The organism is [Clostridium] scindens, assembly GCF_019597925.1.
Classification (GTDB): Bacteria; Bacillota; Clostridia; order Lachnospirales; family Lachnospiraceae; genus Clostridium_AP.
Window position 1 is genome coordinate 3,461,099 of the sequence record NZ_CP080442.1, and the last position, 57,671, is coordinate 3,518,769.

At 48.6% G+C, this 57,671-nt stretch carries 53 protein-coding genes (2 of these 53 running past the window's edge); 6 read left to right on the top strand and 47 right to left on the bottom strand.

Annotated features, from left to right (window positions below; translation table 11 throughout):
- The 6 genes from K0036_RS16680 to murB all read right to left on the bottom strand — a co-directional run.
- A protein-coding gene (locus K0036_RS16680; RefSeq protein ID WP_025641965.1) for a sodium-dependent transporter crosses the window boundary here: on the bottom strand, positions 1–1,068 show its 5' portion. Its footprint begins 306 nt before the window's first position; only the first 1,068 of its 1,374 coding nucleotides appear in the window; its start codon is at positions 1,066–1,068; its stop codon lies beyond the left edge, outside the window.
- Between the two features lie 15 nt (positions 1,069–1,083).
- Complete coding sequence (locus tag K0036_RS16685; protein ID WP_025641963.1) at positions 1,084–2,049, bottom strand: diacylglycerol/lipid kinase family protein; 966 nt, start codon at positions 2,047–2,049, stop codon at positions 1,084–1,086.
- A gap of 88 nt (positions 2,050–2,137) precedes the next feature.
- On the bottom strand, positions 2,138–2,395 hold the full coding sequence (locus K0036_RS16690) for an HPr family phosphocarrier protein (RefSeq protein ID WP_004607518.1): 258 nt from the start codon (positions 2,393–2,395) through the stop codon (positions 2,138–2,140).
- Between the two features lie 16 nt (positions 2,396–2,411).
- Positions 2,412–3,293, bottom strand: coding sequence for a DNA-binding protein WhiA (whiA, locus tag K0036_RS16695; RefSeq protein WP_025641961.1), 882 nt, complete (start codon positions 3,291–3,293; stop codon positions 2,412–2,414).
- Positions 3,294–3,302: 9 nt separating this feature from the next.
- Entirely contained in the window at positions 3,303–4,184 is an 882-nt protein-coding gene (gene rapZ, locus K0036_RS16700) for an RNase adapter RapZ (RefSeq protein WP_220430222.1), read from the bottom strand.
- Position 4,185: 1 nt separating this feature from the next.
- Positions 4,186–5,097 (bottom strand): UDP-N-acetylmuramate dehydrogenase, encoded by a 912-nt coding sequence (gene murB, locus K0036_RS16705; RefSeq protein WP_220430223.1) that lies wholly within the window; start codon positions 5,095–5,097, stop codon positions 4,186–4,188.
- Positions 5,098–5,251: 154 nt separating this feature from the next.
- Between murB and K0036_RS16710 the strand changes: the two genes are divergently transcribed.
- A complete protein-coding gene (locus K0036_RS16710; protein WP_025641958.1) occupies positions 5,252–6,532 on the top strand; it encodes an HlyC/CorC family transporter in 1,281 nt (426 codons plus the stop codon).
- 59 nt (positions 6,533–6,591) lie between these two features.
- Here the strand turns inward: K0036_RS16710 and K0036_RS16715 are convergent, their stop codons facing one another.
- The 6 genes from K0036_RS16715 to K0036_RS16740 form a co-directional block, all read right to left on the bottom strand.
- Complete coding sequence (locus K0036_RS16715) at positions 6,592–7,293, bottom strand: sigma-70 domain-containing protein (protein ID WP_173694189.1); 702 nt, start codon at positions 7,291–7,293, stop codon at positions 6,592–6,594.
- Between the two features lie 132 nt (positions 7,294–7,425).
- Positions 7,426–8,187, bottom strand: coding sequence for an N-acetylmuramoyl-L-alanine amidase (locus K0036_RS16720; RefSeq protein WP_173694188.1), 762 nt, complete (start codon positions 8,185–8,187; stop codon positions 7,426–7,428).
- Positions 8,188–8,252: 65 nt separating this feature from the next.
- Complete coding sequence (locus tag K0036_RS16725; RefSeq protein WP_310593066.1) at positions 8,253–9,410, bottom strand: DHHW family protein; 1,158 nt, start codon at positions 9,408–9,410, stop codon at positions 8,253–8,255.
- Between the two features lie 12 nt (positions 9,411–9,422).
- Positions 9,423–10,829, bottom strand: a complete 1,407-nt coding sequence (locus K0036_RS16730) for an MBOAT family O-acyltransferase (protein WP_220430224.1) — start codon at positions 10,827–10,829, stop codon at positions 9,423–9,425.
- A gap of 11 nt (positions 10,830–10,840) precedes the next feature.
- Complete coding sequence (locus K0036_RS16735; protein WP_220430225.1) at positions 10,841–11,338, bottom strand: DUF4358 domain-containing protein; 498 nt, start codon at positions 11,336–11,338, stop codon at positions 10,841–10,843.
- Entirely contained in the window at positions 11,335–12,129 is a 795-nt protein-coding gene (locus tag K0036_RS16740) for a GDSL-type esterase/lipase family protein (RefSeq protein WP_025641946.1), read from the bottom strand. Before K0036_RS16740 ends, K0036_RS16735 begins: the two co-directional genes overlap by 4 nt.
- Positions 12,130–12,240: 111 nt before the next feature.
- Here K0036_RS16740 and K0036_RS16745 point away from each other — a divergent pair, with 111 nt between their 5' ends.
- Positions 12,241–12,411 (top strand): hypothetical protein, encoded by a 171-nt coding sequence (locus K0036_RS16745; RefSeq protein ID WP_173694184.1) that lies wholly within the window; start codon positions 12,241–12,243, stop codon positions 12,409–12,411.
- Positions 12,412–12,580: 169 nt separating this feature from the next.
- Here the strand turns inward: K0036_RS16745 and K0036_RS16750 are convergent, their stop codons facing one another.
- The 13 genes from K0036_RS16750 to xylB (K0036_RS16810) form a co-directional block, all read right to left on the bottom strand.
- Positions 12,581–13,366: a hypothetical protein gene (locus K0036_RS16750; RefSeq protein ID WP_259283336.1), complete on the bottom strand. Its 786-nt coding sequence runs from the start codon at positions 13,364–13,366 to the stop codon at positions 12,581–12,583.
- 290 nt (positions 13,367–13,656) lie between these two features.
- On the bottom strand, positions 13,657–14,589 hold the full coding sequence (pfkB, locus tag K0036_RS16755; RefSeq protein WP_220430226.1) for a 1-phosphofructokinase: 933 nt from the start codon (positions 14,587–14,589) through the stop codon (positions 13,657–13,659).
- A 9-nt stretch (positions 14,590–14,598) separates the two neighbouring features.
- Positions 14,599–15,648 carry a galactitol-1-phosphate 5-dehydrogenase gene (locus tag K0036_RS16760; protein ID WP_025641906.1) on the bottom strand — a complete coding sequence of 350 codons (1,050 nt, stop codon included), beginning with the start codon at positions 15,646–15,648 and terminating at the stop codon, positions 14,599–14,601.
- A 2-nt stretch (positions 15,649–15,650) separates the two neighbouring features.
- The gene (xylB, locus tag K0036_RS16765; protein WP_025641903.1) at positions 15,651–17,171 is read right to left on the bottom strand and encodes a xylulokinase; all 1,521 of its coding nucleotides are present in this window, start codon (positions 17,169–17,171) and stop codon (positions 15,651–15,653) included.
- Between the two features lie 17 nt (positions 17,172–17,188).
- Positions 17,189–18,040: a class II fructose-bisphosphate aldolase gene (locus tag K0036_RS16770; protein WP_220430227.1), complete on the bottom strand. Its 852-nt coding sequence runs from the start codon at positions 18,038–18,040 to the stop codon at positions 17,189–17,191.
- Between the two features lie 28 nt (positions 18,041–18,068).
- Complete coding sequence (locus tag K0036_RS16775; RefSeq protein ID WP_025641899.1) at positions 18,069–18,842, bottom strand: DeoR/GlpR family DNA-binding transcription regulator; 774 nt, start codon at positions 18,840–18,842, stop codon at positions 18,069–18,071.
- Positions 18,843–18,875: 33 nt separating this feature from the next.
- Entirely contained in the window at positions 18,876–19,550 is a 675-nt protein-coding gene (locus tag K0036_RS16780) for a class II aldolase/adducin family protein (protein ID WP_029466835.1), read from the bottom strand.
- Between the two features lie 299 nt (positions 19,551–19,849).
- Positions 19,850–21,388, bottom strand: a complete 1,539-nt coding sequence (locus K0036_RS16785; protein ID WP_025641897.1) for an FGGY-family carbohydrate kinase — start codon at positions 21,386–21,388, stop codon at positions 19,850–19,852.
- Positions 21,389–21,431: 43 nt separating this feature from the next.
- Positions 21,432–22,451, bottom strand: coding sequence for an aldo/keto reductase family protein (locus K0036_RS16790; protein WP_220430228.1), 1,020 nt, complete (start codon positions 22,449–22,451; stop codon positions 21,432–21,434).
- A 126-nt stretch (positions 22,452–22,577) separates the two neighbouring features.
- Positions 22,578–23,447, bottom strand: a complete 870-nt coding sequence (locus K0036_RS16795; protein WP_220430229.1) for a sugar phosphate isomerase/epimerase family protein — start codon at positions 23,445–23,447, stop codon at positions 22,578–22,580.
- A 12-nt stretch (positions 23,448–23,459) separates the two neighbouring features.
- Positions 23,460–24,872: a rhamnulokinase gene (rhaB, locus tag K0036_RS16800; RefSeq protein ID WP_220430230.1), complete on the bottom strand. Its 1,413-nt coding sequence runs from the start codon at positions 24,870–24,872 to the stop codon at positions 23,460–23,462.
- 34 nt (positions 24,873–24,906) lie between these two features.
- Complete coding sequence (locus tag K0036_RS16805) at positions 24,907–25,794, bottom strand: sugar phosphate isomerase/epimerase family protein (protein ID WP_025641884.1); 888 nt, start codon at positions 25,792–25,794, stop codon at positions 24,907–24,909.
- Between the two features lie 32 nt (positions 25,795–25,826).
- Positions 25,827–27,344 carry a xylulokinase gene (gene xylB / locus K0036_RS16810; RefSeq protein ID WP_173694178.1) on the bottom strand — a complete coding sequence of 506 codons (1,518 nt, stop codon included), beginning with the start codon at positions 27,342–27,344 and terminating at the stop codon, positions 25,827–25,829.
- A 194-nt stretch (positions 27,345–27,538) separates the two neighbouring features.
- On the opposite strand from xylB (K0036_RS16810), the gene K0036_RS16815 reads away from it, so the two are divergent.
- Together K0036_RS16815 and K0036_RS16820 are read left to right on the top strand one after the other, a co-directional pair.
- Entirely contained in the window at positions 27,539–28,285 is a 747-nt protein-coding gene (locus tag K0036_RS16815; RefSeq protein WP_025641880.1) for a DeoR/GlpR family DNA-binding transcription regulator, read from the top strand.
- Positions 28,286–28,328: 43 nt separating this feature from the next.
- Positions 28,329–29,006 (top strand): fructose-6-phosphate aldolase, encoded by a 678-nt coding sequence (locus K0036_RS16820; protein WP_173694177.1) that lies wholly within the window; start codon positions 28,329–28,331, stop codon positions 29,004–29,006.
- Positions 29,007–29,071: 65 nt separating this feature from the next.
- Here K0036_RS16820 and K0036_RS16825 read toward each other — a convergent pair whose 3' ends face one another.
- The 17 genes from K0036_RS16825 to K0036_RS19230 form a co-directional block, all read right to left on the bottom strand.
- The gene (locus tag K0036_RS16825; protein ID WP_220430231.1) at positions 29,072–30,091 is read right to left on the bottom strand and encodes a GntR family transcriptional regulator; all 1,020 of its coding nucleotides are present in this window, start codon (positions 30,089–30,091) and stop codon (positions 29,072–29,074) included.
- A 34-nt stretch (positions 30,092–30,125) separates the two neighbouring features.
- Positions 30,126–32,510 carry a pyruvate formate lyase family protein gene (locus tag K0036_RS16830; RefSeq protein ID WP_220430232.1) on the bottom strand — a complete coding sequence of 795 codons (2,385 nt, stop codon included), beginning with the start codon at positions 32,508–32,510 and terminating at the stop codon, positions 30,126–30,128.
- A 17-nt stretch (positions 32,511–32,527) separates the two neighbouring features.
- Entirely contained in the window at positions 32,528–33,394 is an 867-nt protein-coding gene (locus K0036_RS16835) for a glycyl-radical enzyme activating protein (protein WP_173694174.1), read from the bottom strand.
- A 3-nt stretch (positions 33,395–33,397) separates the two neighbouring features.
- The gene (xylB, locus tag K0036_RS16840; protein WP_220430233.1) at positions 33,398–34,888 is read right to left on the bottom strand and encodes a xylulokinase; all 1,491 of its coding nucleotides are present in this window, start codon (positions 34,886–34,888) and stop codon (positions 33,398–33,400) included.
- Positions 34,889–35,014: 126 nt separating this feature from the next.
- Entirely contained in the window at positions 35,015–36,034 is a 1,020-nt protein-coding gene (locus K0036_RS16845; protein WP_173694173.1) for a zinc-dependent alcohol dehydrogenase family protein, read from the bottom strand.
- Between the two features lie 26 nt (positions 36,035–36,060).
- Positions 36,061–37,167 carry an ROK family protein gene (locus K0036_RS16850; protein WP_173694172.1) on the bottom strand — a complete coding sequence of 369 codons (1,107 nt, stop codon included), beginning with the start codon at positions 37,165–37,167 and terminating at the stop codon, positions 36,061–36,063.
- 78 nt (positions 37,168–37,245) lie between these two features.
- Positions 37,246–37,737: an ureidoglycolate lyase gene (locus K0036_RS16855; protein WP_025641870.1), complete on the bottom strand. Its 492-nt coding sequence runs from the start codon at positions 37,735–37,737 to the stop codon at positions 37,246–37,248.
- A 93-nt stretch (positions 37,738–37,830) separates the two neighbouring features.
- Positions 37,831–38,778 carry an ABC transporter permease gene (locus tag K0036_RS16860; RefSeq protein WP_025641869.1) on the bottom strand — a complete coding sequence of 316 codons (948 nt, stop codon included), beginning with the start codon at positions 38,776–38,778 and terminating at the stop codon, positions 37,831–37,833.
- A 5-nt stretch (positions 38,779–38,783) separates the two neighbouring features.
- Entirely contained in the window at positions 38,784–40,298 is a 1,515-nt protein-coding gene (locus tag K0036_RS16865; protein WP_220430234.1) for a sugar ABC transporter ATP-binding protein, read from the bottom strand.
- 75 nt (positions 40,299–40,373) lie between these two features.
- Positions 40,374–41,399, bottom strand: coding sequence for a sugar ABC transporter substrate-binding protein (locus K0036_RS16870; protein WP_025641868.1), 1,026 nt, complete (start codon positions 41,397–41,399; stop codon positions 40,374–40,376).
- Positions 41,400–41,468: 69 nt separating this feature from the next.
- Positions 41,469–42,245, bottom strand: a complete 777-nt coding sequence (locus tag K0036_RS16875) for an SDR family oxidoreductase (protein WP_025641867.1) — start codon at positions 42,243–42,245, stop codon at positions 41,469–41,471.
- A gap of 192 nt (positions 42,246–42,437) precedes the next feature.
- Positions 42,438–43,487, bottom strand: coding sequence for an NAD(P)-dependent alcohol dehydrogenase (locus K0036_RS16880; protein WP_220430235.1), 1,050 nt, complete (start codon positions 43,485–43,487; stop codon positions 42,438–42,440).
- A 96-nt stretch (positions 43,488–43,583) separates the two neighbouring features.
- A complete protein-coding gene (locus K0036_RS16885; protein ID WP_173694169.1) occupies positions 43,584–44,756 on the bottom strand; it encodes an ROK family protein in 1,173 nt (390 codons plus the stop codon).
- Positions 44,757–44,882: 126 nt separating this feature from the next.
- Complete coding sequence (locus tag K0036_RS16890) at positions 44,883–45,965, bottom strand: M24 family metallopeptidase (RefSeq protein ID WP_220430236.1); 1,083 nt, start codon at positions 45,963–45,965, stop codon at positions 44,883–44,885.
- A 3-nt stretch (positions 45,966–45,968) separates the two neighbouring features.
- On the bottom strand, positions 45,969–47,033 hold the full coding sequence (locus tag K0036_RS16895) for a zinc-dependent alcohol dehydrogenase family protein (protein ID WP_025641859.1): 1,065 nt from the start codon (positions 47,031–47,033) through the stop codon (positions 45,969–45,971).
- A 612-nt stretch (positions 47,034–47,645) separates the two neighbouring features.
- Positions 47,646–48,239, bottom strand: coding sequence for a helix-turn-helix domain-containing protein (locus K0036_RS16900; RefSeq protein ID WP_259283337.1), 594 nt, complete (start codon positions 48,237–48,239; stop codon positions 47,646–47,648).
- Positions 48,163–48,534 carry an AraC family ligand binding domain-containing protein gene (locus K0036_RS19230; protein ID WP_259283338.1) on the bottom strand — a complete coding sequence of 124 codons (372 nt, stop codon included), beginning with the start codon at positions 48,532–48,534 and terminating at the stop codon, positions 48,163–48,165. The genes K0036_RS16900 and K0036_RS19230 overlap by 77 nt, the downstream gene beginning before the upstream one ends.
- A gap of 179 nt (positions 48,535–48,713) precedes the next feature.
- Here K0036_RS19230 and K0036_RS16905 point away from each other — a divergent pair, with 179 nt between their 5' ends.
- Positions 48,714–51,986, top strand: coding sequence for a DUF5107 domain-containing protein (locus K0036_RS16905; protein WP_220430237.1), 3,273 nt, complete (start codon positions 48,714–48,716; stop codon positions 51,984–51,986).
- 102 nt (positions 51,987–52,088) lie between these two features.
- Here K0036_RS16905 and K0036_RS16910 read toward each other — a convergent pair whose 3' ends face one another.
- The 3 genes from K0036_RS16910 to K0036_RS16920 all read right to left on the bottom strand — a co-directional run bounded on the left by K0036_RS16910 (position 52,089) and on the right by K0036_RS16920 (position 54,278).
- Complete coding sequence (locus K0036_RS16910) at positions 52,089–52,730, bottom strand: HAD family hydrolase (protein WP_173694164.1); 642 nt, start codon at positions 52,728–52,730, stop codon at positions 52,089–52,091.
- 80 nt (positions 52,731–52,810) lie between these two features.
- On the bottom strand, positions 52,811–53,842 hold the full coding sequence (locus K0036_RS16915) for a zinc-dependent alcohol dehydrogenase (RefSeq protein ID WP_220430238.1): 1,032 nt from the start codon (positions 53,840–53,842) through the stop codon (positions 52,811–52,813).
- A gap of 40 nt (positions 53,843–53,882) precedes the next feature.
- The gene (locus tag K0036_RS16920; RefSeq protein WP_025641848.1) at positions 53,883–54,278 is read right to left on the bottom strand and encodes a VOC family protein; all 396 of its coding nucleotides are present in this window, start codon (positions 54,276–54,278) and stop codon (positions 53,883–53,885) included.
- Positions 54,279–54,526: 248 nt separating this feature from the next.
- Between K0036_RS16920 and K0036_RS16925 the strand changes: the two genes are divergently transcribed.
- The gene (locus K0036_RS16925; protein WP_220430239.1) at positions 54,527–55,642 is read left to right on the top strand and encodes a glycerol dehydrogenase; all 1,116 of its coding nucleotides are present in this window, start codon (positions 54,527–54,529) and stop codon (positions 55,640–55,642) included.
- A 371-nt stretch (positions 55,643–56,013) separates the two neighbouring features.
- On the opposite strand, the gene K0036_RS16930 is transcribed toward K0036_RS16925, so the two are convergent.
- Together K0036_RS16930 and K0036_RS16935 are read right to left on the bottom strand one after the other, a co-directional pair.
- Positions 56,014–56,937 (bottom strand): ABC transporter permease, encoded by a 924-nt coding sequence (locus K0036_RS16930; RefSeq protein ID WP_259283339.1) that lies wholly within the window; start codon positions 56,935–56,937, stop codon positions 56,014–56,016.
- Positions 56,938–56,973: 36 nt separating this feature from the next.
- On the bottom strand, positions 56,974–57,671 hold the end of the coding sequence (locus K0036_RS16935) for a sugar ABC transporter ATP-binding protein (protein WP_025641842.1). The gene runs 793 nt beyond the window's last position; only the last 698 of its 1,491 coding nucleotides appear in the window; the start codon falls outside the window, past its right edge; it ends in the stop codon at positions 56,974–56,976.

Consider the following 57,671-nt stretch of genomic DNA (forward strand, 5'->3'; position numbering starts at 1 on the left):
CAGAATCAGCAGCACGCCATTGATGGCAACCGACTTCTTCAAGGTCCATCCCCACAGATCACGTCCATACTGGATAATGTTCTGGAACACGGCAACGATCGTTGATAATGCGGCAAATGTCATGAAGAGGAAGAACAAGGTTCCCCACAGCCTTCCTCCCGCCATCTCGCGGAATACATTGGGAAGCGTCACGAACACCAGCCCCGGCCCTTGCCCCGGATTGACGCCGAACGCAAAGCATGCCGGGAAGATAATCAGGCCTGCCACGACTGCCACAAACGTATCGAGAGCAGTTATGCTTACCGCTTCGCCCGCAAGACTTCTCTCTTTGCCGATATAGCTTCCGAATATGGCAAGAGAGCCCGCGCCTACGCTGAGGGTAAAGAAGGCCTGTCCCATGGCGGCGAATACCGCTTCTTTGATTCCGCTTTCTGCCATCTTTCCAAAATCCGGAAGAAGATAGAACTTCAGTCCATCCATGGCTCCCGGAAGCGTTACGGCTCTTGCCACCAGCACGACCATGATTACAAGAAGGCTTGACATCATAATCTTCGTTATCAGTTCCACGCCCTTTTGAAGCCCCATGGAGCAGATCAGAAGGCCGATCGCAGAGATCAGGATCATCCAGAATAGCATCTCATTGCGGTCTCCGGTCAGCTGACCGAATATATTCTCTACCTGCTTCGTATCCGCCCCCTTAAAATCTCCCTTTGCCATCTTCACAAAGTAAGCCAGCATCCAGCCTCCGATGGTGGTATAAAACATCATCAAAAGGTAGTTGGCAGCCATAGAAAAATACCGGAATATATGCCACTTGCTCCCTTCCGGCTCCAATGCATTAAAGGACATGGCAGAACTTTTCTGGCTGCCTCTTCCTACCGAAAATTCCATAACTACTATCGGGAGTCCCAGAATCAGCAGGAAGAACAGATACATCAGCACGAATGCCCCTCCTCCATATTCTCCTGTTATGTACGGGAAACGCCATACATTTCCAAGCCCGATCGCACATCCTGCCGAGATCAGTATGAACCCCAGCCTGGAAGAAAACTTTTCTCTCTTTTCCATACTCTTATCCTTTTCTTACTCTATCATTTTTACAGATTCATCTTTGGCATCTTCCAGCAGTTCAGGATTGGACATCAGTTCCCTGATATGTTCTTCAGGAACCATAATCCGAAGCTGCCTGTTCAGGTTCTCAACCGTAACCTCATCGTGGGCGCCTCCAAATTCGCCGTCCAGCGTCCATGGAATCTCTTCCAGGGATTCAAAAGTAATGCGCCCGGTCTTGAAAGAATACATATGCTTGGTATCCACCTGCTCGATGAGAAGGGATGCCACGATCTCCTGCAGGGCAAGCGGATTCTTCGGCGTCTTAATCAATGTAACCTCGAACAGGCCGTCATCAAAGACCACCTGCTTGCCTATCATGTTGCGGAAGCCTCCTACTGACCGTGAGTTGGTCACCATTCCGAAGATGAATTCATCTTCCAGCGTCTCTCCATCGTGGGTCACCTTGATCCGGTAGGACGGCACATTGAACAGACGCTTTGTTCCCTCCAGCACATACGCCAGATGCCCCAGCACATTCTTCATCTCCTGCTTCGTCTGATAGGATACATCCGTAAAAAGGCCGAACGCCGCAATATACACGAAGATATCATCATTAAATTTTCCCACATCGCAGGGAAACAGCGTGCCATTCACCGCGTTATCCGCTGCCCGAAGAAGTCCTTTCGGGATATGCAGGCTATTGGCAAAATCGTTGGTCGTTCCTGTCGGGATATAGCCAATGGGATCCCGCTTGTCTCTCTGCATCATCCCGGTTACCACTTCGTCAATGGTCCCGTCCCCGCCGCTGCAGACTACCAGGTCATATTCATCCGAATCGTACTCTGACACCTTCCTGTATGCGTCCCGGTATGACTGGGTGGGATAGGCCACCACTTCATAGCCCGCCTTTACGAATATGTCAATAATATCCGATAATTTTGGCTTCAGAAGTTCCTTCCCCGCATGTGGATTATAGATAAACAGAAGACGTTTCATGATTCGTACCCCTCTTTCTTCCAAGTTCTTTTTTCCTATATCATAAAAAGGGCATCCCCATGCCCTTTATACGTTGCTTGATTATGTATTATTTCCGGGTAGTCAGGAAACCTTCTACTCCGGCAACCGCCTCTTTTTCATCTTTTCCCTCTGCTACTACAGTGATGTCCTCGCCTTCCTGCAGGCTCAGGCTCATCATCCCCATAATACTCTTCGCATTAATCTTCTTATCCTCCATCTCAATGTATACCTGGCTTGCATACTGGCTCGCTTCCTGTACCAGATGCGCAACCGGACGGTCTTCCATTGCCATGTTCTTTTTAATAGTAACAGGTTTCTTAATCATAACGAATTGCTCCTCCTTACTGTTCCCTTAACTTTTCTGCTATTTCACTTAATTTCCTTAGTCGGTGGTTCACTCCGGATTTCCCTATCGGATTCTCCAGAAGCCCTCCAAGCTCCTTCAACGTTGCATCCGGATATGTCAGACGCGTAAGGGCGACGTCTTTTAATCCATCAGGCAACTTGTCAAAACCGATGTTGTCTCTTATATATATGATATCCTCCATCTGCCTGACCGAGGCAGAGACGGTTTTGTTAATATTGGCCGTCTCGCAGTTGACCTTGCGGTTGACGGTATTGCGCATCTCTTTCATGATCCTGACATTTTCCAGTTCCAGCAAGGCCACATGGGCCTCCATGATGTTCAATATGTCTACGATCTGCGATCCTTCCTTTAAATATACCACATAGGATTTCTTCCGCTTGACAATCTTGGCATCCATCTCGAAACTGTTGATCATATTCCTTAAATACTCCGCCTGCTTAAGAGTCCCGCATACAATCTCAAAATGATAGGACTTATCCGGATCGCTCATGGAACCGGAGGCGATAAATGCGCCGCGGATATATGCGCGCTTGCAGCATACGGCCTGTACAATGACATTCTCCACCGCCAGAAGTTCTTCCCCCTTGGCGCGGATATAATAACTGCAGCTTCCTTTGGCTGTATTCCTGCGAATCGCGATATCAGTACTTATATTAAATGTTTTTCCCAATAATGTAAAGCATTTTCTTGCAACTCCATCATTTTCCGTGTGAAGTTTCAATATGCAGCGCCCATAGCCATCTTTCTCAAAAGAGCCCGACATATGGACAAGCGCAGACAGTTCCGCAAGATTGCAGTGTCTTGCCTTTGCGTAATGCTGTGCTAGTTCTTCCTTTATCTTACCCGAAAATGACATCTTACGCTCCTACTTTGCCTTCGTGATCGCATCCTTCCCGATATCCCGGTGCTCGATGCGGATTCCATAATTCTCATTCTTCAGCAGGGCCTCGTACAACTCGTTTGCCAGCGTCACTGAACGGTGTTTTCCGCCAGTACAGCCAATTCCGATCACCAGCCGGGTCTTTCCTTCCCGGATATAATTGGGGATCAGGAACTCTACCATATCCACCAGCTTCTCCATAAATTCCGAGGCATTGCCATTGTTCATGACGTAATCCCTGACCTCTTTATCATTGCCGCTTTTGGGGCGTAATTCTTCTATATAATAAGGGTTTGGCAGAAAGCGCACGTCAAACACCAGATCGGCCTCCGCCGGAATCCCATATTTGAATCCAAATGAAAGCACGGATATATAGAGGTTCTTATACTCTTTATTCCGGACAAATATTTTGTTCAGTTCGGCCTTAAGTTCCCTGGTCAGCATGTTGCTGGTGTCCACAAGGTAGTCGGCCCGCTTCCTCAGAAATGCTGTCCGCTCCCTCTCCTTTTCTATACCTTCCCTGACTGGTCCATCATTACCTGACAGCGGATGGCTTCTTCGCGTCTCCTTATACCGTTTGATCAGTACCTCATCCACGCATTCCAGATACAATATCTCGTACTTCATGCCAGCCACATCCAGCTGGCTCAGAACCTTCTCCAGCTCTGAAAAACTCTGCCCGCTCCTAATGTCCACCCCTATGGCCGCTTTGTTGATCTCCGTTCCCGGTACCCTCAGCAGATCTGCCATCTTAGGAATCAGAGGTACCGGCAGATTATCCACGCAGAAATATCCCACATCTTCCAGCATTTTAAGTGCCGTACTTTTGCCTGCCCCGGACATCCCCGTCACAATCACAAATCTCATCTTAGAACTCTCCCAGTCTCTTTACTTCCGGCTCCAGCCTTACGCCGAACTTTTCTTCCACCTGTTCTGACACCTTACGCATCAGTTCCGCCACATCCGCAGCCGTAGCATTGTCTTTGTTGATCACGAAGCCGCAATGCTTCATGGACACTTGGGCGCCGCCTACGCTAAAGCCCTGAAGCCCCGCATCTTGTATCAGTTTCCCGGCAAAATATCCCTCCGGCCTCTTGAAGGTGCTTCCGGCGCTGGGATATTCCAGCGGCTGCTTTGAAATCCGCTTCTCTTTCAGTTCATCCATCCGCGCCTTGATTTCCTCTTTTTCACCTTTTTGAAGACGAATCACCGCCTCCAGAACGATATAGCCTTTCTTTGCAATTATGCTGGTACGGTATCCTAATTCCAGTTCCTCATCCGGAATGGCCAGAACCTCGCCTTCCGGCGTAAGGACTGTCACTTCTCTTAACACATCCTTCATCTCGCCGCCGTATGCCCCGGCATTCATGACGCAGGCGCCTCCAAGCGCTCCCGGTATCCCTGCGGCAAACTCGAATCCGGCAAGCCCGGCTTCCAGAGCCTTGCTGGCAATGGCTGAAAGAAGCGCGCCTGCCTGGGCCTTTACCAGTTCTCCTTCTATCTGTATCTGGTTCATCTCTTTGAATATCTGTATGATCACTCCCCGGTATCCCTTGTCAGACACCAGAAGATTGCTTCCATTTCCTACTATATAATAGGGGATCTCCTTCTCCTTGCACAACTTGACGAGCCCCTGTACTTCCTGTGCTGTCTTCGGCTGCACGAAGAACTCTGCCGGTCCGCCTACCCGGAATGTGGTATGGTTCCTCATCGGCTCTTCGATCTGTATTTGTTCCTTCGATATAATATTTAATAATTCCTGATAAAAATCCTGATTCATATCATACTCCATCTCTAACATTATATACTACTTAATTTCTCCGTACATCATACACTAAATGACTTACAAATTCAACGCACTCTTGCAAATTCCCCATAAATGCGGTATATTAGTGCCAAGTGATTTAAAAATAAAAAAGGAGTGAACTTATCAATTGGACTCGAGTGACGTCACACAACTCATTATCCTACTAATTCTACTGGGGCTGTCTGCATTCTTTTCATCTGCAGAGACAGCGCTTACAACTGTAAACAAGATCCGCATCCGCAGTTTGGCTGAGGATGGGAACAAACGGGCAAAAACGGTGCTTAAGATTACCGACGATTCAGGCAAGATGCTCAGCGCTATCCTGATCGGCAACAACATCGTCAATCTGTCCGCCGCCTCCCTCACCACCAGCCTGGCATACAGTTTTGGCGGTTCCATGGTGGCAATTGCCAGCGGAATCCTGACCGTGCTGATCCTTCTCTTTGGCGAGATAACGCCGAAGACCATGGCAACCATCCATGCGGAAAAGATGGCACTTATCTACGCGCCGATCATCAGCATCTTCATGAAGGTCATGACGCCGGTCATCTTTATCATCAACGGACTATCCATCGGAGTGCTGTTCCTTCTGCGTGTCGATCCGAACGCAAAGAACGATCTTATGACTGAGACGGAACTGCGCACGATTGTAGATGTAAGCCATGAAGACGGAGTCATTGAATCCGATGAAAGAGAAATGATATATAACGTGTTCGACTTAGGCGATGCCAAGGCAAAGGATGTCATGGTGCCCCGCGTACACGTGACCTTTGCGGATGTCAACAGTACCTATGAAGAACTGCTTGATATTTTCCGCGAAGACAAATTCACAAGGCTTCCTATTTTTGAAGATACTACCGACAACGTTGTTGGTACTATTAATATGAAGGACTTGCTCTTATATGACAATACAAAGGAATTTCATATCCGGGATATTTTGAGGGAGGCTTATTTTACCTATGAATACAAGAGCATCTCGGAATTGCTGGTGGAGATGCGCCAGGCTTCTTTCAACATCGCCATCGTTCTGGACGAGTACGGCGAGACCGCCGGCCTGATAACGCTGGAAGATATCCTGGAAGAGATCGTCGGCGAGATTCATGATGAATATGACGAGAATGAGGAAGACTTCGTCCAGGAAGTAAGCGAGCGCGAGTATATTATCGAAGGCTCCATGAATCTGGATGACTTAAATGACCGTCTGGATCTGGATCTTAATTCCGAGGAATACGACTCCTTGGGCGGCTTTATCATTGAGAGGCTGGACCGTCTGCCAGAGGCGGGCGACAGCATCGTGACCGAGGAAGGCATCCGCATGGTCGTTGAAAAACTGGACAAGAACCGGATTGAAAAGGTACATGTCTACCTGCCGGAGTCCGTTATGGAAGAAACTCATACAGATGACTAAGAAACCCAAGAACGGCATAGCCTTTTCGCTATGCCGTTCTTTTATATCCTGATATGTTCTTATGATTCTTCGTCTTTTACTTCTTCCCCGGCAAGCTTCAATATATCTTCAATCTCCGCTTCCGTGATTCCCAGCTTGTCCGCCACTTCCTCGACACTCACTTTCCGTCCCAGTTCCTCGCTCATGCTCTTGATCGTCTCATCCAGTTCGGACACTCTCTCCACCATCTTCTTATCCTGACGCCTGGTCTCAGTCTGGGATTCCAGGAGCGCCTGCATCCCGGCGCGCACCGCTTCCATGACAGCCTCTTCATCCTCCTCTTCTTTATATTCATCAAGCGCCATCATCAGGCTGATGTTGCCTTCCTGAATCATATCTCCGACAAATATCTCCGCGTGATGCATCTTCAGTGCCTCGTCCACGACCTTCGGAAGATAATAGGCCATCCGCGCTTCGGCAAGGCTCTTTCCCTGCATCTGGTCAATATCCTTTAAGTATTCCTCAATATAGGACTGTTCTTCATTGCTAAGGGATGCCGGTTCCTCTTTTCGTTCCTTGACTGTGCCGCTTTTGGGGACATAGCCGGTTACCGCTATCTTTTGTGCCAGAAGATACTCGCATACCAAATCTATCTGCTCCTGGGAAAGGCGGTCCTCTTCAAAGTACAGTTCCACGTCCTCAAGCGCTATCTTGCCGCCCTGCTCCCGGGCAGCGCTAAGTATTCCGCTTAATTTTTCTTTAAATTCCAATCTATCAGCCATGCTTCATTCCTCCAGTACTTATTTCTATTGGAATATATTATCATAGTTATCTGCCCCACGTCAAAAAAAGAGCTGCTTTTGGCAATCCAAAAACAGCCCTGGTCTCCTGTGCATGAAAAATATACCTTAGACTTAGCGGACAATAACCGTTGGATATCCCGCCCGCTTCAGACGCCTTTCCAACTCCGCGGCTTCATTCAGATTGTTGTAGCCCCCAACCTGGACCCGCAGATACGGCCCGGAGTCATCGATAAACGCCGGGAAGTCCTGCTCCAGAAGCTCATTCAGCAGCCGCTCCGCATACCTGCGGTTTCTGAAAGCGCCTACCTGGACCCGATAATAATCGTTCTGTATGACCCCCACCGATTCCAGGGTATCCAGAATTCCAGATGCGATCGCCTGCGCAATATCGTCAAAGTTATCGTCAAACAGACGATTATCCACATCCGAGTTGATAAACCCTACTTCTACCAGCACTGCCGGCATCCGGGTTCTTCTAAGCACCACCAGATTTGGCCGGGCTTTTACTCCCAGGTTCACGAAGCCGATCGCCTCCAGCTGGTCATTGATATCCTGGGCCATCTGATATTTGATCCCTGACAGGTCGTACACCAGGCTTTCTACCCCCGAAACCTCATTATCCGTAGGAAATGAGTTCCTGTGAATGGATATAAAAAAGTCTACTCCCGCATTGTTTGCCTGCATGGCCCTTTCGTAAGGCGACGTATACGCGTCGGTCGTTCTCGTATACTCCACATCCACTCCGTTATTCTGGAGAATCTCTCCGATTGCCAGTGTCAGCCGCAAAGTATCATCTTTCTCCTGCCGCCCGTTAAAGACTGCGCCCGGATCCCGCCCGCCATGTCCTGCATCCAGCATAATTGTATATGGCATAATCTGTCTCCCTTCACAACATTCTATATTAAAGTATGCAGGCAGGGCTGTCTTGTTCCGTCTTTTTATTCCAGGACTCCGCTGATATTATTATCCTGGAAAAAGGTATTTCCGCTATATAAAAACAACGTATCCGTAATCTGGTATGTGGACATGATATCGTCTATTGTCCCCGCATAATATCTTGGATCTACCAATACAATTTCTTTATAATGAGGAATCAGAAAAGGTACAAAACTATTGGCGAAGGAATCTTTTATCAGCAGCAATGTCTTTCCGCTCTCAGAAGTCGTCTTAATATCAATGACAGAAGAGTTCCCTCCAAGGAAAACAGCGTATTTATCCTTTGTTTTCAGTTTGGATACATCATATAGAGAGGTTCTTTTCTTCTGCTCATCTACATAATTGACAAGTACCGCTACTTCTTCTTCGGGAACATATACCTCAATCTCTTCTTTTTCACTTAGGCAGAATCCGCTTGTGCTGGCCAGCATGCCATTAAATTCTGCAGTGACCGGGTATCTATGATAAGAGGTATTTACGCGATCTTCCTCTATCCCAAGTTCGCTGGCAGATGCCAAGTACATATAATAGGCTCCAAGGCTTGTCCAATGGTGATCTGTCTTATAATATATTTTCTCGTCCGCGTGCTCTGACATAACCGCCCTTCCATCAATCCATTGAACCGTCTTTGACAGCCTGTCCCGTACATCGTCCAGCATAACTGACTGTTCCTGCGTGCTGGCAAACGCCGGAAGAGAACTTTTTAATATTTCTGCTGAATCCGGGATTAAGAGCAGTCTGGCTTGCATATCTTCATATCTTTTAGCAAAGCCGTTAATACTGTCTATGTTTTTCTTTAACGTTTCCTCTTCAGGCGGGGCGATCTCTTCCATCAACTGCTTCTTTTTTCCAAGAAAAACGCCGTTTTCTTCCCTGCTTCCACCGATTCTTTCCAAAGCGGCGCTAAACCCGCGCCAAAGATTACGGCCAGCAAACTGGTCGGATATATAAGATTCATATTGCTGCATATAAATTCCGCCAAGAACGCTGTCCCATGTACACCTCGGCCTTTCTGTCAAGGTTCTGTTCTCTTCTTCCGATATCTTTTTATCCTTTGTCATTAGATTGAGAATCATAATAATGAAAAGACAGGCAATAAACAGAATTCCTAATATTTTATCCGACTGTCTTTTTATCCGTTTCCTTTTCTCTCTTCGCAAAACGATTGCCTCCTAAAATCTAAAATACAAAAATGGATTAAATGAATTCGTAATCAAAAAGGAAATGGCAGTCAAAAGCAAGCACATATATAGGAGAGCCATAACCCATTTCCTGCGGCTGCTATATCCACGGCGGTTGATAAAACGCGAGATCACAGGGGTAGAAGCCAGTATTCCCAGCAGCCACAACAGCCAGTTCGAACTTAGTAAAAAGAGCACCTCTTTGTCTGCCAGACCTGCCGCGCCTGTTCCAAACATCATTCCAAGATACGCAGCCGCCTCTTTCAAGCCTGGACTAAAAAAGAATACCCAACCAATGATAACGATTACAAGCGTATAAATATGTCGTACCCATCCGGGCAGGCTATTTATTTTATTTCCCCATATGAACTTTTCTAAGACTAGCATGATTCCATAGTAAAATCCCCAGAACAAAAAGTTCCATGCCGCTCCATGCCAGAATCCCGTCAAGGACCATACGACAAGCAGGTTAAATATTTGCCGGCTCTTGTTAACCCGATTTCCGCCCAAGGGAATATACACATATTCCTTGAACCATGTGCTAAGAGAGATATGCCACCTCCTCCAAAACTCCGTGATACTAGAAGAAATGTATGGATAATCAAAATTCTTCTTCAACTCAAATCCAAACATTTTCCCCAATCCTATTGCCATATCGGAATAGCCGCCGAAGTCAAAATATATTTGCAGCGAATATGCAATCGCGCCCATCCATGCCGTTAATATCGAAAGTTTTCCCCCAGTCATAAAGGTATTGTGAATAGAATTGAAAATCTCTCCAATTCCATTAGCCAAAATGACCTTTTTGCCTAGCCCTATGATAAAGAATCGCGCGCCCGCGCCGAACTTTGCTGCGGAAAAGTTCCTTTTTATCAACTGTGCCTCAATATCCGTATAGCGCACGATCGGCCCGGCTATCAGCTGTGGGAACATGGAAATATATAGTGCAAAGTTCAAAATATTTTTCTGCGGCCTTACTTCCCCTCTATATACATCCATCAGATAAGAAATTGCCTGAAACGTATAAAAAGAAATTCCGATTGGAAGCCCTATCTGCCTGTAGGTAACATGGAAAGGCAGAATTCTGTTGAGGCTATCCAGGAAGAAGCCAGAGTATTTAAAAAATCCAAGCAACAAAAGATTCACGATTAATGCCTGTATCAGGCTCTTTCTGGCGGCACGCGGATTCTCTTTCTTCTCCTCGATATCCTTTCCGCAGATATAGTTAAAAAATATGGAAAGAATCATTAATACAACATAGACCGGCTCGCCCCACGCATAGAAGAACAGGCTTGCGATAAGCAATACTATATTCTTTAAGGCGTACGGGGAAATATAATATACCGCCAAGGATACCGGCAAAAAAACAAATAAAAATGTAACACTGCTAAATAACATATCTTCCCCCGCTAAATACTCTTTCTAAATATCGTCTTATACCTGTCCGCTTCTGGAGAGACTGCCAGAAAAATGTAAGTCCCCCGGACGCTTTTTTGCGCCTTTTTAAGCATCTCTACCTGTTTAGGCGCATAACCGTCAAAATCATTTTTCCGGCTATCCAATCGTTTGGAAATGGCCTCTTCTACTTCCTGGATCTGCGTATCATCCTTCACCTTTATCAGAAGAATTTCTTCTGCCGACATGCTGGATGCAGATACATACATCATAACGCCATCATACTGGGCTCCATTTAAGCCATAATATCGCTTCAATCCCTGGGTGCTGACATCCTTTAAGTTTTCTGTATTGATTTCCTTTTGTATGGCTTTTTTAACCTCGTCAAATGGCTTGGTGCTTCCGCTGGTGTTCAGGAATACCAGCATGACATAGCCCCCTAACAGACAGATAGAAATACATTTTAATATTGTCGTGCTTATATTTCCCCTGCTTTTTCTTCTGCTTCTCATAGTCCCGCTCCTTGCGCCATGCTGTTTAGCCAATATGGATAAAAGTCACTTTTAAAATGGTAGCCATCCTCCGCATAGTATTCATCTTTTACAAGTCCGGTATTGTCCAGATATGCGATATCATACTGTTCGCAGATTTCCTTTATTATCTGATTATAAGGACTTACATCTGCATAGAAAGCGTTTCCGATCGTATCCAGATTTAAAACAGGGAAAAGCGAGTTCGCATAGATCTTGGCATCTGGAAGGGCTTGCTTTAATTTCACTATAAAACTTTCATATTCATCTCGAAACCGGTCATAATCATCCCATACATGTCCAATATCGTTAAATCCGTAATACAGGAAAACATTTTGCGGGCTTAACTGCGTAACAGTCGCAAGCGCGCCATCTAATGCGGTTAGGCTTACCCCCATCTCTGCGATTAGGCTGGACGAATTAAGCATGTTATATTCGCCTAATGCTTCCGCAATAGAATCTCCCATTACCACGCTATTAGCGAAAATTTCTTTATAGTTCCGATTTACAATATCTTCCTCATTATTTTGAGAATTTGCTGATTCGCCCGTATCTTCCTTTTCATTAGATGCAGAGGGCGCCTGTGTCTGAATTGACTGAACCTGCTGCTCGACCTCTCCGATATTCCTTGTTTCCATCTCTTTTAAAATCTTTACTCCCTTCGAAACATCTGTAGGTTTTTGAGTGAATCGCAAGATTCCTTTTACCATAAAAACTGCTGCCATAAATATAGCAGCAACAAGGATAAAAATTTTTAAAATTTTCTTTCTCATTTGTATTCTCCACCCAATATATTATTATTTATATCATAAAATATAATGTTTTATATAATATATTAACACATTCTACTTTATATTACAATCAGTTGTAAAAGGAGATGTGTCATGTTTAGAATAAAAAAAGAGCAGATTGAATATGAGAATAAGTCTTTACGACTGCCGACAGATTTAATCAGGCAGGTGCAGGAACTTGCGGATAAAAATGAAATATCTTTTAATAAACTGGCGATTCAATGTATCGAGTATGCTTTGGAGCATATGGAAGAAGAAAAATAAAGGAGATTGGATATATATAATCCAAGCAACAAAACAATAAAAAAGGGCTGCTGCTTAGTAGATATTCATCTACTTTTGCAACAGCCTTTTTATAGAGATATGTCTATTTTATATACTATTTAAAAACCTTTACAATCCATATTGCCGATACATCATGTCCCGGTAAGCCTTATCCTCGCTCACCTTCCTGATATCGTCTATCCTGTCCTCGCGCAGCAGTTTCCCAATCAAGGCAAATAATCGCTTTTCCTCCTTCTGTACCTCCTTCTCTACTTCCACCGCCATTTCTTTTTTTACTCTCTTTACTTCCTTTTGTACTTCTCTCTCCACATCTCTCTTCAAATCCTCCGCATATAGTTCCCTTAATGCATCGCACATCTTCCTCGCCTCCTCCATCGTCTTTTGGTTTGCCCTTGTGATCAGGTCCATGGCTTAATATCATCTGGATGGGGATCACGTCATTTTTCAGGCAGTAGATTCCATCTACTGTCTTTTCAGCCTCTATCCCCCGCTCCTCTCTCAGGCTCCTTAGCATTTCCCGGGGATAATGGCTGCATACGAAGCTAATCGTAATCTCGCTCATCCTGATCTCATGGATCTTCTCCGTATCCGACTGATAAAAGCATGCATAGCCATAGACCTTGTAAAAATCATTAATACTCAGATGGTCTTCCGGGCTTTTATACTCGATCAGATTATACTTTCTGAATATCCTGCCGATATTCTTTTTTACCGGCCTGTCCTCTATTTTTTTAACGATCAGAGTGTCAATACGCATGGGCTTTTTACTGAGTTCATACTCTGGATAGAATTCCAGAAACTCCGCTTCTTCCTTCAATTCTATCTGCAGGGCCGCGCAGAAACCCGGATGCCACTGAAGAATCTTGCCCCGCGAGTCACTTCTGCTTAAGGCCTGTACCGTGGGCTGCCCGGATGGGCAGTTCTTATCTGTCATCTGTACCTCCATTATATTTAATTTTTGTCGGGTCCGCAAGTTCCTTAAAGGTATAAATTCAGTCGGAATCCTGCATAAGCATCACCACGCTTCTGCTAGAAAATTTCAAATCGGAATGTTCCTGACGAACGTCAGATAGGAATGATTAGATTTGTAGAATTAATGTATCACATATTTTCATGAAACACAATTTATTTTTATAATTTCATAAAAGCACGCGGTCCGTGAACGCATTAAAAATGGGAACAGAGCAGTCACCTGCCCTGTTCCCATATATGCATCTTCGCTTTTTATCCGATCTTTTGAATCTCTATCTTCTCATACAAAGATTCCATATCTTCCTTTACAAAATACCCGGTCTCCTCGCGCATTGCCGCTGCTGCGGATATGGCGCTTGCCTTCCTCAAGGTATCTTCAATCCCAAGCCCCTCGCTGAATCCAAGGGCAAAGCCTGCAATCATAGAATCCCCGCAGCCAACCGTATTAACCGCGTCGATCTTAGGCACGACGGCCCGGTAAACACCGTCTTCGCATACGCACAGCGCGCCGTCCCCTCCCAGAGAGATGACCACCACTTCGATGCCTCTTCCATGAAGTTCTTTGGCTGCCTCGATGATCTCTTCGATCTGGCTGCAGTCTTTGCCGGTCAGCATCCGTATCTCATCGATGTTCGGCTTGATCATGGTCGGGCATGCCTCAATCCCGCGTTCTAGCAATTTTCCGCTGGTATCAAGAATCACCTTTTTTCCGGCATCCTTTGCAATCTTGATCAGGTGCTGGTAGGTATCGCCCTCCAGCCCCTTTGGCACGCTTCCTGACATGGTTACCACGTCCGCGTCTGCCACAAGACCGGAGAAATGTTCCAGGAATCCCGCAAACTCCTCTTCCGTCACCTGGAATCCAGGCTCCAGGAACTCCGTCTGTACCTGGTTCTTTTCATCCCAGATATTGATGCAGGAGCGGCTCTCCGCATCCAGACGGTAGAATGCGCTCTCTACCTGGAAGTCTTTCAGGGACTCCGTGATATAATCGCCGGCATGGCCGCCCACGAACCCGGTGGCAACCACTCTCGCCCCGGCGATCGCCGCGGGCTTGGAGACATTAAGCCCTTTCCCTCCCGGCGTATAGGCGCACTCCTTTATGCGGTTGACCTCGCCTACCCGGAATTCTTCTACTACATAACGCTTATCAATGGCTGCGTTTAACGTAACTGTAAGTATCATGGCAACCTCCTACTCTTCATTCACAAGCAATACTTTACCCTTCACAAGCCCAGGCGTCTTGAACATCTGGAAAGCTTCCTGCGCCTGGCTCATAGGCATCTTCTTATAGATGAAGCCCGGATCAAATTTCAACTGTCCGGTTGCAAAATAGTGGGCCGTAAGCTCCCATTCCTTACCCGGGAACGGTGAACTGTAAGACATCCAGGAACCCGTCAGTTTAAATTCCTTGCGGTTCATATTCTCCCACATCGCTGGCGTGAAAGTAAGATCTACATGAGGTGTTCCGATAAAGCATACATGCGCCTTGTTGGCTGCCAGTTCAAATGCCATATGCATGGTTGGAACCTGGCCTGCCGTCTCGAATACATACGCATAGCCCTTGCCCTTGGTAATCGCAAGCGCCTGCTCCATATAGGATTCCTTCGTAGTATTGATGACTTCATCCGCCCCAAGCCTTAAGGCCAGGTCCAGCCGCTCGTCGCTGATATCGAATACGACTACTTTCTTGGCGCCGAAGATCTTAGTCCACTGCATGGTGAACATTCCGATGGTTCCTCCGCCAAGCACGGCCACATATTCGCCGCCCTTGTAATCATTCTGGATCACGCCATGGAGCGCGACCGTAGATGGCTCGAACATTGCTCCCTGCTCATAGGATACAGATTCATCGAATACTACCGCATTCTGCTCCGGGATCACCACATAGTCCGCATTGCTGCCCTGCTGCCTGGAACCGATGAAACTGTAATGCTTGCAGAGAGAGAAGTTTCCATTCTGGCAGTCATCACATTTCATGCAGGGAAGCAGCGGCGCGCCTGACACTCTGTCTCCTACCTTTACCTTGGTCACGCCTTCGCCCACTTCTACGACATCTCCGGAAAATTCATGTCCCAGCACGATCGGGTAGAAGTGTACCCCATTATGAAGAACCCTGGGGATATCAGATCCACAGATGCCAGAGGCCTTTACCTTGACCTTTACCATTCCCGGCCCTGCCTGCGGCTCCTCATAATCCAGATACTGCACGTCCTCATTTGCACATACGACTGCTGCTTTCATTTCTATTCTTCCCCTTTCTGTCTCATCAGATCTTTTAAATTCTCATACAGTTTCAAATATACTTTATAATTCTTGTCATAGGCTGCCCACACATCCGGATTCGGCTCATGATGCCGCTTTATGACTACCGTCCGATCCACCGCTTCTTCAAAATCCTTATACATGCCTACGCCTACGCCAGCCAGGATGACTGCTCCCAGCGTGGTGGCAGTATCGGAAGAAGGAACGATGATTTTCTTGCCCGTTACATCCGACTTCATCTGTGTCCACAGAAGAGAGTTCGCAGAGCCGCCCATAGAGCGCAACTCGCTGACCGTGGCCCCGGCTTCCAATGCCACGTCCAGGTTGTGTCTTAAGGATAAGGCTACGCCTTCCATGGCCGCTCTTACAAAATGTCCCTTTGTCTTGCTAAAGTCCAGCCCGTAATAGACGCCCTTGGCATATGGATCCCAGATGGGCGAACGTTCGCCTGACATGTAGGGAAGGAATACCAATCCGTCGCTTCCCGGCGCCACCTTTTCCGCCAGTTCATTAAAAAGATCCAGGGAACTCTTTCCCAGTTCTTTTCCCTTCACCCTCTCGTAATCGGCAAATTCGTGTTCCAGCCAGCGCATAACGCCGCCTCCGCCTACAGTTCCTCCCTGCAGTATCCACTGTCCAGGCGCCGCATGGTAACTTAGGATCAGGCGCTTGTCTGCCTTATAGGTATCCATGCAGATGCTCATTCCGCCTGCCTGGCCTCCCTGCTCCTGGGTCTCCCCCGGATGGATGACTCCGGCTCCTAACGTGCCGCATGCCGCGTCCAGAGCTCCCGCGACTACAGGAATCCCCTCTATCAGCCCGCATTCTTCGGCCGCCTGCTTCGTCACCGTTCCGACTACGGCATGGCTTGCGTAGATCTCCGGCAGGATATCCGGATTGATTCCCAGTTCCTTGCACATATCCATGTCCCATTCGCCGGTCCGCATACGGAAGCAATGGTGCCCATATCCCTGGGATAATTCCTGGGTCACCTCTCCGGTCAGCTTGAATGCGATATAACTGTTGGACTGCAGGATCTTATCCATCTTCTTATATACATCCGGAAGGTTCCTCTGATACCAGAGAATCTTTGGCGTCGTATAGGATGGCTTGAACGGATTGCCGCACACTTCGAAGATACGGTCCTCCCCGATGCGCGCGCCTACTTCTTCGCAGATATCCGCTGCCCTGGTATCCATCCAGATGGGCGTATTCGCCAGTACATTTCCTTCTTTATCAATCGGTATGGCAGACCAGCTCTGCCCGTCAATCCCGATTCCGGCAATCTCGCCGGGGCGGATCCCACCTTTTTCAAGCGCCCTTTTTACAGCGCCGCACACGGCCTGCCACCATTCTTCCGGATTCTGCTCTGCCCATCCGGGATGGGGATAATAAACCTTATAATCGCCGCTGGCGCTGGCCTTTACCTGGCCGTCCTCATCAAATATCGCAATCTTGCATGCACTAGTCCCAATATCAATTCCTAATAAATACTGATTCATAGCACCACTCATTCTTTCTAATATGCTTTCCCGTCGCATCCGCATACCTTCATGCGGCCTTTGACGAGTTCTTTTACAGCCTCGATCCCAACCACGCCAAGTTTCTTCGGGTCAAACGTCTCCGGCTTCTCCTGGATCAGCTTCTTTCCAGCGTCTGTATAGGCTACGCGCAGTTCTGTGGCAAAATTCACCTTGCACATGCCTCTCTGCACGCATTCCCTTACGTCCTCGTCGCTCAAGCCGGAAGCTCCGTGGAGCACCAGCGGAACAGACACTACTTCTTTTACCTTGGATACGCGTTCCTTATCCAGTACCGGCGTGCCGGCGTAGAATCCGTGCGCTGTCCCGATGGCGATCGCCAGAGAGGATACGCCCGTTCTTTCAACGAATTCTCTTGCTTCTTCCGGATCCGTATTGGTATCGGCCTCTGCTTCCAGGTCATCTTCCTTGCCGCCCACTTTTCCAAGTTCCGCTTCCACCGGAATTCCGATAGCCTTTGCCACATCTACCACTTTTTTCGTATCTGCAATATTATTTTCAAAATCTTCATGGGACCCGTCGATCATTACGGATGTATATCCCACCTTCATTGCCTGAACGGCAAGTTCAAAACTATTTCCATGATCCAGATGCAGGCATACCGGCACAGATGCCTTCTTAGCCTCTGCGGCTACCATGGCAAAATAGGTCTCCAGAGTGCCATACTTAACGGTTGATGGCGTCGTCTGAAGCATCACCGGCGCTTTCATCTCTTCCGCCGCCTGGATGACTGCCTTTACCATCTCCATATTCTCTACATTAAAGGCACCTACCGCATAGCCGCCTTTCTGGGCATCGAGTAACATTTGTTCTGAAGTAACTAATGACATTCTTTTCTCTCCTTTTCTTTGATCCTTTTTATGATTCTTTTCCAGGATAGATGCATTCTACCCTGTACTTCTCAAATTCCTGCATCCACTTGGCTCCCGGCTTCTTATCCGTAACGATCTTGGTAATCTGAGACCAGTCTGCCACCTTGGTAAATGCAGTCTCTCCAAACTTGGTATGGTCCGCGACCAGGATTCTTTCCTTGGCAGACTTAAGCATCATCCGCTTGCTGTTGGCGTCGTGCTCATCTGAATCTGTCATCCCAGTTTCCAAGTCCAGGCCTTTGCAGGATATGATCGCCTTATCCACATGGTAAGAACGGATCATGGCATCCGTATGGGGGCCAACCAGGGCAAAAGACTTCTCTCTGGATATCCCTCCGGTAGAAATGACGTTCCATTCCGGCATATCGAATAGTTCTACGATAATCTCCACCGAGTTGGTGATCACCGTAAGCTTCTTCATCTCTTTCAACGCCTTAGCTATGTATACGTCCGTGGAACTGGCATCCAGCATCAGCGCCTCGCCGTCCCTTACCATTCCCGCGATCAGCCGGGCTATCTTTTCCTTTTCGACAATCTTCTGATTCTTCCTGATATTAAATGGAAGATCAAAAATACTGTGTTCATTTAAGACTGCTCCGCCATAACTCTTGATGACCAGCCCATCATTCTCCAGTTTCTCCAGATCTCTTCGGATCGTCTCCTCAGACACCTGATAGATTACGCTCAACTCGCTGACTACGACTCTTTTCTCTGCCTGGAGGCGTTCCAATATATCATTCCGTCTTTCTATCGCAAGCATCTCCAACACCTCTCATTTCTCATCCGGCCGCTTTTAGAGCATGTCTGCCGGATGTCTTCCTGTCAGCCCATACTGGCGTCTCATTCCGTAAAGCCTCTTCACCTGCTCGTCCGTCAGTTCCTTCGGTCCTCCCAGCATCTTCGCCTGATACAAAAGACGCGCATAGAACTCCAGGGACTCCATCTTATGGTAGGCTCCCATAAGGGAATCTGCGTAACTTAAAGCGCCATGGTTTTCAAGCAGTACCGCATCATAGTAAGGAAGATATTCTGATACCGCATCTGGAATCTCCATGGTAGACGGAGTTCCATACTTCGCAAGCGGAACTGTCCCAAGCGAAAGCACAGCTTCCGGCATAATCGGCTCCGTAAGCGGAAGTCCGCAGACCGCAAATGTGGTAGCGTACATCGGATGGGCATGCACGACCGCCTTTACATCCTCGCGCTCCTTATATACGCGCATATGCATCTTAATCTCGGATGAAGGCTTGAACCCTTCGTTTGCCTCAATCACGTTTCCCTCTGCATCTACCTTGCATATGTATTCCGGCGTCATGAATCCTTTGCTCACTCCTGTAGGCGTGCACAGGAATTCATTATCGCTCAGCTTCACAGAGAAGTTGCCGTCGTTTGCCGCAACCATGCCGCGATTGTAGACCCTTTTTCCAATCTCGCACATCTCAATCTTGATATCCATTTCACTCTGCATAACCAAATCCTCCTTAATTTATGACCATTTTGTTTCCTGTCGTTTCTAAGTTGATAGTAGCACACAATCCAATATAATTCAACTATTTTATATGTGGTTTTATGTTGTTTTTCGTTAATTTTGTAACATATGCAGATTTGCATAGACCATTTTCCCGGGCCTTGCGGAAAGCCTATACATTTCGCATGGATTCGGAATCGTTTGCAGCAAAAAACGCTGCCACAGGATAACGGAAGACTTGCTTATTGTCAATCCTATATCCTGCGGCAGCGTTTTGCCTTAGTTTTTAACTATGCCAACTATCTCTGTACCTTCGTCAGTTCCTTCATATCATCCTTCAGATGATTGTAGATGCTCTTGTAGAGTTTGAAGTATTCGTTGTATTTCTTGTGGTTTTCTTCGTTTGGCATGATCTTGTCATCCAGAACCTGCCATTTCTTTACCTCTTCATATGTAAGGATGCCGGTTCCGATTCCCGCCAGCATGACATCTCCCATGTTCGCCTCTACATCGTAGATCGGGCAAACCACAGGATAGCCTGTCACATCCGCGAATATCTGTCGCCATACCTTTGACTTGGTAACGCCTCCGGCGATCAGGATATACTCTCCAAGATCCTCTCCGGTGGCTTCCATCGCATCGCGCAGGCAGTATGCTACTGCTTCCAGGAATGCGCGGTAGATATGCCCCTTCGTATGGGTCAGGGATAATCCCACGATCGTTCCTTTTGCGTCAGAATCCCACACCGGGCTTCTCTCACCCATAAAATATGGCAGTACCACAAGGCCTTCGCTTCCTGCCGGAATCTCTTCTGCCTGGCCATTCAGTATATCATAGACGCTTGGCCCGCCGTTCTTCTGGTTCTCGATCTCCCACTGGCACAGCGTATTGCGGAACCATTTGATGATGGCGCCTGCCGTATTGCCTCCCGCAAAGTAGTAGGAAAGGTTCTTGGCATCATACAGGTATGGCCATATGATCAATCCTTTTCCCTTTACCGGCTTATCCGAGATCAGGGCCGCGCACATGGATGTGCCGATGGCAGCCGCATACACGCCGGCATCAAACACGCCCAGGCCAATATTGGCTGCTCCGCAGTCGATACCGCTGGCGATGACCGGAAGGCCTTCCCATAATCCCAGTTCTTCTGCCATCTCTTTCTTGATTCCGCCCACAATATCCGTGGACTCTACAATCCGCTGCGGCATCATGGAACTTGGAATTCCCATAGCATCCAGCAGTTCCTCGGACCAGGTGCGGGTATTCATATCAAAGATTCCGCCGATATTTCCCGCAGACGAGTAGTCGATGGCAATCTCTCCCGTAAGTTTATAGATTACATAATCATTTGGAGGAAGGAAAAGTTTCGTCTTTGCCCAGTTCTCCGGCTCGTGGTTCTTCATCCACAGAATCTTCGTATATCCATAGTATGGGTCTGCTCCGTTGTGGGTGATCTCAAGAAGCTTCTCCTCGCCGATGTTCTTTAGCACCCAGTCTGTCTCTTCCTGCGCGCGCCTGTCCATCCAGATCATGCATGGACGGATCGGCTTCATCTCCTCATCCAGCGGAATTCCGGAACCTCCGTACAGGCCGCTGATGGCAATTCCCTTAATGTCTTCTTTGGCTACTCCATGCTCATTTACGGCTTTCTCCACCGTCTTTCTGATGGACTCTTTTGTGGCCTCGTACCAGACATCCGGCCACTGCTCTGCCCAGAGCGGCTTTGGCGTCAGCACGTCATACTCTTCCAGATCCTGCGAAATCAATTTTCCTTCTGTGTTCATCAGTATCGTCTTTGTCCCTGATGTTCCAATGTCCGTTCCCAGTAAATACTTCATTTTTTCTCCTCCTTAATCTGAATACCAATTCCATCTTGCCTGATCATGATTGCCGGTCATTCCATTCATCCTCGCCGTCCCAGATGTCTCTCCAGTCTTTGGCTTCTTCCCACAAGAATACCTTGCCTTTAATCAGGCGGGCATTCCTATCTGCTTTCCTTAGCGTCTCCATCTCTTCCTCGGTCAGGAAATCTTCGGTGGTACATCTGAGATTTCCTACATATTCCTTCTCAAAGATTGAAAACGGAATCGGCACATGGCCTCTCTGGACCGCCCATTTTACGCAGATGGTTGCGGGATGGCAGTTGTGCGCTTTTGCAATCTCGATAAGTTCCGGCATCTCGAACGTTACCACATCTCCCGGCTCTGTATCCCTCTCAGGACGGCACGGGGAGCCCATCGGACTGAATGCGATCGGAAGAATCTCATGCTCCATGCAATAATCAAATAACTTCGGCTGCTGGAACGTAGGATTGATCTCCACCTCCAGCACTACAGGCTTGATCCGGCACAGCGGAAGCACTTGCTCTAGCTTGGTAATGGTCATATTGGACATGCCGATGCTCCTGACCAGCCCCATATCCACCAGACGCTCCATCTGCCTCCATACGGACATATACTCCTCCACGGAGAACGGAACCGCATCCGGGTTCCTTCCTGAAAGATGCGCGCCCGGCGCATGATAATTCGGAAATGGCCAATGCACCATATAGACATCCAGATAATCCAGCTTCAGGTCTCTCAGACTCTGGGCGCAGGCCACCAGCACGTCGCCTTTGCCATGCATATCATTCCAGACCTTCGTCATGATCGTCAGTTCCTGCCTGTCAACGATTCCCGCCGAAAAGGCACGGGCAAAGACTTCCCCGATATCCTTCTCATTGCCATAAGCTGCCGCGCAGTCAAAGAGCCTGTACCCTGCTTCTATGGCTCCATAGACGGCATCTGATACTTCCTTTGCCGTATAGCGGTCGTTCCCAAATGTCCCCATCCCGATCCCCGGGATTACCATATTATTGCTCAGTTTCCTCTGCGGAACCAGTACTGGATTCACCTTCTCCATATGCTTCCTCCTTACGCCTCGCCTATTTATGTAAAATTATTTTATAAAATATATTTATATAATAAAGCGAAATCCCTTGATTGTCAATCATATTTACTGTTTCTGTTGCATTTATTTTCCGGTTTTTTACTTCCATTCAAGCATGTATCTCTGGAACTCTACCGCGCGCCTTGCATCCTCATCCAGCTGTTCCTCGTCCGCACCCTTGCTGATGTCTCTCCAGACCTTGATATCCGAGCCTACCTGTCCGCCCATGCGTACGAATGGCTCCATGACTACGGTTCCGTCATACTCGATCTCACGCAGGGCATCCCCGATCTCCCGCCATGGAGTGCGGCCCTTTCCGGGTACCATGCGGTTGCACTCGCCTGTGTGGAAATGTCCAAGAAGTTTTCCGGCATGGCGGATCGCGTCGCCGATGCTGGATTCCTCAATGTTCATATGGAACGTATCCAGCATGACTTTCACATTATCCATGCCTACTTCGGTCACGAACTTCACGCCTTCCTCCGAAGTATTTAAGATATGGCTCTCAAAGCGGTTCAGGACTTCCATTCCCAGATTGATGCCGTACTGGCTGGCGATAGGCGCAAGAATCTGCATTCCCTCCACGCTGTGCTTCCAGTCCTCTTCCTTATTGGCTGTAGCAAAGTCCACCGGCCAGTAAGAATAGAGTGCTCCTCCAATCAGATGAATATCAAGGCCGGCCATCACCTCGAACAGACGCTTATACCACTCCAGCGCCTCTTCCCTGATCTTCGGATCTGAAGAACCCATATTATGGTTGAAGGTGGGGCCATATCCCGCAGTCAGCTGGATACCATTATCATCAGCGCATTTTTTCAGTTCCTTTACCTCCTGCGCAGAGTAGTCCGGCAGCGGAGCCGCACCGATCTCCAGTATATCGAATCCTAGTTTTGCCCCCTTCTCTACATACCGCTTGTAATCTGCTGCCCATTCCTGCTCCCAGTACGCGTAATAAATACCATGCTTCATAACATATCCTCCTTATCTTCCTTCTTTTTCATATACCTTGATGTCAAATGAATCATATATCATCTGCCTTGCTTCTTCCTTACACTTAAACTCGCCGCTGTGTATCATCTGCGCAGCCAGATTACCGATAGCCGTTCCTTCTGTTGGCCCTACATGGACTTCCTTCTTCGTTGCCCTGGCCGTCAGCTCGTTGAGGTATTCGGCATTGCCTCCGCCTCCTACGATATGGATTCTGCTGTAGGTCCTTCCGGTGGATTTCTCAATCCCCTTGATGGACCGGTCATAGCATTCCGCCAAACTTGCGTATACGCAGGTTGCAATCTCTCCCAGCGTCTCTGGAACCTTCTGCCCGGTCCTTCTGCAATAATCCTTAATCTCTTCTATCATGTTCTCCGGCGCCATGAAGCAGTTATCCGTCACATCCACGCGGGATGGAAAATCGCCCTCCCTGGCAGCCTGGGCACAGATCTCAGCAAAACTGTACTTGTCATCCAGATTGTGCCTTACCGACTGGATCATCCACAATCCCATGATATTACGCAGATAGCAGATCTTAGAATCATACCCGCCTTCATTGGTAAAACTATTGATGCGGCTTAATTCAGAACAGTCCGGCGTATCCCGCTCCACTCCCAGCAGGGACCATGTGCCGGAACTGATGAAAACATAGTCGTCATCATTGGCCGGAACCGCAAGAATCGCAGAACCTGTATCATGGGTGCATGGCAGCACCACATCCATATTAAAGCCAAACTCCTCCGCCAGTTCCTCTCTCAGGCTTCCCAGACTCTCTCCGGGCATGGCGATTCTCTGGAACATCTCTTTATTGAACCCCAGACGATCAATCAACTCCATATCCCATGTCTGGCTCGCCGCATTCACCAGTTGGGATGTGGAGGCCTCCGTATACTCGTTCACCTTCTTCCCGGTCAGAAGGAAGTGGAAATAATCCGGAACAAACAGCAGGGCTTTCGCCTTCTCCATATCTTCTGGCTGCTGCTTTTTTACCGCCATCAGCTGGAAGATGGTATTGAACATCATCTTCTCGATTCCCGTCCGCTCATACAATTCCATTTCCGGGATCCTGCGGTATACTTCCTCGTCCATGCCATCCGTCCGGCTGTCCCTGTAGCCTACCATATCCCCGATCACCTGGTCATTCTCATCCAGCAGGACATAGTCCACGCCCCAGGTGTCGATTCCCATGCTTATTGGGATCTTCCCAATCTCTTTACACTTCTTTATTCCATTTTTAATGTTTTCGAACAGCCCTTTATAATCCCAGCAAAGGCGGCCGTCCTTTTTGGTCATTCCATTTTCAAACCGATAGATCTCTTCCAGTACGATCTTTCCATTCTCTACGCTTCCTAAGATATGCCGTCCGCTGGAAGCGCCGATATCCACTGCTAAATAATATGCTGACATATTCTTCTCCTGTTATCTCTGACTGGTTGGCTGGTTACGCTATGCCATAGTGCTTCCGGATCATATCCTTTTCAAAATTCAGAAGGAAGCGCGCCTCCTCATCCAGCAGTTCTTCTGAAGGGTCTTCCACCAGATCTCTCCATACCTTGATGTCTCTTCCGACCTCCCCGCCCATCTGAACGAACGGCTCTGACACGATTCTTCCCTGATAATCGATATCATGGAGCGCTCCAAATATCTCATCCCAGTCAAGGTGCCCCTTGCCCGGAACAACCCGGTTGTTCTCGCCTGTATGGAAGTTCTTCAGGTATCCGCCTACGGAACGGATAGCGTCTCCTATAGAGCCTTCCTCAATGTTCATATGATAGGTATCCAGCAGGATTCCGATCTTGTCGCTGTCGATCTGCTTCACGTACTCGATGGCCTCCTTTGCCGTATTCATCACGATGCCCTCAAAACGGTTCACGACCTCCACGCAGTAAGTCACGTCATAATCTTCTGCCGTCTTAATGACCTGGCGGACGCTTTCAATACTGTGCTTCACGATCTCGCTTTTGTCATCCACGATATAGTCCGGGCTTCCCCAGCCGGCATAGTTGACGCCGGAAAGCAGTTTTCCTTCCATGTATCCGATCCGCTCCACGATCCGCTTCAAATATTCGATCCCGCCTTCCCTTACTTTGGCATCCGGGCTTGCGACATCGTATTTGGGATTCAGCCCGAGGCTGTAGGTCAGCTCGATTCCATTGTCCTTTGCCGCCTGCCTGACCTCGTCCATCCTACTCTTATCCATATCCAGAAGCGCCTGTGCCTGGAATTCCAGAATATCAAATCCAAGACCGGACACCTTTTTAATATACTTGACATGATCCGCATCCCAGTTCTTAACCCAGAAATTCATAAATATTCCTATTTTGTTCATTTTATTTCCTCCTTTTCATTGCTTGCTTCTATTTACAGGCTGCTATCCAGCCTATAGTACTCTTTCAGACACCGGTATCCTTGCTCGAACAGTTTCTTCTGTCTTTCATATATCTGGCTGTTTGCCCTATCTGGGCAGAAGTCATCTTCCTTCTTAACAAACTGGTGTATGACCGAAAAGTCTTGGAACACGCCCACTCCCACGCCTGCGATAACTGCTGCCGCGATGGATGTGGCGGTCTCCACATGGTCCAGCCGGTGAAGCCTGACCCCCAGCACATCCGACAGGATCTGGGCGGATACGTCTCCTCTGGCTCCGCCCCCGGTCAGCACCAGTTCCGTAATCTCTCTATTCTCCCTCTGGGCGCTCAGGATAATATCCAGATTCATTGCGACTCCTTCCAGCACCGCCCGGACATAATCGCATTTTTCATGCTCCATGCGGATTCCGAGGAAGCTTCCCGAAGTCTCCGGATTCCATCTCGGACTCCTTTCCCCCAGCATATAGGGAAGGAATATCAGTCCTTTCGCTCCTGCTGGCGACTTCCTCACAAGCCGGTTCATCTTCTCGTACACAGAGGTTCCTTCCATCCGCGCAAGTTCTTCTTCATCCTGGCATAGCGCCTTCTTTATGTAAGAGTAGGAACTGCCTGCCGCCTGCATGGTTCCGCAGGGCATATATTTCCCCGGGATGACATGGCCGAAGCAGATCAGCGTCTTCTCCTTATCCAGGAACACCTCGTCCGATGTCCCTGCTATCCATGCGGAAGTGCCATAAGACAAAAACATCTGGCCCTCCTCAATGCTTCCGGCACCCAGAGCAGAACACGGACCGTCCCCGCCGCCGCATACCACCGCTGTCTCTTCCGTAAGCCCCAGGGCTTTCGCCGCGTCAGGAAGCAGTGTCCCGATCACATCCGTGGACGCATGCAGTTCGGGCATCTTCTCCGGGCTTATGCCTGCCGCGTCCAGTATTTCCCTGGACCATTCAAGCCTCCTTAAGTCAAATGCATCCGTCCCGGATGCTTCCGAATAATCCGTCACAAATCTTCCGGTCAGGCGGCAGATGATGTAGTCCTTTGCCAGCAGCATCTTATAGGTCTTTCCATATATCTCCGGCTCGTTGTCCCTGATCCACATCAGCTTCTCAATGCTATAGCTGGCGCTGGGCCGATGGCCGTTCAACTCATACATCCGGTCGAATCCCACTCGTTCTACCAGCTGTTCCATCTGCTCCTCTGCCCTCTGATCCGCCCAGATCATAGCCGGACGGAGCGCCTCGCCGTTCTCGTTCACCGCGATGCATGCCTGCATCTGGGAGGAGAAGGAAATGCCCAGCACATTTTCCGGAGGAATGTCCTCGATAATCTTCCTGGTTGCCGTGCAGACCGCCTCCCACCAGTCTGTTGGGTTCTGCTGCGCGCAGTTCTTTTGAAAGAAATGCACCTCATACGGCACTGTATAGCTCTTTACCAATTCTCCTGCCGTCGAAAACAAAGATGCCTTATTACTCGAAGTGCCCAAATCATGGGCTATCAGATATTTTTCCACGTCTTCTCAACCTTTCTTTCACGTCTTCCGTAACTACCTCCGATTATATCATATAGCATACATTTTGTAAACTTAAGAAAGTGTAAAACTTTCGTACGAAACCATTTCACTTGACATAGCGTAACTTATGTGATAGTATACAGTTGAATCATGAATCGGTTCCACGATACTTAAAACGGTTAGGAGGAATGTCTATGAAAGAACGGCACGCAGCCCTTCTAGACTATGTAATGCAGAACGGAAAAACAGAAGTCAATACGCTTGCCGAACTTCTCCAGACTTCGAAGGTAACCGTGCGTAAGGATCTGGATTATCTGTCTGAGCGCGGGCTTCTGAAGCGGGAGCGCGGCTATGCCGTGCCCAATGATCCCAGCGACATCTATTACCGGATGTCCCTGCACTATGAGACCAAGCAGAGAATCGCCCGCAAAGCCGCTACTTACGTTCAGGACGGCGAGACGCTGATCATCGAATCCGGATCCACCTGCACCCTGTTCGCATACGAGCTGGCGAAGATCCGGCAGAATATTACGATTATCACGAACTCCATGTATCTGGCCAGCTATGTCAAGGATCATAACAACATCCAGATCATCCTGCTTGGAGGCATGCTCCAGCCTTACGGCCAGTCGCTGGTAGGGCCGCTGACCAAAGAAGCGGTCAAGGCCTTCCATGTCGACAAGATCTTTACAGGAACAGATGGCTATTCCCGGGCTTTTGGATTTACCGGAGACGATCTGTCCCGCTCCGATACCCTGAATGCCATGACGGATTGCGCCGACCACACTTATGTGCTTGCCGGCTCGGAAAAATTCACCCGCCCCGGCTCTGTCTCCTTCGTCGCCCTGAAGGATGTGGACGAAGTCATTACCGACGACGGCATCCCCGCGGAAGAAAAGGACTATTTGACAAAGCAGGGAATTATCGTAACCATCGCCTGATGGCGCAGTAAAATAGATTTTATTTATTCACAAGGAGGTTCTTATGAAATATTTATTAGACACAGCCAATCTTCAGGACATCAGATACTACTGCGATGTCTTCCCAATAGCGGGCGTAACGTCCAACCCTTCCATCGTAAAGAAGGAGGGAAAGATAGACTTTTTTGCCCATATGAATGAGATCCGTTCCATCATTGGGCCTGACAGGCCGCTTCACATCCAGGTAACCGCGCTGGATACAGAAGGAATGCTCAGAGACGCTGACACTCTGCTTTCCAAAGTCGACCCCGAAGTATACGTCAAAGTTCCTGTCACGATGGAAGGCATCAAGGCTATCAAGCAGATGAAGGCCAGAGGCATCCACGTAACGGGTACCGCAATCTACGGCAAGCAGCAGGGATTCCTGGCCATGGAGGCCGGAGCGGACTATATCGCGCCTTATTTTAACCGCATGGAGAATATGGGGCTGGATTCCGACGATGTCATCGCATCCCTTGCCGATATGATCGACCTGTATCACTATGACACCCAGATTCTTGCCGCAAGCTTCAAGAATGCCGGGCAGATTGACCGTGCTTTCCTTGCAGGAGCGCATACGGCTACCATGGATCCATCCATACTCAAGGATGTTCTCACCCAGCCTTATATCACCAATGCCGTAGACACCTTTGATTCCGATTGGAAGACGATCTTCGGAGATCAGACCATCTCCGAATTATAAGAAAATCCGACAAGAGCCAGGATGAAGTCCATCCTGGCTCTTGCTGTACAATCCATCAAGTATCTTTACGTCAGCAGGGTTCCTTCTATCTGGTATACCATTGCGTTCCACTTCTCTTCCTGCGTGTACTGACTTTTAAGGCAGGCAAATATCTGCTCCACCGTACTGCTTAAATCCTGCTTATACATCAGCAAGTCTCTGCCGATATTTCCTGCAATCTCATCCACCGTCGCGATCATGATATCCGCATCCATGTTCTCTGCCGCCTTGCAGGCAATCTCGCCGCAGTCCCTGTCGCTGCAGATCACGGCTGCGTTCTTATTCTGTCCATGACGCTTCAGTAGTTCTTCTACCATCTTTCTACCCTTCTGGGTGTCCTTCCAGGGAATCTTAAGAAACAGTTCCCCATCTCCCCCATTCTCAAGATAGGTTTCTTCACGGGCATTGATACTGTAGGCATTCTCAAGATCCCATCCTATATATCCGATCCGTTCATATCCTCGTTTCTTCAGTTCCCCATATAAGGTCCGGATTGCCAGGGCATTGTCAAGTGCCACGCAGTCCGCATAAGGAAGCGCCTTATCCGAGTCAAAGAATACCATATTCATGCCAAGGGCCCGAAGCCGCCTTAACTTCTCCACATCCACCGGAAGGTCCTCCAGCCAGACGACAGCGTTGCGAAGCCCCCGTTTGTACAGGCGGTAAAGACAGTTTTCCAACTCTTCCATGCGCGGCTTCTCCACATACAGAAGAAGCGCGCCCTGTGTCTCGGCATAATTCTGGAAGCGGCCGATGAACTCGGCAAAAAATGGGTTCCTGGCAGGCGCGATCAAAACGATCATATCCAATTCGCTCTTATTTCCGCGATTGCGCAAGGTAACCGTGGTCCCTCGTCCCACCTGCCGCACGATCAGTCCGTCATCCTCCAATATTTCCAAAGATTTGCGCACCGTCACGCGGCTGACTTCCAGCATCTCTTCCAATTCCCTCTCCGGAGGCAATTTATCTGCGTCGCTGTAATGCCCTTTAAAGATCTCGTCACATATCCTGTTTTTTACAATCTCATACAAGTTTTCATTTCCCATGCCATGCTCCGTCTCTTATCCCGTCTTCTGTGCCTTACATGCTGGTAGATTCCATGTCCAGCCGCTTGATGATGTCTTCCTGGATATCCGGCGACAGGTCCAGGAAGTTGACGAACGTGCCGTGAATCCTCATGATATACACTCCGCTGGGCGCATATTTCTTCGGATCAGCCAGCACCTTGCGAAGCATCTCCGGCGTTGTCACATTGACATACAGATAGAACGGGGAAATCCCCTCCTTCTTCGGATTATAGAATAGCGGCCCGATGATCTTATTCTTAAACTCCAATCCCTTCTCTTCGTAGGAAGATGTCTTGAAGTAATTGGGATTGATTCCCAGATGGGATGCGCAGCCGCCATTCATCTTCTCAAACGGAAGCTTCATGTTGGACATCATCCGAAAGCCCAGTCCAGAGTGCGCCTCTCCATACAGCGGATCGATTCCGTATCCCAGCTGCTCCCTTGCCATTCTTCCATCCGGCGTGGCTCCTACCCAATAGCCATACAGAAGATGGGTGGATGGGGATGCCCAGTCTGCCCGGAATGGATTGCCAAGGTAGTTCTTCTTGGAAGACACCATATCGCTGACTCTTGCCGCGATTTCCGCTGCTTCGTCATCCACTTTCGCAATATTGTTGCCATATTTCTCGGCTTTCATCAGATACTGGCGCATCTCCGGGTCATGCTCGAAATTATCCCGGAGGGCTTCAAGCATCCGGCCTGCGTCTTCCGGACGTTCCGCAAGCAGCCTGTCGATCGCCGCAAAGGAGTCCGCCACTACGGATAGTCCATGAATCAGGCACCCGCTTCCATTATATTTTGTCCCTTGATTCCTGGTATCCCTTGTATCGATTCCTGTCTCAATGCCTCCCATAAGCGCAGACAGGAACGGAACCTGAAGGAGGGAGATGGCTTCTGACGCGGCATTGGCGCACTCCACCATCTGATCTACATACGCATCCAGATTCTGATAGAAGATGGAACGGATATTCTTAAGTACATCCACTTCCTCCTTATATCCATTTTCCTCGTTGCTCTTGCCAAACCTCTTGCCGGAGATTGTAGAAACTCCGTCATTTAAGGACAGTTCCAGAACCTTCGCCATATTCAGCCAGCTGTTGGTCGTATTGCCGTTGTCCTTCCCCATGATCAGAGGCTCCTGGCAGCCTGCCACGGAATAGTCCTCCAGATCCTCCGGCTCCACATGATTCTTCTCCTTCAGGATCTCGAACACGGAGTCATCATTAAAGAAGGAGGGGGTCAGGCATCCAGGCGTGAAGAGGAATCTCCCCAGACTCTCGTATAGTTCATCCGGGGTATTCTTATGAAGCTTCACCGACAGGATCGGCTGCGGCAGGTTCATATCATAATAAGCATCCAGAAGCGCATAGGAGGTGGGGTTGGTCATGTCCTCTCCTGTGTTGGATTTTCCGCCGATAATCAGGTCCTGGGAGATCGCCCAGCTTCTGTCCGCTACATTGTAGAACACCAGCAGATGCTTTAGAAGAGCGGCTGTCATATCCCGCCCGGTATCCTCCGCCTGACGGTAAGGCTCGAAGATACGGTCCGCGTTTCCCACGGAAAATGCATATGGATTAGGGGTCTGTTCCAGGCACATTACCTGCCACATTAAAATAAATGACTGGATGGCCTCATACAGGTTTGAAGCGCCTTGTCTCGGAACCTTTTCCAAGGCGTCCGCCATAACTTCAAACCGCTCTTTTACCGCTCCTTCAGACTTGGCTGCCTTCTCCCTTGCCAGTTCTTCATATCTGCCCGCAATCACCAGCACCGCATCCAAGGCAATGTCCATGGCGTCATAGTAATCCTTCTTATCCGCATCTGCCTTGGCGGCCTTATGACACTTGATCTGCTCCTTCAGCCCCTCTACGCCGATCTTAAGCACCGGCCGCATATCCGGGATCAGATGGCCGGTCACCTGTTCGATAAAGAATATGGCCTCGCTGGTATTCTCCCCCGCAATGTCATATGCTTTGCACAGTGCTTTGGCAAAATCCGTATTCATATTATATTCTTTCAGGTCATCGATCCGTTCCTGGGTGATATCCCCGATCGGATCAATGTCTCCGAACACGGCAACCGGATCACAGTATCCCGTAAAGGAATCTACCGAAAACGCAGGGTTGATCAGCGCGTATGATCTTGCAAATGCGTCATCCTGCGTTCCGGCGAATACATGATAGTCGCCGATCCACAGCGGCATCTTCTTCGCCACTTCCACCAGCGTTTTGGAAATGCGTATGCAGTCTTTCTCATTCCGGAACCGCTCGTCGCATTCCCGCATGATCTCCTTAGCCAGGAACCAGCCTTCCAGATGATCCGTTGCTCTTTCTTCCTTGAATCTCTCTTTTGCCAGCCGCGTTATTTCCTGCGCGTTTAATACTTCTTCGATTCTCATATCCATCTTCCTTTCCCTTACGTCCTTCTATAGCGGACGCCCGACTCTTCCATTGCCTTCCTGAATCTTCGGACGGACGCTTCGTCCACACGGGCTTCGTCCGTCATCTTGTATTCCCAGCCGCACTGCTGCCATTTCTTCTTGCCAAATTCGTGGTAGGACAGGACTTCAAATGTCACATTATCTCCTTTGATCTCCCGGAAGAAATCAAGAAACTGCTCCAATTCCGGCTCGCTGTCATTGAAACCTCCGATCAGCGGAACCCGTACATGAAGTTTAGGATGCTCTTTTGCCGCCCGGCGGATATTCTCCATAATCCTCTCGTTTGATATGCCGGTATATCTTTGATGCTTGGAGGCATCACAATGCTTGCAGTCCATAATCAGCTGGCCTATATAAGGAAATAGTTCCGGAAGAGATGGGTGTGTGCCATTCGTCTCAATCGCGGTATGGATGTCCTTTTCCTTCAATCCCTTCAAGGCATCTTTCAGTTCCTGAAACTGCACGGTAGCCTCGCCTCCCGTAAAGGTGACGCCGCCTCCGTCATAGAACATCATCTCGTTCGCGCATGCTTCCCCAATGACCGCTTCTACCGTCTCCTCTTTATATGACAGGTACATTCCTTTGGTATCATGCTGCCGGATGCATTCTTTTCCTTCACAGCTATCGCAAATGGCCCTGTCTACCATGTGCTCGCAGATCGCGTGATGGGGGCAGATGGATGGAAGAAGCCACTCTTCATCCGCTACGATCACGCCCTCCATCTTCATGCCCTCTGGATTCGAGCACCACGGGCAATTCATGTTACAGCCCTGGAGATGGTAGACCAAGCGGTTCCCATCTCCGTCCTGCGAATAATTAAAACCCTTCTGGAATATCTTCATCTTCTACCCTTTCAAATGGAACAAATCCTGATTGTGGCGGTACAATTCCCGATATACCGCGAATTGCTCTTCGTAATGCTTCTGGTTCTCGCGGATGGGGGATACTGCCTCATCCTTCATATGTACCAGTTTCGCGCAGGCCTCTTGATAGTCCTTATATTCTCCGCACGCCACCGCAGCCGTGATGGCTGCGCCGATCCCCGCCTGCTCGCTTCCCTGGTTGGTATATATGTCGCAGTCGAAGATATCTGCCTGCATCTGCAGGAAGAGCCGTCCTCTTGCGCCGCCTCCGGAGGCGATAATCTTATGATACTCGATGCCAAGTCCTTTAAATATCTCGATGGAAGAGCGAAGGCCAAACACGATTCCCTCCATCGTGCTGCGTATCATATGGGCCCTTGTATGCTTCAAGGTCATTCCAAAATAAATCCCCTTGGCATCCGGATCATTGTATGGCGTCCGCTCTCCGCTCAGATACGGAAGAAACACCATTCCCTCGCTTCCAGCCGGAACTGTGGAAGCCAGCGCCGTCATCTCATCGAAGGAGCCCATATCCAGGATCTGATTCATCAGCCACTTCATGGCAACCCCGCCGCTAAGATGGGCGCCCATCAGCATCCACAGATCCTTCTTCACATGGCAGAACGTATTGGTGCGGAACTCTTTGTCATATACCGGCTCATGGAATCCCCCTGACAGCTGGCAGGCCGTTCCGATATTGGCCGCCAGAGTTCCCGGCGCAATGATGCCATTGCCTACCCCCTGCATCAGCGTATCTCCACCCCCGTACGCGATCTTGATTCCGGCCTTTAGCCCGGTGCTGGCCGCACAGTCTTCTGTCACTTCTCCGGCTATCTCGGAAGACTCCCGGCATTCTGGGAATATCTCTTTATTCATTCCAAGCTTCTCGATCAATTCCCAGGCCCATTGCCGATTACGGGTATCAAAAATGGCTCCGCTGGATGCATCCGACATATCCGTCCCAAGTCCCCCGCACATCCGGTAGCGGATATAATCCTTCGGAAACATGACCGTATGGATTTTTTCATAATTCTCAGGCTCATGCTCCTTCACCCACATAAGCGAAGAGATTAAAAATCCTGTACTTAGGGAGTTCAAGGCCACGCTCCGGTACGCATCCTTCCCCACAGTCTGATAGATATTCTCAATCTCTCCCGCAGATCTCTGGTCCGCCCATATGATGGCATTGCGGATCAGTCTTCCATCCTTATCCACCATGACCAGCCCATGCATCTGTCCCGAATAGCTGATTCCTTGAATCTTGGCGGATTCTACCGGATACCGCTTTACGATATCCGAGATCGTCCTCTTTGTAGCCTCCCAAAGTTCTTCCATGTTCTGTTCCGCATACTTAAGGCTGCTTTTTATAATATCATATCCGATCTGCGAGGTACCGGCAATGTTTCCCGTTGCATCCATAAGCAGCGATTTTACGCTGGAAGTCCCAATATCCACTCCTAAATAATAATTCATAATCCGTACGCCTCCTTTTAATTGGTATTATATATCAATACCAATTTGCCGTCAATATGATTTGCGGTAATTTAAGAAAAACGAAGGCCGGGAAGCCCCTGCCTTCGTTTCATCCTTTATGCTTTCTTATGAAACCTGGATCATAACCTTTCCGGTTCTTCTGTATTCCGGCTTTGTAAATACATCCACAATATCATCCAGAGGAACAATGTTGGTGATCAGGCTTTCCAAATCAATGGTCTTGGATTCCAGAACTGAGATTGCCCTCTCAAATGTATATGGATTGATATAGGAAGACGTTACCGTCAATTCCTTTTTGAAGATGTCGTCCGGCTTAATCGGGAAACTCTCTCCCGGCGCAGCAAGTCCGAAGAACATGACCGTTGCCGCTTTTCCCGCAAACTGGATAGCGTCCTCCTGGGTGTGGATATTTCCAACACACTCGATGACTACATCCACGTTCTCGCAGTACTCATCCAGGACTGCCTTCACATCCTCTTCCATCGGATTAATGACCTTTGTCGCGCCCAGTTTTAACGCTAACTCACGCTTCTCTTCCACTGGCTCGGACAGGATCACCTTTGACGCTCCGGCGTTCTTAGCCAGCTGCAGCATGATCATTCCGATAGGGCCTCCGCCCATTACCAGCACGGTATCCCCATACTTGATGTTGCACAGGTCAATCCCATGCAGGCAGCAGGAGATAGGCTCCGCCATCGCTGCCTCTATAAAACTCAGGCTATCGGAGAACTTGTATACCTGTTTCTCTCTCATAACCACATACTCTGCAAATCCTCCGTCTACCGTAGTCCCGACTCCGATATTATTGGTGCAGAAATGCTGCTTCGCATTCTTGCAGAAATAGCACTCTCCACACATATCATTCGGGTCGCCGCTTACCCGGTCGCCAACTTTGAATTTGGTAACGCCGCTTCCAACCTTCGCCACAACGCCGGAAAATTCATGGCCCGGAATCAGCGGAGGGGTAACAGCCGAGGAGCCCCCATCCCCGTTAAAAATATGTATATCCGTTCCACATACGCCACAATACTTCACTTGAATCATGACCTCATTGTCTTTTAATTCTTTTTCCGGAACTTCTTCTACTCTTAGATCGTGCTTTCCATGATAAACTGCTGCTTTCATATTCTAACCCTCCATTACTGTTCTATCTAAATCGTATTAAAAAACTCATCAATATAAAAGATTGCCGCTCCCGCAGCCGCGGACTCCACTGTATACTTGCAGGGAACCAGGTAATCTTTGGCCTTCTCGTCAAAAGAATCCCTTTCATCCACTCTCCTGCACAGTTCATCCATATAATTCTCTATATATGCGCCAACATACCCACCAAGGATAATCACAGAATCAAACAGCACGCGTATGTTGTGTATGCCAAGAGACAGATCATCCAGATACTGATCCCACAGCCGGGCAGCACCTTTATCCCCTGCTTCCAGCAGTTCAAAAAACTGTTCCAGATTCCCGTCCGTATACTGGTCCAGATTCGTTGACCTGCAGACTGTATCAAAGCATCCCCGCCTTCCACAGTAGCATAATTCGCCGCCCTCAGGAACCACCGTCATATGTCCGATCTCTCCGCCTTTTTGCTGGTTGCCTTCGTAAATATTCTTATCCACGATAGCTGCTCCGCCCACACTATTGCTGAGACTGATATAGAATGCATTGCATATATCCTTGGATATCCATACTTCCGCATACCCGGCAGCATTGGAATCGTGAAATAATCGGTTCCTATAAGGAATATACTTTGCAATCTCCTTCCGGGTCCGGCCTGTAAAATTCAAGGTACGGCCATAGATTGCCTTCTCCCCGTCCTCAGACACCAGGCCAGGAACTGCAATCCCCACTCCCAGAAGGTTCTCATCGCTGATGCCCGCTTCCTGCTTTACCTTCTCGACAGTCTCTCCAATCTTCTTCAGATAACCGTCATCTTCCAAGTTGAATTCTCTTCGCTCTCTTACCATCCGTATCACATCGCCGGACAGATCTACCGCGACGCTGTTGATATGATGCCCTGTCAGATACACTCCAATAGCCGCTCTAGCCTCTTTCAGATAAGTGTATGCCGTAGCGTTCCTTCCCCGCTCCCCAGTGCTGGGAAACTTCTTGGATGTATCGATTAGCCGTATCTGCTCAAGATACTGGAGATTCTGCGTGATAGTTGGCAGGCTGAGCCTCAATCCTATGACGATGTCTTGCTTGGATACCGACTCCTGTTCCCTTATATAGTGATATATTAACTGACTTTTCTTCAATGTTCTCTACCTTCGCTGTTCTATAATATATCTATCATTTTACTTTCTATTATACTGCCTGTCAACAAACCGACCCTTTTAAAGGACAATCTCAAATCTCTCGTCATCCTTCAGGTCAACCACCGTGCAATCATTTGCATAAGTACATTCCGGCAGGATAATCAGCGCATGCAGTTCCTTTGCATGTACCGGAAGCGGCGCAAGATGCCAGACTGCCGTATTGATCTTTACCAATGTCCCCTTAGGAACAATGAATGCCTTGGCCCAGTCCGTCACGATTGCCCCACCGGAAGCAGGCGCGACATGGATGATCATGTCGTCATCAAGTGGCAGTATCATCTCCGGCGTAGTCGTATGATACTCCGATGCCTTTATGATCATCTTCTCCGTCTTCTTAACCACAATTGGCGAGTAGCCCACCCGCGTTGGGCATGATTCGCTGATGCGGTCGGGATAGAACTTATGGATCTCTCCCTCCAGCGCGTATCCATCCGGGTTAAGCATATCATAAAACGTCCCGAAAGGCGCAAATGCTTCTCTTGTAATCGGTTCTGCTTTTATCGTCTTCATGCTGGCCTCCAATCTTCCGGCGAAAATTCCCTGATTTTTAAAAATCCCAGCAAATAGACATTTACCGGGATTTTTTGCTTTATTTTACAATTACTAATTAGACTGTTTTTTCTTCTGAATACAGTCGAATCCTACTGCAAGCGCAAGTACGACACCCATGACAATATCCTGTACATAAGAGTTGATATTCATAAGAACCATGCCGTTCTGCAGGGCTCCGATAATGAATGTACCTGCGATAACGCCTGAAATCTTACCATATCCACCAGTTACAGATACGCCTCCAAGTACTACGCAAGTGATAACCTTGAATTCATATCCGTATCCTGCATTGGACATACCTGAATTCGTACGGGAAAGCATAACGATACCTGCAAGTCCTGCAAAGAATCCTGACAGGGAGAATACCAGATATTTGATTCTTCCTACACGGATACCTGACAGTTTTGCTGCCTCTACATTACCGCCTACTGCATAGAAGTAACGTCCAAAATACGTCTTATTAAGGATGAAGGAACCTATTGCGAAGCAAATAGCCATGATGATTACAGGAACCGGCACGATGCTGACATAACTCTGTCCGATAATCTTGAAGTCTTCTGTAAATCCATTAATTGGAAGACCGCCGCACATGATCAGCGCCAGGCCTTGGAACGCCGTCTGGGTCGCAAAGGTCGCAATCAGCGCCGGGATTCCTATCGTTGATACCATGAAGCCGTTCAGCGTGCCGATCAGCGTAGATGCAATGAGAGTGATAAGAATTGCAAGCCACATATTCACTCCCATATGTACCATCAAGTATGCACACAGAATATTAACAAATGTGATGATGGAACCCGTTGCCAAGTCGATATCTCCCAGCAGGATGACGAATGTCATACCGATGGAAGCAATACCAAGTATGGCTACCTGGCGGAGCATCATAAGCAGGTTGTTTGGATTTATAAATCTTGGGTTTGCAACCGTAAATGCAACAACAAGAATTACAAATACGACCCAGATCGCCTTATCTTTTAATTGGTATACTACTTTATCTTTCATACAGTCTAACCCTCCTCAATATTCGCTGCAGTCGCAGATGCATATGCCATGATTGTCTCCTGGCTGAACTCTTCTTTTTCCAGTTCTCCGGTCATATCGCCTTCCGACAGCACTATAATTCTGTCAGACATCCCCATAAGTTCCTCCATTTCAGAAGAAATCATCAGAATTGCTTTTCCTTCTTTTTCAACCAAATCGTTCATCAGTTTATAGATCTCATACTTTGCGCCGACGTCAATACCTCTGGTCGGCTCATCAAAGATGATAAGTTCTGAATTAGCCGCCAGCCATCTTGCGAGAATAACCTTCTGCTGATTGCCGCCGCTTAAGTTCTTTACAAGCTGATGCAGCGTCGGAGTCTTGATTGCCATACTCTCCTGATACTTTTTGGCAATTTCCATCTCTTGTTTTGAATTGATCACGCTCAACTTAGAATTTCTTTCATAGATAGGCATATTGATGTTATTCTTAATGGATATGCCTAACATGGCACCATGACGTTTTCTGTCCTCCGGTACCAGAGCGATTCCCAGATCGATTGCCTCCCGGGGACTCTTCGGATGGACTTCCTTGCCTTTGAAAATAATCTGTCCGGACGTCTTGGCTGCGGCTCCGAAGATCACTTCCGCAAGTTCCGTTCTCCCTGCGCCTACCAAGCCTCCAAGACCTACAATCTCTCCCTTATGAACCTTCAGGTTCATATTCCTGTCTCCATTGCCACAGACATTCTTAAGTTCCAGCACCACGTCATCCTTATCAATGCAGTCGCCTCGCGGAGGATATGTCTCTGTCAGTTCTCGCCCAACCATCAGCTTGATCAGTTCCTGAACCTCGCTGTCTTTCGTAATGAGAGTCTTGACATACTCGCCATCACGCAAGACCAGAATTCTATCTGACAGGCGATAAATTTCTTCCAATCTATGAGATATGTATATAATAGAAACACCTTCTTTGCGAAGTCTTTCTACTACTCGGAACATACTCTCAACTTCCGCGCTCGTCAGAGGTGCAGAAGGCTCATCCATAATCAATATCTTAGCATCCTGCTGGATTGCCTTGGCAATCTCAACCATCTGCTGATAACCTACTGTCAGGTTCTTCATCAGAGTCTTTGGATCAATCTTAATCCGCAGCTGCTCAAATGCTTTCGCAGCCTCCTTCTCCATCGCTTTCTTATCTACAACAACGCCTTTTTTGATAGGCCTTCCTAAAAACAGGTTCTCCGCTGCTGACAGTTCCTTTACATTATTAAATTCCTGATAAATAATCGCAATTCCATTCTCCGCTGCAAGCTGAGGTGTCATGCTCGTGAATTCTTTCCCATTCACGATAATCTTGCCGGAAGTCGGGATAACCGCCCCTGAACAACATTTAATCAGCGTAGATTTGCCGGCACCATTTTCTCCGATCAACGCCAGAATCTCGCCTTTCTTAAGTTCCAACGTAACATCTTTTAATGCAACAACACCCGGGTATTCTTTTCTTATATGCTGTAATTGTAATACATATTCTTCGCTCATATTCTTCCCCCGTGACTATATTACTTAGAGGCGGCAAAAACCGCCTCTATCTTATCGTTCCTTATTCTTATGATGTTACATGCCTTTCATGATATCATCAATGTTGTCCATGTTGATTTCCATTGTAGGTCTGTAAACATCATGCTTGTCTCCTGAGAAGTCATCGCCGTTAAGAATCTTCTCAAACATATCCAGGCAAGCCTGTGCTGTATCTGTGCTGGATCCTTCGAATCCAACGATAGCTCTTACAGCCTCGTCTCCAGCCTTAAGAGACTCTAACTGCTGAGGAGTAACGTCTGTCGTGATAACACCTACATTTTCAGGAATCTTGCCAGCTCCGCCGAATTTCTGAAGCAATGCTTCGTTTGATCCGATCATAGCGCCTGCGCCAACTCCTACGAATACAGAACAGTCAGGGTGAGCCTGAAGAACGGTCTCAACGTTAGTCTGTGCTTCGTTTGCTTCCAGTCCGTCAACCTCTGCTACGATCTTGTAATTTCCTTCGTCACAGTTCTCTTCCAGACCTTCTTTGATACCATTTGCTCTCTCTAACAGAACCTTTGTAGATGGCTTGCCGATTACGCAAACTTCTGCCGGCTTGTCAGCTGTGTAGTGCTCGTTGATGAATGCAGCAGCTGTTTTTCCGATGTCATTTCCAAGTGCAGTATTGTCAAGAATCCAGTTTGCAGTCGTGTTCGTCATCGGGTCATCCCAGCACATAACCTTGATACCTGCATCCAGTGCTGACTGGCATACAGTCTCAACGCCTTCTGCGTCAGATGGGTGAACCATGATCAGGTCGCATCCTGATGTGATGAAGTTTTCAATCTGGCTGATCTGAGTTGCAGAGTTATCGCTGCAATCCTGAAGGGTGTAGTCCCAGCCTTTGTCCTTCATCAGTTCCTCGAGCTTGCCCATAACGCCTGCCCAGTAGTCATTCTTCAGGGACTGGATTGTAATGCCGACTTTGTAAGAATCTTTCTTTCCGCCGTCATCCTTCTTGTCATCCCCGCCTGATGTCGGTGACTTGGTTGTACAACCAACAGCCATCGTTGCAATCATTGCCACGCAAAGGATTGCACTTAAGATTTTTTTCTTCATAATACTTCTCCTCCTTAAAAAGAATTTATTTTATAGCTTTCGCATTAGCTATCTATAATAATGCGGTTCCTAGAAGCAGGTAAATGCTCCGTCCACGATAATATCGGAACCTGTTGTAAATGTGCTTGTGTCGCCAGCCAGATATACTAAGATAGACTGTAATTCTTCCGGTTTTCCAAGCCTTCCCATCGGAGCCATTGCATTCCACTGCTCGATCAATGGTTTCAGATGTTCTGCATTCATGATAAGATCGGTGCCAATATATCCTGGGCTGATGCAGTTTACACGCACGCCTCTCTTAGCCCACTCTACTGCCAGAGACTTTGTCAGAAGGCTTACGCCAGCTTTTGACGCATTGTATGCGCACTGTGGCTGAGGTACATTGACAATGTGGCCTGACATGGATGCCGTATTGATAATGGAGCCATATCCCTGCTTCAGCATCACTCTGCCTGCTGCCGTAGCGCAGAGAAATACGCCTGTAAGGTTGATGTCGATTACCTTCTGCCACTGCTCGAATGTCATCTCTTCTGCCGGAGCGTTTACTGCGATACCAGCATTGTTGTAGCAGGCATCCAGTTTTCCATATGTATCAACAACTTTTGCAACCATGGCCTCAACTTGGTCTTTCTTCGTAACGTCGCACTGGATCGCGATTGTCTTGGAACCTGTTGCTTCTGCAATCTCCTTTGCAACCTTCTCGGCACCTTCAAGGTTGATGTCTACGATAGCGACATCCGCGCCTGCCTCTGCGAATGCAGTAGCCGCTGCCTTGCCGATTCCGCTTGCAGCACCTGTTACATAAATTGCTTTTCCATCCAGTCTCATACTTTCAATAATTCCCATTTTGTCCTCCTCCCGGTTGCGAGCCGTTTTCATTGAATAATTTTGAATAGTAATTTTGTAAAATGTTTTTATAAATATTGTTGTTGTAATTATATTCCAGAAGAACGCTTTGTGCAATATGCAATATTACACAATTATTTTTTGGTGGTTTTGTATGTTTTGCATAACGTTATTTATTTGTCAATCCCGCTTTTATTCGGCAATTTTCACAACAGCCTTGACGATCTCAGCCTTTTCATTGACACTTCTGTCCATAGCCGTCTGGATGTCATCAAAACTAAAGATATGGGTAGCGATTCCCTTCAGATTCACTTTTCCCTGTGCAACTGCCTCAATTGCCATTGGATAGATGTGGCGGTAGCGGAATACTGTCTTAAATGTAATCTCTTTATCCAGCGCCAGGCTCATCATCATATTCATCATGCCGGTCTTTCCATATCCCACAAGAACGATATTGGATCCCTTGCGCACTACCTGGATCGCCTGGTTCGTCGTAATCTCCGTTCCGGCCGTCTCAATCGCAAGGTCAAATCCCTCGCCGCCGGTCAGTTCCTTCGCTTTCGCAAGCACGTCCACTTCTTTTCCGTTGATCACGCCATCAGCGCCAAGTTCCAGCGCTTTATCCAGCCGCTTCTGCATGACATCTACTACATATACACGGGAAACGCCGCATGCTTTAAGAGCCATCATGGATACCAGTCCGATGCATCCTGCGCCAAATACGACTGCCGTCTGTCCTGCCTTCGCCTCTCCCTGCTTCGCTGCATGGAATCCTACTGCAAGAGGCTCGATCAGCGCGCCTTCCAGCGTGCTTACATTATCCGGAAGCTTGAAGCACAGATCCGCCTCATGGGCTACATATTCCTGGAATACGCCGTCTACAGGAGGTGTAGCAAAGAAGACTACGTCCGGACAAAGATTATATTTTCCTTCCCGGCAGAATTTACATTTGCCGCAAGTCTTTCCTGGCTCCAGCGCCACGCGGTCGCCAACCTTCAGATGCGTAACATTCCTGCCTACTTCTACGACAGTGCCTCCCGGCTCATGTCCCAGCACGAACGGCGGCTCTACCACATAATCGCCGATCCTGCCCATTTCATAATAATGCATATCGCTTCCGCAGATTCCCACATATTCCAGCTTCACCAGAACTTCATCGTCTTTCGGTACAGGAATCGGCCTCTCGGTATAGCCCATCTTGCCAATTCCTTCCATCACTGCTACTTTCATTGTTCCTTCCATAACACATCTTCCTCCCATCTTTGTTTTATACTTTAATAATTTATTTAACAAAGTATGTGCAACAATTCTCTGTTATTGCCCAAATCTCAAAAAAACTTAAATTGTGTCGATAAATTTTTCGATTTGGAAAATAGCCGCCCCGAGTGCCGATGCCTCTTTCTGGTATTGGCATACGTACACATAATCTCCGTTGTTCTCAAATATGTCCTTTTCCGCCACCAGATTCCTGAACTCCTGTATGTAAGGCTCCATGCTGCTGCCCACGTAGCCGCCAAGGACGATCTCGCAATCAAAGCACATCCGCAGATTGTCCACTGCAATCGCAAGATCCTTCAGATATTCATTCCATATCTTCTTAAGATCCTGGTCTCCTGCTTCCATCTCTCTGAAAAATCTCTCCAGATCCCCATCCGTCTGATCTGCCAGCCTAAGCGCGGAGCAATATGCATCCAGGCATCCAATCTTGCCGCAGTAGCAGCGCTTGCCTTCCGGATGGATGACCATATGGCCAAACTCGCCGCTTCTCCAGTTATTGCCTTTATACATAGAGACCGATCCCCGGTCCTTCTCCTGTGCCGCGCGCACGATTCCATTCTCATTTCCAAATATAATCGCGCCGCCCACCGTGTTACTTAGGAACAGGTATACCAGATTGCTGCAGGTCCTGCTTCTGTTGCTCTCCGTAATGGCTGCCGCATTGGCATCATTTAGAAGTTCGCAAGGGTATGGCATGCATGCCGTCAGTTCTTCACAGGGAACATCATAGATTCCAAGCGCATGGGAGTTCGTAATATAATCCCGCTGCACGTCGATAATCGCAGGCACGGAAATACCCATTCCCAGAATCCGCTTCTTGGGAATACGGCTTTCCTCGACAAACCTTCTCACGATTGCCGCAACTTCATGAAGATAAGTCTGCGAGTATTTAAAAGGCTTGCGGACCCGCTCATGCTTGAGCGCCTTTCCTGAAAGATCCGTATAAACGATCCCTACATGATTCTTCGTAATATCAAGCCCGATTGCATACTTGACATCCCTCACGGCTGCAATTGCCTTGGCCTTGCGTCCGCCGGTGGATTCAAATTCGCCGACTTCCCGTAACAGCTTCTCTTCCTTCAGTTCATTCACAATCTTAAGAACAGTAGGCCCACTGATGGAAAGCGCCGCCGATATCTCCGGCATGCTGGTTTCTTCCCTGCTATTCACATAACGAAACACTCGATTTCTATTTAACTTTTTAACTTCCTGATTGCTTGTGCTTCGTTTCATCCACCTTGTCCTACTTTATTAAGTCATTTACTAAAGATAGGATTATTATAGCACTCGTCATTTCATTTTTCAATGTTCATTATGCAATTTCTATAATTTTTTTCACTAGCCATGGGAGGGTTTTGTCTATTTTTTGTCGAAGAGAATGTCCGCCACCTGGAAATCCCCGTATTTTGTACTGATTACGGAGCACGGCCATTGCTCCGTCCTGGTCAGAATATCGATCTTTCCGCCTTTCAGATATGTAGTCTCCTCGCACTTTGTCCCCTGGATCGTGGGATTCCATGCATAAGCCTGTCCTTCCTTGATTATGCCTTCTGTGGAAGGCGTAACAACGAATTCTCTACAGCCATACCCCGTCGGGCCTCCCTGATGGTGCATCTTCCACTCATCCGGATACCCGGCCTGCGCGTACAGGCTCTTTACTTCTTCAAAATACTCTTTATAAGGCAGTCCTTCCCTCATCATGTTCTGCATTGCCGCGAAAATATACTGAGTCTTTTGCATACGCTCGTGGATCTCCTTCGGAATCTCCTGAAAATACACCATTCGCGTCATGCTGATATTTAGCCCGTATTTTTCTCCGCCCAGCACTACCATCAGGCTGTTCTTGATCTTCTTATCCGAAGGAACGGGATGCCGGTAATTCAGGATTCTTTCGTCGCTCCCAACCAGCACGCAGTCCGGGCTGATTCCTTTGTCGATGCAGCGCATCTTGAGAAGAGCCGCAACCTCCCTTTCCGTCTGGCCGGGCCGGGCCTCCATGGCAACCTTTTCTACGATATTGGCACACTCCTGGCCGATCTCATGGTACCGTGCCACTTCTGTCTCATTCAGCATCATTCTTAGATTTACAAGTTCTTCCTGCACGCAGGATGTCCCTGGAATCATCGTATCAGAAGCATAGCCTTTTCCATTGCAGTACCATGCAAGGAATCCTTCCAGAGTCTCATACCATGGAACGAGCACGCAGTCCGCATGAAGCGCATTCTGTTCCTTTTCCATGCGTGGACAGTCGCTGCTGTCTGCTACCATTTCCACCTTTCCATTTCTTTGAATGACTAAAAATGCAATCCCGACCTCTGCATTCGTCACAACTGCATTTTCATTAAACTGCGTTATCCATTTAAAATTATCCCTTCGGCCAAGAACAACCCCTTCATAAGGGGTTGTCTTAAGCCACATTAATATTCTATTCAGATTGTCCATAAATTATTCCATCTCCATATTCACGCAAACCTTGCCTGTTTTTCCTGTTGCAAATACACGATACGCCTCTTCTGTCTCGCTAAGCGGATAGCGGTGGGTAATAATCTGGCTTGGATGGATTTTCTTGCGGTCCAGGAATTCCACCAGCTGCTCCATGTTTCCTACTGATGTAACCCAGGATCCATGCAATGTCAGGTTCTTATGCAGCAGCAGCGGGCTTGGTTCAAACGTTACCGTTCCCTGCTCTCCAAGGAACACTACCTGTCCCCACATTCTGGCGACTTCCAGACATCTGTGACGGCCAATGCTGCTTCCGGAACAGTCTACGGCAACCTCTACGCCCTTGCCTCCGGTATAGTCCATTACGTTCTTAACCGCGTCATCGTCTCCCATGAATACCTGGTCAGCGCCGATCTTCTTCGCCATCTCCAGACGCTCTTCGGAAATATCAACGCCAATCGTCTCTGCGCCCATTGCCTTGGCCAGTATCAGGGCTGCCTGGCCTACCGGGCCAAGTCCCATCACAAGCACCCGGTCTCTTCCTGATACATTGGCTCTTAAGAGTCCCTGGTAAGCAGTTCCAAAACCACATGCGATCATAGCCCCATCTTCATATGTAAGAAAATCTGGAAGATGGATGCAAGTAGATACGTCCGCCACCATATACTCGGCCAAAGCGCCGTCTCTCTGCCATCCATAGGCACGCCTCTCCGGCTGCTGGCAGTTGATAAAGAAGCCCTTCTTACACTCGTCGCAATATCCGCATCCCTGGATATGGTACACGACAACCCGGTCTCCCTCTTTAAAGTCAAGCACGCCCTCGCCTACTTCTACAACCTGTCCGCTTGGCTCATGGCCTGCGATCACGTCATCATATCTGGCTCCGCCTGTCTTATCCGTGTGCTCAAAATAAATATACTTCAAATCGCTGCCGCACAGGCTGGCTGCCTTCATCTTCAGCAGCACCTGTCCCGGGCCAGGCTTCGGCACATCGCACTCCACCTTCTCAACTTTCGCTCCTCCCGGAAGCTTCATACCGATCATTTTCTCTGGAATCTTCTCGCTCATCGTCATATCCTCCTCTTTGCAATTGACTGATAAATGTAATTACGCTGATGTTCTGTTCAACTCTTAATTGCAGTATAGCACTCTTTTGCGGCGGCTTGAATTTCATATGTTATCCTTTGATGGATTATATTCCACCTGGGAGAGTTTTGATGGGATTGGCACCGCGTGGGATAGTGTAGGGAGGGTTGCTTCGACGCTTTATGGGGCTTCGGCTAATGCACGGAACTGTAAGCCTGCAAGGGAATCGTCGGCTGACTCCCCCCTTGCAGGCTAACAGTTCCGGCATGGATCCTACGCCCCAGTCGCTTACCTACGCCCCCCTCCCTACACTATCCCCCGCTCCCGGCAATTCATTGGCAACTCCGCATGAATGCGGGCGTTACGTGATGCTGCTTCTCCGGCAGTTCGCAGCCTGCGGGGTGGATGGGGTGGATTTCGCAGGGAAGCGGAGGCGTCCGCAATATCCGTCCACGCGATGTTAGTTCCTGGGGGAGGAGTCAGCCGACGACTCTCCCGGGGACTTACATCCCGGTGGACTAGATGGAGGCGCCGCAGCGTCGGAGAAATCTCCCCATCCTCCCCGCAGGCGTCCTCCAATCTCACCAATTCCCCCTACTCGCAGTAAAAATAATCCCCATTCTTATAATCTTTCGGCGACACGCCCACCACTTTTTTGAATATCCGGGAGAAGTAATACTGGTCTTCATATCCCAGCCTTGAACTTACTTCATAGATATACAGGTTGGTATTCTTCAGCAGCTTGCAGGCCTCCTGCATCTTCAGGTGGATGAAGAACTCCACCGGAGAACGTCCGGTCTGGTTCTTGAATATGGTATTCAGATAACTGCGGGACAGCTGGACTTCTTCCGATATCTCCTCCAGGGTAAGGCTGCGAGTCAGATTCTCATACATGAAGCGAATGACCATGGTCACATGCCTGTCCTGAACGCTGCTCTCATCTACTTTCTCCCGGTAGTATACTTCCGAAAGGATCAGGGACAGCACCTGAGAGATATAGATGAAGTTCCCCAAGGTATAGTTGCGCCGCAGAACCCGGAACAGCAGATTGAACAGCACCATCATACGGTTGTCGCTGTGCCTGGAATTCATAGGTACGACGTGCGGCTCGTCAATCGGAAAGTATGCCGTGTTCTCCCCCTTTGAAGTGCACCCACAGGATACTCCATGGGTCTTTGGCATCCGCATAGTACCGGTGTCCCTTTTTGCATGGAATGCAGAATGCGTCCGATTTTCCCATCGAAAATGTCTGACCCTCCACTTCCACGGTTCCTTTTCCCTCCGTGCAATAGATCAGAATATACTGCTCGGCCCCTTCTTTCCTCTCCCGGTAATGATCACGGGCCTTCGGAAAGAAGCCGACGTCCGTCGGATAGACCGTCCGCACCAGCGGGTGCTCCGCATAGTCCGCAAATGATTCTGTAGGAATAATAATATATTCTTCGTCCTTAAATCCATCTGCCTTTCCAATATTATTACTCATCCTTCCACCTGCCTGTCCCTTCTTATAATTTTGAGATAACTATAGCACCCATGTGGAATATTGTCCATCTTTTTATGGTATATGACATTTTAACATTTCTCCCCTTATGCTAATCTATACATACAGCAGGCGACTGCACAGCAACAGGCAATTCCATTTTGAAAGGAGACGAATGACTTATGTCAAACAAGCAAGTCCATGTATGGGAAGAAACCATAACCCTTCCTACTTATAAAGTATACCCTCCGGAAAAAAGTCCATTGTTCATCGAAAACAGGGCTTATCAGGGAAGTTCCGGAAAGGTTTACCCCCTTCCTGTAACGGAAAAAATATCCGATGAGAAAGAGGACGTAGAATACAAGGCGATTTACCTGGAAAATGATTATCTGCTTGTCATGGTCCTGCCGGAACTCGGCGGCCGTATCCAGCGCGCACTAGACAAAACCAACAATTATGACTTCGTATATTATAACCACGTGATCAAGCCGGCCTTGGTAGGCCTTACCGGTCCATGGATCTCCGGCGGCATCGAATTCAACTGGCCGCAGCATCACCGTCCATCCACCTACTCTCCGGTAGACTATCACTTCGAGGAGCATGAAGACGGCTCATCCACCGTATACGTCAGCGAGATTGATAAGATGTACGGTACCAAAGGAATGGCCTCCTTTACGCTCTATCCGGACAAGGCATATATCGAGATCAAGGGACGCCTTTACAACCGTACCGACACGCCGCAGACCTTCCTCTGGTGGGCGAATCCGGCCGTACCGGTCAATGAGCACACCTATTCCGTATTTCCGCCGGACGTCCATGCAGTAATGGACCACGGAAAGCGCGCGGTATCCACTTTCCCCATCGCCACCGGCGAATATTATAAATATGACTATTCTGAAGGGATCGACATTTCCTGCTACCGCAACATCAAAGTGCCTACCTCCTATATGGCAGCCCACTCCGATTATGACTTTATCGGAAACTTTGATGAGAAGGTAGATGCCGGCCTGCTGCATGTGGCAGACCACCACATTTCCCCGGGCAAGAAGCAGTGGACATGGGGAAACAGCGACTTCGGCCAGGCATGGGACCGCAACCTGACAGAGACGGACGGCCCGTACATCGAGCTGATGACCGGCGTCTATGCGGACAATCAGCCGGACTTCACCTGGCTGAAGCCTTATGAAGAAAAGACATTTACCCAGTACTTCATGCCTTATAAGCATGTAGGAAGAGTAAAAAATGCCACCAAGGATGCTGCCATCGGAATGGACCTTTCAAATGGCAAATGCATCATCAAGGCCTATACATCCGGCGTCTTCGCTGATTCAACAATCATCGTGAAGAACCAGGGCGGCACTTTGTTTACGGATCAGGCAGACCTTACGCCGGAACGGTTCTATGAGGCCTCTTTTCATACAGAACTTGCAGACTTAAGCGGCGTAACCGCGACCATATATGACAGCGGCATGTTCCCGCTTGTAACCTACGAAGCAGTAACCGAGGAGCTAGAGCCGACTCCGGATCCGGCAGATCCGCTGCTTTCTCCGCAGGAACTTAAGACCACCGAGGAATTGTATCTGGGCGCCCAGCATCTGGAGCAGTACCGTCATGCCACCCTCAACCCGGAAGACTATTATCTGGAAGGACTCAGGCGCGACCCATCCGACATCCGCCTGAATAACGGCTACGGCCTTCTTCTGTACAGACGCGGAAACTTCGAAGAAAGCATCAGGCATTTCAACAAAGCCATTGAGAAACAGACCTGGAAGACCCCGAACCCCTACTACGGCGAAAGTTACTTCAATCTCGGCCTGGCCCTCGTCATGACAGGGGATGACAAAGGCGCTTACGATGCCTTCTACAAATCCACCTGGAGTTATGAGACGCAAGGCGCAGGCTACTACTGGCTGGCATGCTTATCCGTAAAGCGCGGCGATTACCGGAATGCCCTGGAATTCATCGACAATGCCCTGATCCGGGGATGGCACAACATGAAAGCCCGCACCTTGAAGGCGGCCATCCTTCGTCTGCTTCACATGGATTCCCAGGAACTGCTGGATGAAAGCCTTAAGATCGACCCGCTGGATATGGGCATCCGCTACGAAGGGGCTTTAAGATCAGGCAGTCTGGACGACTGGAAGGACAAGATGCGCACGCCCGTGCATAATTACCTGGAACTTGCCCTGGATTATATCAAGGCAGGCTTATATGATGACGCGCTTACCATCCTGGCTTCCTGCACAGCGGACTCTCCGATGCTTGGCTATTACCAGGGCTACGTATATGAACGCAAGGGCGATGCCGCCAAGGCGGCTAAGATGTATCAGCAAGGCGAGGCCGCCTGCCCCGACTACTGCTTCCCGAACCGCGCGGAAGAAGTCGTTATATTAGAAAGCGCTGCCTCCCTGCTCGGCAAAGCGCCTTACGCCCACTATTATCTGGGCTGCCTGCTCTATGACAAGAAGCAGTACGAGAAAGCGGCCCTGCATTGGGAAGAAGCCGCTGAAGGCGCGCCGGACTTTGCCATGAACTGGCGTAATCTTGCCATCTACTATTACAATAAGAGAAAAGACATAGACCGGGCGCTGGAATACATGAAGAAGGCCTTCGAACTGGATTCTGCCTACTCCCGCTTCCTGCTGGAATACGACCAGCTGCGCGCAAAGGCAGGCATCTCCGTAGAAGAACGCCTGGAACTGCTTTCCGCCCATCTGGATCTTGTGACTGGCCGGGATGCGCTGTATGTAGAATACATCTCGCTTCTTAACTGCACCGGACAGTATGACAAGGCGCTGGAATGCCTGAACGGCCACCTGTTCCATCCATGGGAAGGCGGAGAAGGGAAAGTCAGCACCCAGTACCGCTATGCGCTGACGCAGAAAGCGCTGGGCCTTCTTGAAAGTGGCAATTATGATGAAGCCATCCGGCTTCTTGAGGCCACGAAAGTATATCCAAACAATCTGGGAGAAGGAAAACTTCCGAATGTCCAGGACAACATCGCCGACTATTATATCGGAAAGGCCTACCAGGCAAAGAATGACTCTGCTGCTGCCTGTGAGTATTTTGAAAAGGCTTCCACAGGACTGGATGAGCCATCCGGCGTCCTCTACTACAACGACCAGCCCTCCGACACCATTCTCTATCAGGGTCTGGCCAATGAAGAACTGGGCAACACGGCTGCAGCGAAAAAATGCTACCATCAGCTTCTGGCCTTTGGAAAGAAACACATTTTCGACGAAGTGACCTATGACTATTTTGCCGTGTCACTTCCGGAAATCGAAGTATTCCCTGACAATATCAAAGAGCGCAATGATATCTACTGCCGCTATTTGATGGCATTGGGCCACATCGGCCTGGGCGAGAAGGATGAGGCAGACGCTCTGCTTCATGAGATCCTTCGGTTAAAAGCCGACTACCAGGGCGCGATCCGTCATCTTCCAATGACTGAATAAAGCAAGCCTTAGAACCTATATCGATCATCCCAAAAAGGGACACGGCGATCATACGCCGTGCCCCTTTTTATTATCGATTCTTATGCTCCGTCTCTCTGCGGCTTACTTCCCGCCGCTTTTTTCGAATTCAAGTTCCAGCAGTTCCCCAAAAGATTGGATCGCAACATGCTCTTCTTCCACCTGGCCGAAGCCATATGCCGCGAATATCATAGGAATCCCCGCCTCTTTGCACGCATTGGCATCTCCCTGGGTGTCGCCTACATAGATGGCTTCCTTGATTCCATTTCGCTCCATGATGATGCGGATATTCTCGCCTTTTAACTTTCCGGTGTCTCCCGGGCAGGTATAATCTGCAAAATATTCTCCAAGTCCGGTATTCTTAAGAAAAGCTTCTATGTAGCCGGACTGGCAGTTGCTGACGATAAAGAGCTTATACTTTCTGCTCAGTTCGCGAACCGTCTCTGCCATCTGGTCATAGACGATGCAGGGTGCTGTCTCTACCCATTTATTCTCATATTTATAGAGATGGTCTGCCAGTCTCTCCTGCTCTTTTTGCGCAAGTTCCGGGAACAGGTCGTCCATGATCTCCTCCAAAGGCTTGCCAAACTCCCGCTTTAGCTGCTCAGCCGTCAGCGTCCTGTCCATATCCGTCTGTTCCTTGATTGCCTGGTTCCAGGAATATGCCACTTCTTCCGTGGAGTCCCACAGGGTTCCGTCTACGTCAAATATAATTCCTTCTATCATTGGGTCTGCTTTCTCCTCTATCTATTGTTTTTCCCATATTATAATCTCTAGCAAAGGATTCCGCAATATCTGAAGGACTTTTAGAACACTACGATTCCTTTTTTCAGTACCTGCTTATTCATTGCCTTGTCATAAGCCTCGATCACATCATCAAAAGAGAAGTAATCGGATATGTAGTCTTTCAGGTCGATCTTCCCTTCCCGGATCCACTGGATCACTTCGCTGTGCGCAGCTGCCTCTTCATCTTTGCGCGGGAACTGCTGAAAATTAAGCACCCAGTTATAGTCGGCCTTACTGAAGTCAATGTGCATCTCTTCTTTTCTTGGGACTCCATAACAGCAGATCTCTCCTCGGTCACAGATCAGGCCCATGGCGTCATTTACCACATCTTCAGAGCCTACCGCGTCGATCACGAACGGCACTCCTTGCGGAAACATGTCCCGGATCTCCTTGGTAATATCGCATTCCTTGCTGTTCAGCGCTATGTCCGCACCGCCATCCAGCGCGTTCTTCCTCTTAGGCTCATTTCTCGCGATCGCAATCACCGGATTGGCTCCTACCATCTTGCACATCTTAATGAAGGTAAGCCCCACCGGGCCGCATCCAAATATTACCACCGGCTTATCCTTCTCAATGCCGAAGTACTTTACATTGCTTAACACTTCTCTCAAGGTGATCAGCATGACGGCATCCACCGGATCGATATCGTCAGGAATGATACACTGTGCCTTTGCCAGATCAGGCACCTCTCCTTCCTGGTACGCCGCAGCATCATTTACCACGCAGTACTCGCTCAACGCTCCCCATGCAGAGCCATAAGGTCCCAGATGTTCCGGATCCGGATCTACGAAAGGAAGCAGCACCTTGTCCCCAACCTTAAGCCCGGTTACTTCCTCGCCTACTTCTACCACTTCTCCTACATTTTCATGCCCCAGCATAAGCGGATACATCTCTTGCGTAACTCCCTTAAAGGCTTTTTTCATCAGATGAATATCCGTTCCGCAGATACCGTTTGCAATCGTCTTGGTCAAAGCCTGCTTCGGGCCGTATTTGGGCTTCGGAACTTCCTGGACGGACAAAGAGCCATCCTTATTTACAAGTACTGTTTTCATATTGATCCTCCTTATTGACTTTCTTTCATTTCATTCATTCCTATAATATCTGGCAGAATTCCACCTGCTGACCGGTCGGCGCGCCAATCTTGAAAAAGCGTACTCCCCGCTCCCACAGTCCCGGCAGTTCTTCAATCCCTTCCGTGGTAATCGTATAGCCCTGCTCCAGGCAATATTCATAATCCTTCTCCACGTCCTCCGACTCAAAGCAGTAGTGGTCGATCTTGCCATAGGCACCGGCATCTTCACCGTCCTCGGACGGAAATATCTCATAGATGCATCCTTCCTTATTCCGGATAAATTTGATGTCATTTCCATTTGGCGCCTTAAACTCACCGATTTTCTCAAATCCCAGTACATCCACATACCATGCGACCGTAGCATCCACATCTCTGGACGCCATGCCCAGATGGCCAAGTCTTCTGTCTTTAATCATAAAATAACCTCCTTTTCCACATTCGTCCGTTTCCATTTCTCTTTTCTTATATACCTATGTTACTACATAATGAATTGATTTTATTTTACCATTATTAAGGCTCTTTGTCCAGTGGATTCCCGGAGTTCCCCTTTCACTTTTTCACAATCTTTCTTAAATATTTGATTTACGCTTTTCAAACGCTCTAATATATATTACAATATAACTATGTAATAACATAACTATATTAAATTTAGGAGGTTTTTATTATGATAGCATCTAGAACCATGTCTTTCGGCTCACCCGGAAGATATATCCAGGGACCTGGAGAAATCCGCCGTCTTGCACAGCATACAGCAAAATATGGAGACAAGGTGTTCGCAGTCATTGACCCATTCTTCTATGACAGCCTGACGCCTCAGCTGACGGCGCAATATGAGGAACACCATGCTCAGTTTACCAGCATTCCTTTCGAGCACGAGGTGACCGAAGAACGGATCGCCGCCATTGCCAGAAAAGCGGCGGAGGCTGGCGCTCAGATGATTATGGGCATTGGAGGCGGTAAGACTCTGGACACTGCAAAAGGGGCGGCTAACACGCTTAAGCTGCCGGTTGTCATCGTTCCCACCAGCGCTTCCACCGATGCCCCAACCAGCGCGCTTTCCGTCATCTACAAAGAGAATCATGAGCATTCCCATTCGATCAACTATATTAAGAGCCCTGATATCGTCATCATCGACAGCGAAATCATTGCCAACGCGCCGGTTCGGTTCCTCGTATCCGGAATGGGCGATGCGATGGCTACCTTATTCGAAGCAAAGGCAAACGCCGCTTCCAACAGCCCCAATTACATCTGTCAGGAGGCCGGCGCCTTCCGCAGGACAAAGGTTGCGATGACGATCGCGGAATTATGCTATGACACCATTCTGGAATACGGCGTCGCCGCAAAGATTGCCAACGAGCAGCACGTCGTTACAGAAGCCTTGGAAGCCGTCATCGAGGCCAACACTTTAATGAGCGGCCTGGGCTTCGAGAATACGGCCTGCGCCTGCGCCCACGCTGTAGGCGACGGCATCACCGCAACGCCAAACGGAACCAAGACCCTCCACGGAGAAAAAGTCGCCTTCGGCACCTTATGCGAGCTGGTTGCCGAAAATGCCCCTTCCGAAATCGTTGAAGAGTACATAGCCTTCTGTATGGAAGTCGGACTTCCCACCACTCTTAAAGACCTGCAGGTAGAACTGACCGAAGAAAACCTTCAGCTGATCGCAGACAACGCCTCCCTGACCGAACTCGTCCGCGAGCCCTACGAGATCACAGGCGAAATGCTGAAAAACATCGTAAAAGCCGCCGACGCCCTAGGCCGCTACTACCAAGCAGACTAGCCCCGCCAGCGGCTGTCCTCCTGCTGTCGTCCTCTTCCAAGCCCCGATTTCCCCTCAAAGCGAACTTGCATTAGAACGCGCACAGACTGGGGAGGGGCGGTTCTGGAGCGGATACCGTCGAACAAGCCTTTTGAATCTTGTTACTGAAAAGACCGTCCAAACCTGGTATGGATATTTTATCACCAATAAAATATCCAAGAGCCTCTGAGATGCGAAATTCTTTCAGAATTTCACGTCGAATAGGCTCGGCTGCCAAGTTTGGACGGTCTTTGAAGTTACAAGTTCAAGGCGAAGAGAGCCGGAATCCTCTCCGGTTCCGCCCCTCCCCCGTCGTCCTCTTTCTCAATCCGCAATTTACTTCCCAAGAATCATTACACCGCGCTCTCGCTCCTATCGGTCGCAATCTGCAGCAGAACAGCCGCAATGATAATACATCCTTTCACGATTTCCTGCGGATAGGCTGGTACGCCTTTCAAGTTCATGATGTTGCTGATCAGCGCAATGATCAGCGCGCCGATCACTGCTTTTACAACATTTCCTTTGCCGCCTGCAAGACTTGCGCCGCCGATGACGCAGGCTGCGATCGCATCAAGCTCGCCGCCTTTTCCAAGCGTAGATGACGCGGTCTGCGTTCTGGACGCAATAAACATTCCGGCAATCGAAGCAAGGAATCCTGAAACTACATAGCAGGAGCATACATACTTCTTTACATTGATACCCGCAAGCTGTACGGCAGTGCTGTTGGAGCCGCAGGCAATCACGATACGTCCATAGGAGGTATATTTCTGTACAAGCGCGATAATGATGATGATGATCACGCATCCAATCACGATGGGGTAGCCAAAGTCCTTGCTGGCCATCGCTTTAACGGCTGCCACATTAGAGCAGCGTACCGGGGCGCCTTCTGATACGATTAAGGCTGCCCCGTTACCAATCGACAGCGTAGCCAGAGTCGTTACAAATCCCTGCATCTTGCCATATGCCACGAGAATACCATTCAGAAGCCCCATAGCGATGCCAACTAGAATTGCTATCAGGAAGGCTACCGCAAGGCTCACTTCGTGGTCTCTCATCAGAACATAGGCACAGGAAGAAGATAATGCCGTTACCGCGCCTACGGAAAGGTCAATGCCCCCTGTCAGGATGACGAACAGCATGCCAAGCGCCACGAGGATCGGGCCGGACTGCTGAAGGCAGATATTCATTAAGTTGACCGGCTGCAGGAATGTGCTTGACATCACCGCGCACACGATAAACAGTATCAGAAATATAACATATGTATTATTCGTAATCAAAAAATCTTTTATATTTATTTTCTTTTTTTTCCATAGTTAGACCCCCATCGCAAATTTAATCAATGTTTCTTCAGACAGTTCATCCTTGCCGACCTCGCCTGAGATCTTCCCATTACGCATGACCATTACGCGGTCGCACATGCCAATGACCTCCGGCATTTCAGACGATATCATGATCACCGCAACGCCCTTTTCCGCAAGCGTATTGATTACCTTGTATATCTCCGTCTTAGCGCCTACATCGACTCCCCTGGTAGGTTCGTCAAAGACAATACATTTACAGTCCGCCGCAATCCATTTCGCCAGCGCCACCTTCTGCTGGTTGCCGCCGGACAGGCTGTTGGCATTATCTTCCGTATCGCCGTATTTCGTCTGTATGCTTGCCAGGACATCTTTGACAAACGCCTTTTCAGACTTATGATTGATTATGCCGCCTTTCGTAATTCTATCTAAACAGGCAAGCGTCGTATTCATACGGATACTCTGCTCCAGCAATAATCCCTGTTTCTTTCTGTCTTCCGGAAGAAGGCCGAACTTTTCCTTGATGGCGGCACGGGGGCTCTTCCAGCTTACTTCCTTTCCAAAATAATAGACCTTGCCGGACTCTTTCTTATCTGCTCCGAAGACAGCCCGCATCGTCTCCGTTCTTCCGGCCCCTACAAGCCCGTTGAATCCGAGTACTTCCCCGGCTTTTACTTCAAAACTAACGCCCTGCACCATCTTTCCTGCGTGCA

What these genes read in the sequence shown, in the direction of transcription:
- xylB (WP_025641903.1), bottom strand. Translation starts at nt 17,171, where the DNA reads ATGAATCAGTATTTATTAGGAATTGATATTGGGACTAGTGCATGCAAG.
- K0036_RS16780 (WP_029466835.1), bottom strand. Translation starts at nt 19,550, where the DNA reads ATGCAGAGTGAAATGGATATCAAGATTGAGATGTGCGAGATTGGAAAA.
- K0036_RS16905 (WP_220430237.1), top strand. Translation starts at nt 48,714, where the DNA reads ATGTCAAACAAGCAAGTCCATGTATGGGAAGAAACCATAACCCTTCCT.
- K0036_RS16760 (WP_025641906.1), bottom strand. Translation starts at nt 15,648, where the DNA reads ATGAAAGCAGCAGTCGTATGTGCAAATGAGGACGTGCAGTATCTGGAT.
- K0036_RS16880 (WP_220430235.1), bottom strand. Translation starts at nt 43,487, where the DNA reads ATGGAAGGAACAATGAAAGTAGCAGTGATGGAAGGAATTGGCAAGATG.
- K0036_RS16770 (WP_220430227.1), bottom strand. Translation starts at nt 18,040, where the DNA reads ATGTCATTAGTTACTTCAGAACAAATGTTACTCGATGCCCAGAAAGGC.
- K0036_RS16885 (WP_173694169.1), bottom strand. Translation starts at nt 44,756, where the DNA reads ATGAAACGAAGCACAAGCAATCAGGAAGTTAAAAAGTTAAATAGAAAT.
- K0036_RS16870 (WP_025641868.1), bottom strand. Translation starts at nt 41,399, where the DNA reads ATGAAGAAAAAAATCTTAAGTGCAATCCTTTGCGTGGCAATGATTGCA.
- K0036_RS16915 (WP_220430238.1), bottom strand. Translation starts at nt 53,842, where the DNA reads ATGAAAACAGTACTTGTAAATAAGGATGGCTCTTTGTCCGTCCAGGAA.
- K0036_RS16815 (WP_025641880.1), top strand. Translation starts at nt 27,539, where the DNA reads ATGAAAGAACGGCACGCAGCCCTTCTAGACTATGTAATGCAGAACGGA.
- K0036_RS16805 (WP_025641884.1), bottom strand. Translation starts at nt 25,794, where the DNA reads ATGAACAAAATAGGAATATTTATGAATTTCTGGGTTAAGAACTGGGAT.
- K0036_RS16730 (WP_220430224.1), bottom strand. Translation starts at nt 10,829, where the DNA reads ATGTTATTTAGCAGTGTTACATTTTTATTTGTTTTTTTGCCGGTATCC.
- K0036_RS16685 (WP_025641963.1), bottom strand. Translation starts at nt 2,049, where the DNA reads ATGAAACGTCTTCTGTTTATCTATAATCCACATGCGGGGAAGGAACTT.
- rhaB (WP_220430230.1), bottom strand. Translation starts at nt 24,872, where the DNA reads ATGTCAGCATATTATTTAGCAGTGGATATCGGCGCTTCCAGCGGACGG.
- K0036_RS16745 (WP_173694184.1), top strand. Translation starts at nt 12,241, where the DNA reads ATGTTTAGAATAAAAAAAGAGCAGATTGAATATGAGAATAAGTCTTTA.
- xylB (WP_220430233.1), bottom strand. Translation starts at nt 34,888, where the DNA reads ATGAATTATTATTTAGGAGTGGATATTGGGACTTCCAGCGTAAAATCG.
- K0036_RS16785 (WP_025641897.1), bottom strand. Translation starts at nt 21,388, where the DNA reads ATGAAGTATTTACTGGGAACGGACATTGGAACATCAGGGACAAAGACG.
- K0036_RS16830 (WP_220430232.1), bottom strand. Translation starts at nt 32,510, where the DNA reads ATGAGAATCGAAGAAGTATTAAACGCGCAGGAAATAACGCGGCTGGCA.
- K0036_RS16740 (WP_025641946.1), bottom strand. Translation starts at nt 12,129, where the DNA reads ATGAGAAAGAAAATTTTAAAAATTTTTATCCTTGTTGCTGCTATATTT.
- K0036_RS16715 (WP_173694189.1), bottom strand. Translation starts at nt 7,293, where the DNA reads ATGGCTGATAGATTGGAATTTAAAGAAAAATTAAGCGGAATACTTAGC.
- K0036_RS16865 (WP_220430234.1), bottom strand. Translation starts at nt 40,298, where the DNA reads ATGAGCGAAGAATATGTATTACAATTACAGCATATAAGAAAAGAATAC.
- K0036_RS16855 (WP_025641870.1), bottom strand. Translation starts at nt 37,737, where the DNA reads ATGAAGACGATAAAAGCAGAACCGATTACAAGAGAAGCATTTGCGCCT.
- K0036_RS16875 (WP_025641867.1), bottom strand. Translation starts at nt 42,245, where the DNA reads ATGGGAATTATTGAAAGTATGAGACTGGATGGAAAAGCAATTTATGTA.
- K0036_RS16825 (WP_220430231.1), bottom strand. Translation starts at nt 30,091, where the DNA reads ATGGGAAATGAAAACTTGTATGAGATTGTAAAAAACAGGATATGTGAC.
- K0036_RS16720 (WP_173694188.1), bottom strand. Translation starts at nt 8,187, where the DNA reads ATGCCATATACAATTATGCTGGATGCAGGACATGGCGGGCGGGATCCG.
- murB (WP_220430223.1), bottom strand. Translation starts at nt 5,097, where the DNA reads ATGAATCAGGATTTTTATCAGGAATTATTAAATATTATATCGAAGGAA.
- K0036_RS16775 (WP_025641899.1), bottom strand. Translation starts at nt 18,842, where the DNA reads ATGCTTGCGATAGAAAGACGGAATGATATATTGGAACGCCTCCAGGCA.
- K0036_RS16690 (WP_004607518.1), bottom strand. Translation starts at nt 2,395, where the DNA reads ATGATTAAGAAACCTGTTACTATTAAAAAGAACATGGCAATGGAAGAC.
- K0036_RS16735 (WP_220430225.1), bottom strand. Translation starts at nt 11,338, where the DNA reads ATGAGAAGCAGAAGAAAAAGCAGGGGAAATATAAGCACGACAATATTA.
- rapZ (WP_220430222.1), bottom strand. Translation starts at nt 4,184, where the DNA reads ATGAGATTTGTGATTGTGACGGGGATGTCCGGGGCAGGCAAAAGTACG.
- K0036_RS16860 (WP_025641869.1), bottom strand. Translation starts at nt 38,778, where the DNA reads ATGAAAGATAAAGTAGTATACCAATTAAAAGATAAGGCGATCTGGGTC.
- K0036_RS16845 (WP_173694173.1), bottom strand. Translation starts at nt 36,034, where the DNA reads ATGAAAGCAGCAGTTTATCATGGAAAGCACGATCTAAGAGTAGAAGAA.
- K0036_RS16750 (WP_259283336.1), bottom strand. Translation starts at nt 13,366, where the DNA reads ATGACAGATAAGAACTGCCCATCCGGGCAGCCCACGGTACAGGCCTTA.
- K0036_RS19230 (WP_259283338.1), bottom strand. Translation starts at nt 48,534, where the DNA reads ATGAGTAATAATATTGGAAAGGCAGATGGATTTAAGGACGAAGAATAT.
- K0036_RS16900 (WP_259283337.1), bottom strand. Translation starts at nt 48,239, where the DNA reads ATGCGGATGCCAAAGACCCATGGAGTATCCTGTGGGTGCACTTCAAAG.
- K0036_RS16795 (WP_220430229.1), bottom strand. Translation starts at nt 23,447, where the DNA reads ATGAAGCATGGTATTTATTACGCGTACTGGGAGCAGGAATGGGCAGCA.
- whiA (WP_025641961.1), bottom strand. Translation starts at nt 3,293, where the DNA reads ATGTCATTTTCGGGTAAGATAAAGGAAGAACTAGCACAGCATTACGCA.
- K0036_RS16920 (WP_025641848.1), bottom strand. Translation starts at nt 54,278, where the DNA reads ATGATTAAAGACAGAAGACTTGGCCATCTGGGCATGGCGTCCAGAGAT.
- K0036_RS16890 (WP_220430236.1), bottom strand. Translation starts at nt 45,965, where the DNA reads ATGGACAATCTGAATAGAATATTAATGTGGCTTAAGACAACCCCTTAT.
- K0036_RS16925 (WP_220430239.1), top strand. Translation starts at nt 54,527, where the DNA reads ATGATAGCATCTAGAACCATGTCTTTCGGCTCACCCGGAAGATATATC.
- K0036_RS16895 (WP_025641859.1), bottom strand. Translation starts at nt 47,033, where the DNA reads ATGAGCGAGAAGATTCCAGAGAAAATGATCGGTATGAAGCTTCCGGGA.
- K0036_RS16820 (WP_173694177.1), top strand. Translation starts at nt 28,329, where the DNA reads ATGAAATATTTATTAGACACAGCCAATCTTCAGGACATCAGATACTAC.
- K0036_RS16790 (WP_220430228.1), bottom strand. Translation starts at nt 22,451, where the DNA reads ATGGAGAAGGTGAATCCAGTACTGGTTCCGCAGAGGAAACTGAGCAAT.
- K0036_RS16835 (WP_173694174.1), bottom strand. Translation starts at nt 33,394, where the DNA reads ATGAAGATATTCCAGAAGGGTTTTAATTATTCGCAGGACGGAGATGGG.
- K0036_RS16910 (WP_173694164.1), bottom strand. Translation starts at nt 52,730, where the DNA reads ATGATAGAAGGAATTATATTTGACGTAGACGGAACCCTGTGGGACTCC.
- pfkB (WP_220430226.1), bottom strand. Translation starts at nt 14,589, where the DNA reads ATGATACTTACAGTTACGTTAAACGCAGCCATTGATAAGCGTTATGTA.